The organism is Streptomyces sp. (assembly GCF_035644915.1).
In the GTDB taxonomy this organism is placed as follows: domain Bacteria; phylum Actinomycetota; class Actinomycetes; order Streptomycetales; family Streptomycetaceae; genus Streptomyces.
In genome coordinates, this window is record NZ_DASQNP010000005.1 from 1 (window position 1) to 53,284 (window position 53,284).

70 protein-coding genes (1 of these 70 cut by a window edge) are annotated in these 53,284 nt (G+C 71.9%); 52 read left to right on the plus strand and 18 right to left on the minus strand.

Annotated features, from left to right (window positions below):
* The coding region (locus VE546_RS00510; RefSeq protein ID WP_324916441.1) for a DUF6881 domain-containing protein at positions 1–194 on the minus strand (194 nt) is incomplete at its 3' end.
* A 229-nt stretch (positions 195–423) separates the two neighbouring features.
* The gene (locus VE546_RS00515; RefSeq protein WP_324916444.1) at positions 424–600 is read right to left on the minus strand and encodes a hypothetical protein; all 177 of its coding nucleotides are present in this window, start codon (positions 598–600) and stop codon (positions 424–426) included.
* Positions 601–1,725: 1,125 nt separating this feature from the next.
* Here VE546_RS00515 and rpsJ point away from each other — a divergent pair.
* From rpsJ to rplO, 21 genes are all read left to right on the plus strand, one after another.
* The gene (gene rpsJ / locus VE546_RS00520; RefSeq protein ID WP_004571821.1) at positions 1,726–2,034 is read left to right on the plus strand and encodes a 30S ribosomal protein S10; all 309 of its coding nucleotides are present in this window, start codon (positions 1,726–1,728) and stop codon (positions 2,032–2,034) included.
* A 14-nt stretch (positions 2,035–2,048) separates the two neighbouring features.
* Positions 2,049–2,696 carry a 50S ribosomal protein L3 gene (rplC, locus tag VE546_RS00525; protein ID WP_324916447.1) on the plus strand — a complete coding sequence of 216 codons (648 nt, stop codon included), beginning with the start codon at positions 2,049–2,051 and terminating at the stop codon, positions 2,694–2,696.
* 8 nt (positions 2,697–2,704) lie between these two features.
* Positions 2,705–3,367, plus strand: coding sequence for a 50S ribosomal protein L4 (gene rplD, locus VE546_RS00530; protein WP_324916450.1), 663 nt, complete (start codon positions 2,705–2,707; stop codon positions 3,365–3,367).
* Positions 3,367–3,690 carry a 50S ribosomal protein L23 gene (gene rplW / locus VE546_RS00535; protein WP_324916453.1) on the plus strand — a complete coding sequence of 108 codons (324 nt, stop codon included), beginning with the start codon at positions 3,367–3,369 and terminating at the stop codon, positions 3,688–3,690. The genes rplD and rplW overlap by 1 nt, the downstream gene beginning before the upstream one ends.
* Before the next feature lie 39 nt (positions 3,691–3,729).
* On the plus strand, positions 3,730–4,566 hold the full coding sequence (rplB, locus tag VE546_RS00540) for a 50S ribosomal protein L2 (RefSeq protein ID WP_324916457.1): 837 nt from the start codon (positions 3,730–3,732) through the stop codon (positions 4,564–4,566).
* Positions 4,567–4,580: 14 nt separating this feature from the next.
* The gene (gene rpsS / locus VE546_RS00545; RefSeq protein ID WP_324916461.1) at positions 4,581–4,862 is read left to right on the plus strand and encodes a 30S ribosomal protein S19; all 282 of its coding nucleotides are present in this window, start codon (positions 4,581–4,583) and stop codon (positions 4,860–4,862) included.
* A gap of 46 nt (positions 4,863–4,908) precedes the next feature.
* Complete coding sequence (rplV, locus tag VE546_RS00550; protein ID WP_037733110.1) at positions 4,909–5,256, plus strand: 50S ribosomal protein L22; 348 nt, start codon at positions 4,909–4,911, stop codon at positions 5,254–5,256.
* Positions 5,256–6,083: a 30S ribosomal protein S3 gene (gene rpsC, locus VE546_RS00555; protein ID WP_324916464.1), complete on the plus strand. Its 828-nt coding sequence runs from the start codon at positions 5,256–5,258 to the stop codon at positions 6,081–6,083. Before rplV ends, rpsC begins: the two co-directional genes overlap by 1 nt.
* A 5-nt stretch (positions 6,084–6,088) precedes the next feature.
* The gene (rplP, locus tag VE546_RS00560; protein WP_031510592.1) at positions 6,089–6,508 is read left to right on the plus strand and encodes a 50S ribosomal protein L16; all 420 of its coding nucleotides are present in this window, start codon (positions 6,089–6,091) and stop codon (positions 6,506–6,508) included.
* Positions 6,508–6,732 (plus strand): 50S ribosomal protein L29, encoded by a 225-nt coding sequence (gene rpmC / locus VE546_RS00565; protein ID WP_031510591.1) that lies wholly within the window; start codon positions 6,508–6,510, stop codon positions 6,730–6,732. Before rplP ends, rpmC begins: the two co-directional genes overlap by 1 nt.
* Entirely contained in the window at positions 6,732–7,022 is a 291-nt protein-coding gene (gene rpsQ / locus VE546_RS00570) for a 30S ribosomal protein S17 (protein WP_324916471.1), read from the plus strand. Before rpmC ends, rpsQ begins: the two co-directional genes overlap by 1 nt.
* Positions 7,023–7,123: 101 nt before the next feature.
* Positions 7,124–7,492: a 50S ribosomal protein L14 gene (gene rplN / locus VE546_RS00575; RefSeq protein WP_055718836.1), complete on the plus strand. Its 369-nt coding sequence runs from the start codon at positions 7,124–7,126 to the stop codon at positions 7,490–7,492.
* A gap of 3 nt (positions 7,493–7,495) precedes the next feature.
* Positions 7,496–7,819 carry a 50S ribosomal protein L24 gene (rplX, locus tag VE546_RS00580; RefSeq protein ID WP_324916476.1) on the plus strand — a complete coding sequence of 108 codons (324 nt, stop codon included), beginning with the start codon at positions 7,496–7,498 and terminating at the stop codon, positions 7,817–7,819.
* Complete coding sequence (gene rplE / locus VE546_RS00585; RefSeq protein ID WP_324916479.1) at positions 7,819–8,382, plus strand: 50S ribosomal protein L5; 564 nt, start codon at positions 7,819–7,821, stop codon at positions 8,380–8,382. Before rplX ends, rplE begins: the two co-directional genes overlap by 1 nt.
* Before the next feature lie 3 nt (positions 8,383–8,385).
* Complete coding sequence (locus VE546_RS00590) at positions 8,386–8,571, plus strand: type Z 30S ribosomal protein S14 (protein WP_014144326.1); 186 nt, start codon at positions 8,386–8,388, stop codon at positions 8,569–8,571.
* Positions 8,572–8,849: 278 nt separating this feature from the next.
* Complete coding sequence (gene rpsH / locus VE546_RS00595) at positions 8,850–9,248, plus strand: 30S ribosomal protein S8 (RefSeq protein ID WP_324916486.1); 399 nt, start codon at positions 8,850–8,852, stop codon at positions 9,246–9,248.
* 24 nt (positions 9,249–9,272) lie between these two features.
* Positions 9,273–9,812, plus strand: coding sequence for a 50S ribosomal protein L6 (gene rplF / locus VE546_RS00600; RefSeq protein WP_324916488.1), 540 nt, complete (start codon positions 9,273–9,275; stop codon positions 9,810–9,812).
* Between the two features lie 3 nt (positions 9,813–9,815).
* Positions 9,816–10,199 (plus strand): 50S ribosomal protein L18, encoded by a 384-nt coding sequence (gene rplR, locus VE546_RS00605; protein ID WP_324916492.1) that lies wholly within the window; start codon positions 9,816–9,818, stop codon positions 10,197–10,199.
* Positions 10,200–10,244: 45 nt separating this feature from the next.
* Positions 10,245–10,850: a 30S ribosomal protein S5 gene (gene rpsE / locus VE546_RS00610; RefSeq protein ID WP_324916495.1), complete on the plus strand. Its 606-nt coding sequence runs from the start codon at positions 10,245–10,247 to the stop codon at positions 10,848–10,850.
* Positions 10,850–11,032 (plus strand): 50S ribosomal protein L30, encoded by a 183-nt coding sequence (gene rpmD / locus VE546_RS00615; RefSeq protein ID WP_324916497.1) that lies wholly within the window; start codon positions 10,850–10,852, stop codon positions 11,030–11,032. The genes rpsE and rpmD overlap by 1 nt, the downstream gene beginning before the upstream one ends.
* Before the next feature lies 1 nt (position 11,033).
* Positions 11,034–11,489, plus strand: a complete 456-nt coding sequence (gene rplO / locus VE546_RS00620; protein WP_324916499.1) for a 50S ribosomal protein L15 — start codon at positions 11,034–11,036, stop codon at positions 11,487–11,489.
* A gap of 188 nt (positions 11,490–11,677) precedes the next feature.
* Here the strand turns inward: rplO and VE546_RS00625 are convergent, their stop codons facing one another.
* Positions 11,678–12,064 carry a hypothetical protein gene (locus VE546_RS00625; protein ID WP_324916502.1) on the minus strand — a complete coding sequence of 129 codons (387 nt, stop codon included), beginning with the start codon at positions 12,062–12,064 and terminating at the stop codon, positions 11,678–11,680.
* 1,210 nt (positions 12,065–13,274) lie between these two features.
* On the opposite strand from VE546_RS00625, the gene secY reads away from it, so the two are divergent.
* The 13 genes from secY (at position 13,275) to VE546_RS00690 (ending at position 24,265) form a co-directional block, all read left to right on the plus strand.
* Positions 13,275–14,591 carry a preprotein translocase subunit SecY gene (gene secY / locus VE546_RS00630; RefSeq protein ID WP_324916505.1) on the plus strand — a complete coding sequence of 439 codons (1,317 nt, stop codon included), beginning with the start codon at positions 13,275–13,277 and terminating at the stop codon, positions 14,589–14,591.
* Positions 14,591–15,244, plus strand: a complete 654-nt coding sequence (locus tag VE546_RS00635; protein ID WP_324916507.1) for an adenylate kinase — start codon at positions 14,591–14,593, stop codon at positions 15,242–15,244. The genes secY and VE546_RS00635 overlap by 1 nt, the downstream gene beginning before the upstream one ends.
* 128 nt (positions 15,245–15,372) lie before the next feature.
* Positions 15,373–16,209, plus strand: coding sequence for a type I methionyl aminopeptidase (map, locus tag VE546_RS00640; RefSeq protein ID WP_324916510.1), 837 nt, complete (start codon positions 15,373–15,375; stop codon positions 16,207–16,209).
* Between the two features lie 213 nt (positions 16,210–16,422).
* Positions 16,423–16,644: a translation initiation factor IF-1 gene (gene infA / locus VE546_RS00645; protein ID WP_003948620.1), complete on the plus strand. Its 222-nt coding sequence runs from the start codon at positions 16,423–16,425 to the stop codon at positions 16,642–16,644.
* Between the two features lie 58 nt (positions 16,645–16,702).
* A complete protein-coding gene (rpmJ, locus tag VE546_RS00650) occupies positions 16,703–16,816 on the plus strand; it encodes a 50S ribosomal protein L36 (RefSeq protein WP_009740505.1) in 114 nt (37 codons plus the stop codon).
* A gap of 199 nt (positions 16,817–17,015) precedes the next feature.
* The gene (rpsM, locus tag VE546_RS00655; RefSeq protein ID WP_324916513.1) at positions 17,016–17,396 is read left to right on the plus strand and encodes a 30S ribosomal protein S13; all 381 of its coding nucleotides are present in this window, start codon (positions 17,016–17,018) and stop codon (positions 17,394–17,396) included.
* 68 nt (positions 17,397–17,464) lie between these two features.
* Entirely contained in the window at positions 17,465–17,869 is a 405-nt protein-coding gene (rpsK, locus tag VE546_RS00660) for a 30S ribosomal protein S11 (RefSeq protein WP_004571845.1), read from the plus strand.
* A gap of 26 nt (positions 17,870–17,895) precedes the next feature.
* On the plus strand, positions 17,896–18,522 hold the full coding sequence (gene rpsD / locus VE546_RS00665) for a 30S ribosomal protein S4 (protein WP_324916516.1): 627 nt from the start codon (positions 17,896–17,898) through the stop codon (positions 18,520–18,522).
* Positions 18,523–18,650: 128 nt separating this feature from the next.
* The gene (locus VE546_RS00670; RefSeq protein ID WP_324916519.1) at positions 18,651–19,673 is read left to right on the plus strand and encodes a DNA-directed RNA polymerase subunit alpha; all 1,023 of its coding nucleotides are present in this window, start codon (positions 18,651–18,653) and stop codon (positions 19,671–19,673) included.
* Positions 19,674–19,862: 189 nt separating this feature from the next.
* On the plus strand, positions 19,863–20,411 hold the full coding sequence (gene rplQ / locus VE546_RS00675; RefSeq protein WP_324916522.1) for a 50S ribosomal protein L17: 549 nt from the start codon (positions 19,863–19,865) through the stop codon (positions 20,409–20,411).
* Between the two features lie 92 nt (positions 20,412–20,503).
* The gene (gene truA / locus VE546_RS00680) at positions 20,504–21,361 is read left to right on the plus strand and encodes a tRNA pseudouridine(38-40) synthase TruA (RefSeq protein ID WP_324916525.1); all 858 of its coding nucleotides are present in this window, start codon (positions 20,504–20,506) and stop codon (positions 21,359–21,361) included.
* A 109-nt stretch (positions 21,362–21,470) separates the two neighbouring features.
* Positions 21,471–22,388: a D-alanyl-D-alanine carboxypeptidase family protein gene (locus VE546_RS00685; RefSeq protein ID WP_414720367.1), complete on the plus strand. Its 918-nt coding sequence runs from the start codon at positions 21,471–21,473 to the stop codon at positions 22,386–22,388.
* 146 nt (positions 22,389–22,534) lie between these two features.
* Positions 22,535–24,265 carry a hypothetical protein gene (locus VE546_RS00690; RefSeq protein ID WP_324916531.1) on the plus strand — a complete coding sequence of 577 codons (1,731 nt, stop codon included), beginning with the start codon at positions 22,535–22,537 and terminating at the stop codon, positions 24,263–24,265.
* A gap of 59 nt (positions 24,266–24,324) precedes the next feature.
* Here the strand turns inward: VE546_RS00690 and VE546_RS00695 are convergent, their stop codons facing one another.
* Positions 24,325–25,182, minus strand: a complete 858-nt coding sequence (locus VE546_RS00695; RefSeq protein ID WP_324916534.1) for a hypothetical protein — start codon at positions 25,180–25,182, stop codon at positions 24,325–24,327.
* A 414-nt stretch (positions 25,183–25,596) separates the two neighbouring features.
* Between VE546_RS00695 and rplM the strand changes: the two genes are divergently transcribed.
* The 3 genes from rplM (at position 25,597) to glmM (ending at position 28,187) form a co-directional block, all read left to right on the plus strand.
* Complete coding sequence (rplM, locus tag VE546_RS00700) at positions 25,597–26,040, plus strand: 50S ribosomal protein L13 (RefSeq protein WP_324916537.1); 444 nt, start codon at positions 25,597–25,599, stop codon at positions 26,038–26,040.
* 38 nt (positions 26,041–26,078) lie between these two features.
* Positions 26,079–26,591 carry a 30S ribosomal protein S9 gene (gene rpsI, locus VE546_RS00705; RefSeq protein WP_324916539.1) on the plus strand — a complete coding sequence of 171 codons (513 nt, stop codon included), beginning with the start codon at positions 26,079–26,081 and terminating at the stop codon, positions 26,589–26,591.
* A 237-nt stretch (positions 26,592–26,828) separates the two neighbouring features.
* Complete coding sequence (gene glmM / locus VE546_RS00710; protein ID WP_324916542.1) at positions 26,829–28,187, plus strand: phosphoglucosamine mutase; 1,359 nt, start codon at positions 26,829–26,831, stop codon at positions 28,185–28,187.
* A 131-nt stretch (positions 28,188–28,318) separates the two neighbouring features.
* Here glmM and coaA read toward each other — a convergent pair whose 3' ends face one another.
* A complete protein-coding gene (gene coaA, locus VE546_RS00715) occupies positions 28,319–29,365 on the minus strand; it encodes a type I pantothenate kinase (protein ID WP_324916545.1) in 1,047 nt (348 codons plus the stop codon).
* A 152-nt stretch (positions 29,366–29,517) separates the two neighbouring features.
* Between coaA and VE546_RS00720 the strand changes: the two genes are divergently transcribed.
* The 8 genes from VE546_RS00720 (at position 29,518) to VE546_RS00755 (ending at position 36,973) form a co-directional block, all read left to right on the plus strand.
* Positions 29,518–29,754 carry a hypothetical protein gene (locus tag VE546_RS00720; RefSeq protein ID WP_324916548.1) on the plus strand — a complete coding sequence of 79 codons (237 nt, stop codon included), beginning with the start codon at positions 29,518–29,520 and terminating at the stop codon, positions 29,752–29,754.
* Between the two features lie 36 nt (positions 29,755–29,790).
* The gene (glmS, locus tag VE546_RS00725) at positions 29,791–31,638 is read left to right on the plus strand and encodes a glutamine--fructose-6-phosphate transaminase (isomerizing) (protein WP_324916551.1); all 1,848 of its coding nucleotides are present in this window, start codon (positions 29,791–29,793) and stop codon (positions 31,636–31,638) included.
* 31 nt (positions 31,639–31,669) lie between these two features.
* Entirely contained in the window at positions 31,670–32,038 is a 369-nt protein-coding gene (locus VE546_RS00730) for a holo-ACP synthase (RefSeq protein WP_324916553.1), read from the plus strand.
* Positions 32,039–32,078: 40 nt separating this feature from the next.
* Entirely contained in the window at positions 32,079–33,590 is a 1,512-nt protein-coding gene (locus VE546_RS00735) for an NAD(P)H-hydrate dehydratase (protein WP_324916555.1), read from the plus strand.
* Between the two features lie 89 nt (positions 33,591–33,679).
* On the plus strand, positions 33,680–34,855 hold the full coding sequence (gene alr / locus VE546_RS00740; protein WP_324916557.1) for an alanine racemase: 1,176 nt from the start codon (positions 33,680–33,682) through the stop codon (positions 34,853–34,855).
* Between the two features lie 7 nt (positions 34,856–34,862).
* Positions 34,863–36,122 carry an alpha/beta hydrolase gene (locus VE546_RS00745; RefSeq protein WP_324916560.1) on the plus strand — a complete coding sequence of 420 codons (1,260 nt, stop codon included), beginning with the start codon at positions 34,863–34,865 and terminating at the stop codon, positions 36,120–36,122.
* Positions 36,013–36,612: a tRNA (adenosine(37)-N6)-threonylcarbamoyltransferase complex ATPase subunit type 1 TsaE gene (gene tsaE, locus VE546_RS00750; protein WP_414720365.1), complete on the plus strand. Its 600-nt coding sequence runs from the start codon at positions 36,013–36,015 to the stop codon at positions 36,610–36,612. Before VE546_RS00745 ends, tsaE begins: the two co-directional genes overlap by 110 nt.
* Positions 36,613–36,742: 130 nt before the next feature.
* Positions 36,743–36,973 carry a hypothetical protein gene (locus VE546_RS00755; protein WP_324916565.1) on the plus strand — a complete coding sequence of 77 codons (231 nt, stop codon included), beginning with the start codon at positions 36,743–36,745 and terminating at the stop codon, positions 36,971–36,973.
* A gap of 49 nt (positions 36,974–37,022) precedes the next feature.
* On the opposite strand, the gene VE546_RS00760 is transcribed toward VE546_RS00755, so the two are convergent.
* The 3 genes from VE546_RS00760 to VE546_RS00770 form a co-directional block, all read right to left on the minus strand.
* Positions 37,023–37,550: a DUF6328 family protein gene (locus VE546_RS00760; protein WP_324916567.1), complete on the minus strand. Its 528-nt coding sequence runs from the start codon at positions 37,548–37,550 to the stop codon at positions 37,023–37,025.
* A 101-nt stretch (positions 37,551–37,651) separates the two neighbouring features.
* Positions 37,652–38,446: an SDR family oxidoreductase gene (locus VE546_RS00765; RefSeq protein ID WP_324916570.1), complete on the minus strand. Its 795-nt coding sequence runs from the start codon at positions 38,444–38,446 to the stop codon at positions 37,652–37,654.
* A gap of 109 nt (positions 38,447–38,555) precedes the next feature.
* Positions 38,556–39,125: a hypothetical protein gene (locus VE546_RS00770; RefSeq protein WP_324916573.1), complete on the minus strand. Its 570-nt coding sequence runs from the start codon at positions 39,123–39,125 to the stop codon at positions 38,556–38,558.
* A 106-nt stretch (positions 39,126–39,231) separates the two neighbouring features.
* Between VE546_RS00770 and tsaB the strand changes: the two genes are divergently transcribed.
* Genes tsaB through tsaD form a run of 3 tightly spaced genes read left to right on the plus strand, consistent with a single transcriptional unit; the run spans position 39,232 to position 41,535 of the window.
* Positions 39,232–39,903, plus strand: coding sequence for a tRNA (adenosine(37)-N6)-threonylcarbamoyltransferase complex dimerization subunit type 1 TsaB (gene tsaB, locus VE546_RS00775; RefSeq protein WP_324916576.1), 672 nt, complete (start codon positions 39,232–39,234; stop codon positions 39,901–39,903).
* A gap of 50 nt (positions 39,904–39,953) precedes the next feature.
* Complete coding sequence (gene rimI, locus VE546_RS00780; protein ID WP_324916678.1) at positions 39,954–40,445, plus strand: ribosomal protein S18-alanine N-acetyltransferase; 492 nt, start codon at positions 39,954–39,956, stop codon at positions 40,443–40,445.
* Positions 40,438–41,535, plus strand: coding sequence for a tRNA (adenosine(37)-N6)-threonylcarbamoyltransferase complex transferase subunit TsaD (gene tsaD, locus VE546_RS00785; protein WP_324916579.1), 1,098 nt, complete (start codon positions 40,438–40,440; stop codon positions 41,533–41,535). The genes rimI and tsaD overlap by 8 nt, the downstream gene beginning before the upstream one ends.
* Here the strand turns inward: tsaD and VE546_RS00790 are convergent.
* The 3 genes from VE546_RS00790 to VE546_RS00800 all read right to left on the minus strand — a co-directional run bounded on the left by VE546_RS00790 (position 41,526) and on the right by VE546_RS00800 (position 44,848).
* On the minus strand, positions 41,526–41,966 hold the full coding sequence (locus VE546_RS00790; RefSeq protein WP_324916582.1) for a DUF779 domain-containing protein: 441 nt from the start codon (positions 41,964–41,966) through the stop codon (positions 41,526–41,528). The genes tsaD and VE546_RS00790 overlap by 10 nt on opposite strands.
* Positions 41,966–43,483, minus strand: coding sequence for an aldehyde dehydrogenase (gene adh, locus VE546_RS00795; RefSeq protein WP_324916585.1), 1,518 nt, complete (start codon positions 43,481–43,483; stop codon positions 41,966–41,968). Before adh ends, VE546_RS00790 begins: the two co-directional genes overlap by 1 nt.
* Before the next feature lie 126 nt (positions 43,484–43,609).
* A complete protein-coding gene (locus VE546_RS00800; RefSeq protein WP_324916588.1) occupies positions 43,610–44,848 on the minus strand; it encodes a GAF domain-containing protein in 1,239 nt (412 codons plus the stop codon).
* 219 nt (positions 44,849–45,067) lie between these two features.
* Here VE546_RS00800 and VE546_RS00805 point away from each other — a divergent pair, with 219 nt between their 5' ends.
* Entirely contained in the window at positions 45,068–45,331 is a 264-nt protein-coding gene (locus VE546_RS00805) for a hypothetical protein (protein ID WP_324916591.1), read from the plus strand.
* Positions 45,332–45,371: 40 nt separating this feature from the next.
* Here VE546_RS00805 and VE546_RS00810 read toward each other — a convergent pair whose 3' ends face one another.
* From VE546_RS00810 to VE546_RS00830, 5 genes are all read right to left on the minus strand, one after another.
* Positions 45,372–45,707 carry a hypothetical protein gene (locus tag VE546_RS00810; protein WP_324916594.1) on the minus strand — a complete coding sequence of 112 codons (336 nt, stop codon included), beginning with the start codon at positions 45,705–45,707 and terminating at the stop codon, positions 45,372–45,374.
* A gap of 17 nt (positions 45,708–45,724) precedes the next feature.
* Entirely contained in the window at positions 45,725–45,994 is a 270-nt protein-coding gene (locus tag VE546_RS00815; protein WP_324916596.1) for a hypothetical protein, read from the minus strand.
* 181 nt (positions 45,995–46,175) lie between these two features.
* On the minus strand, positions 46,176–46,925 hold the full coding sequence (locus tag VE546_RS00820) for a class I SAM-dependent methyltransferase (RefSeq protein WP_324916600.1): 750 nt from the start codon (positions 46,923–46,925) through the stop codon (positions 46,176–46,178).
* A 73-nt stretch (positions 46,926–46,998) separates the two neighbouring features.
* Entirely contained in the window at positions 46,999–48,207 is a 1,209-nt protein-coding gene (locus VE546_RS00825; protein ID WP_324916603.1) for a class I SAM-dependent methyltransferase, read from the minus strand.
* 12 nt (positions 48,208–48,219) lie between these two features.
* Positions 48,220–48,792: a Uma2 family endonuclease gene (locus VE546_RS00830; RefSeq protein WP_324916606.1), complete on the minus strand. Its 573-nt coding sequence runs from the start codon at positions 48,790–48,792 to the stop codon at positions 48,220–48,222.
* Between the two features lie 264 nt (positions 48,793–49,056).
* On the opposite strand from VE546_RS00830, the gene groES reads away from it, so the two are divergent.
* A complete protein-coding gene (gene groES, locus VE546_RS00835) occupies positions 49,057–49,368 on the plus strand; it encodes a co-chaperone GroES (RefSeq protein WP_093660681.1) in 312 nt (103 codons plus the stop codon).
* Between the two features lie 107 nt (positions 49,369–49,475).
* Entirely contained in the window at positions 49,476–51,107 is a 1,632-nt protein-coding gene (gene groL / locus VE546_RS00840) for a chaperonin GroEL (protein ID WP_324916612.1), read from the plus strand.
* A gap of 126 nt (positions 51,108–51,233) precedes the next feature.
* Here groL and VE546_RS00845 read toward each other — a convergent pair whose 3' ends face one another.
* Positions 51,234–52,004 (minus strand): SDR family oxidoreductase, encoded by a 771-nt coding sequence (locus tag VE546_RS00845; protein ID WP_324916615.1) that lies wholly within the window; start codon positions 52,002–52,004, stop codon positions 51,234–51,236.
* A 47-nt stretch (positions 52,005–52,051) separates the two neighbouring features.
* Positions 52,052–52,720 (minus strand): MOSC domain-containing protein, encoded by a 669-nt coding sequence (locus VE546_RS00850; RefSeq protein WP_324916618.1) that lies wholly within the window; start codon positions 52,718–52,720, stop codon positions 52,052–52,054.
* A gap of 81 nt (positions 52,721–52,801) precedes the next feature.
* Between VE546_RS00850 and VE546_RS00855 the strand changes: the two genes are divergently transcribed.
* Positions 52,802–53,284: the 5' portion of a LysR family transcriptional regulator gene (locus VE546_RS00855; protein WP_324916621.1), read on the plus strand. Its footprint extends 426 nt past the window's final position; only the first 483 of its 909 coding nucleotides appear in the window; its start codon is at positions 52,802–52,804; its stop codon lies off the right edge, out of view.

The following is a 53,284-nucleotide window of genomic DNA, read 5'->3' on the forward strand; positions in this document are numbered from 1 at the left end:
TCGGCGATGTCGCCGAGCGGGACTTCGCTGAGGCCGACCTCGGCCGTCTCGTGTTCGGCGTCCGCCCGCAGCAGCCGCCCGTCCCGGTAGCCCTGGATTCTCCGCGTCTCCCACCGGTCGGGGCCGATCTCGCTGTAGAAGAGCACGGGCTCCTCACCGAGGTCGTGGTGCCACTCGACCCGCCAGTACTCCACCTACCCGACTCCTTCCGGACCGGCACCGGTGCCGGGGGACACTGTCCGGCGGAAGATCTCGGCGTCGGAGACGAAGCGGTGCGCCCCGGCGCATGGCACAGGGTGGCTCCCCCACTTCGAGACACAGCCCTCGTTGGCCATGACCGTCCACTCCACCAGGCCGGCCAGGATGCGCGGGCGGAGCCGGACGTCCGCCACGCGCTCGCCGTAGCTTCTCCTACGGTGCTCCTCACACACCAGCTACGGCCCGTCCTTCGGGCCACAGGAAGGGGCCGCCCACCGAGCTCTGGTCCATGCCCGAGCTGCCGGGCTGCGGGTGCAGGCGTGTGGCGGTGCGCCGGTGGCGGGACAGTTCGGGGGACAGCGCCTCGACGTCCACCGGGCGTTCGGGGGTGGTGCGTGACATGGGTGGGTCTCCGGTGATCCGTTACTGGAGTACAGGCGTCCGCACTCCGGTGGCAGGATTGTCCAAGGAGCCGGTGAGCGAAAACCCATTGCTGCCGTACGCCTCGGTCCCAAGCCTGACATTCGCCGGCCTCGGCTGCCGGCAGATCCAGCGGGTCCGTCCAGGTCAGGGGGTGTGGACGTAGTGGGCCCGGGTTGGGCGCGGGGGCCAGGCCGAGCCAGTCGAAGACGGTGGCCAGGGTGACGGGCCGGCCGTCGGCGGCCCTTCGCCGCAGTATCCCCGGCCGGGGACGAGCTCCGCGTGATCTTCGACACCGGCCTCGTCGGGCGCGGCTGGAGCCGGCCGGTGCCGCACGGGGACTGGCCGTCGCGCGGTTCCGGTGGCACCGCCCCGCGCCGGGGCTGCCGGAGGTCCGGGAGGAGTGGTACGCGGAGGCACGTGGGCACCGGGCGTCGACGGCTTCGCCCCGGTGGAGAGCGGCGGCCCCGGCGGGGAGACGGTGCGCACCGGCTGCACCGTCGGCGAGGAGGCGGAACCGTACGGGGCGGGGAGGACGTTCCGGGGGCGGTACGGCCACTCCCCGCGAGGGCCGCCGGAGGCCGGGGCGGTCGCGGCGACCGCGTACGGTGCCGTCCCGCCGCTCTCCGTCGCCGCACCGCCGGGGTACGGGATTGTGGGGTTTCCCTATATAAAGAGGATGGCGTCGCGCAGGGCCGGGCGGCCCCCGGGAGCGGCACGGTTGAACGGTGCCCCCGCGGGGTATCGTTTCCGGTCCCGATTGGCGACCCGCGTGGGCCATATGGCACACTGTCCAAGTTGCTCGGTTGAGTGCCGATGCTGCGCGCCTCCCGCCGGGGGGACCGGAAGCGAGTCCCAATGTATTCGTCGCTCCTCATCAGGGGCGGAAGTACGGGAATCTTCCGGGAAGCGTCAGCGGGGTACCGACCAGGCGCCCGGTGGGTGTCATCCCCGGCCTGCGGTCTCCGCGCCGCATCCCCATAGCAGGGAAATCCTTTAAGGGATATCCATGTCAGCGGGGGTGCGACACGCCCGACCGCGTGGGTCGGAGAGGGCAGGGCCTGCCGGGTCCCAGAGCGTGACGAGAGACAGGACTACGAAGTAGCCATGGCGGGACAGAAGATCCGCATCCGGCTCAAGGCCTACGACCACGAGGTCATCGACACCTCGGCGAAGAAGATCGTCGAGACGGTGACCCGTACCGGTGCGTCGGTCGCGGGCCCGGTGCCGCTGCCCACTGAGAAGAACGTGTACTGCGTCATCAAGTCGCCGCACAAGTACAAGGACTCGCGCGAGCACTTCGAGATGCGCACCCACAAGCGCCTGATCGACATTCTCGACCCGACGCCGAAGACCGTTGACTCGCTGATGCGCCTGGACCTGCCGGCCGGCGTCGACATCGAGATCAAGCTCTGAGAGGCCCGGTAGAGATGACCACCAAGCAGATCAAGGGTGTCCTGGGCGAGAAGCTCGGCATGACCCAGGTCTGGGACGAGAACAACCGCGTCGTCCCGGTGACCGTCGTCAAGGCCGGTCCCTGTGTCGTCACCCAGGTGCGCACCGCAGACAAGGACGGCTACGAGGCCGTCCAGATCGCCTTCGGCGAGATCGACCCGCGCAAGGTGAACAAGCCCCTCAAGGGCCACTTCGCCAAGGCCAACGTGACCCCGCGCCGCCACCTGGTGGAGCTGCGTACCGCCGACGCCAGCGAGTACACGCTCGGCCAGGAGATCACCGCCGATGTGTTCGAGGCCGGCACCAAGGTCGACGTGACCGGCAAGAGCAAGGGCAAGGGCACCGCCGGTGTCATGAAGCGCCACGGCTTCGGCGGCCTCGGTGCCGGCCACGGCACGCAGCGCAAGCACCGCTCGCCCGGTTCCATCGGTGGCTGCGCCACCCCGGGCCGCGTGTTCAAGGGCCTGCGCATGGCCGGCCGCATGGGCAACGAGCGGGTCACCACCCAGAACCTGACCGTCCACGCCGTTGACGCGGAGAAGGGTCTGCTGCTCATCAAGGGCGCGGTTCCCGGTCCGAACGGCGGCCTCGTCCTGGTCCGTACCGCGGCCAAGGGGGCCTGAGGTAACCGATGAGCACCATTGACATCCTTTCGCCGGCAGGCGACAAGGCCGGGACCGTCGAGCTCCCCGCGGAGATCTTCGACGTGCAGGTCAGCGTCCCGCTGATCCACCAGGTCGTCGTCGCGCAGCTGGCCGCTGCCCGCCAGGGCACGCACAAGACCAAGACCCGCGGCGAGGTCCGTGGCGGTGGCAAGAAGCCGTACCGCCAGAAGGGCACCGGCCGCGCCCGCCAGGGTTCGACCCGCGCCCCGCAGTTCGCCGGTGGTGGCGTCGTGCACGGTCCCGTGCCGCGTGACTACTCGCAGCGGACCCCGAAGAAGATGAAGGCCGCCGCCCTGCGTGGTGCCCTCTCCGACCGGGCGCGTCACAACCGCATCCACGTCGTGACCGACGTGGTCGACGGCGAGATCTCCACCAAGGCCGCCAAGACCCTGTTCGGCAAGATCAGCGAGCGCAAGAACCTGCTCCTGGTCGCCGAGCGGAGCGAGGAAGCCGCGTGGCTGTCCGCCCGTAACCTGCCCCAGGTCCACATCCTGGAGCCGGGCCAGCTCAACACGTACGACGTGCTCGTCTCCGACGACGTGGTCTTCACCAAGGCCGCCTTCGAGAGCTTCGTGGCTGGTGCCCCTGCCTCCAGGAGGAACGCCCAGCGCGAAGGGAGCGACGCCTGATGACCGAGGCGACCGTCACCAGCAAGACCTTCTCCGACCCCCGCGACATCCTCGTGAAGCCGGTGGTGTCCGAGAAGAGCTACGCGCTGCTGGACGAGAACAAGTACACGTTCATCGTCGACCCGCGCGCCAACAAGACCCAGATCAAGCAGGCCGTCGAGGCGGTCTTCTCGGTCAAGGTCACCGGGGTCAACACGATCAACCGGCAGGGCAAGCGCAAGCGCACTCGGACCGGCTACGGCAAGCGCGCCAACACCAAGCGCGCCATCGTGACCCTCGCCGAGGGCGACCGTATCGACATCTTCGGCGGTCCGGTCTCCTAAGCGGAGGTCGGCCGTCCGATATCGGACGAGGACTGAGAAATGGGTATCCGCAAGTACAAGCCGACGACTCCGGGCCGTCGTGGCGCCAGTGTCGCCGACTTCGTCGAGATCACGCGGTCCACGCCGGAGAAGTCGCTGGTCCGCCCCCTGCACAGCAAGGGCGGCCGTAACAACGCCGGTCGTGTGACCGTCCGCCACCAGGGCGGTGGCCACAAGCGCGCCTACCGGGTGATCGACTTCCGCCGTCACGACAAGGACGGCGTGCCGGCCAAGGTCGCGCACATCGAGTACGACCCCAACCGCACGGCGCGCATCGCCCTGCTGCACTACGCGGACGGCGAGAAGCGCTACATCCTGGCGCCGGCCGGCCTGAAGCAGGGCGACCGGGTGGAGAACGGCCCCAACGCCGACATCAAGCCGGGCAACAACCTCGCGCTGCGCAACATCCCGGTGGGTACGACCATCCACGCCATCGAGCTGCGGCCCGGTGGCGGCGCGAAGTTCGCCCGCTCCGCCGGTGCCTCCGTGCAGCTGCTGGCGAAGGAGGGCCGCATGGCCCACCTGCGCATGCCGTCCGGTGAGATCCGCCTGGTCGACGTCCGCTGCCGCGCCACCGTCGGCGAGGTCGGCAACGCCGAGCAGTCGAACATCAACTGGGGCAAGGCCGGCCGTATGCGCTGGAAGGGCGTCCGCCCGACCGTTCGCGGTGTGGTCATGAACCCTGTCGACCACCCGCACGGTGGTGGTGAGGGCAAGACCTCCGGTGGTCGTCACCCGGTCTCGCCGTGGGGCAAGAAGGAAGGACGTACGCGCTCGCCGAAGAAGGCCAGCAACAAGTACATCGTCCGCCGCCGCAAGACGAACAAGAAGCGCTAGGAGGCGGGTTTTCGATGCCGCGCAGTCTCAAGAAGGGGCCCTTCGTCGACGACCACCTGATGAAGAAGGTGGAAGCCCAGAACGAAGCCGGCACCAAGAACGTCATCAAGACCTGGTCCCGCCGCTCGATGATCGTCCCGGCCATGCTGGGCCACACGATCGCGGTGCACGACGGCCGCAAGCACGTCCCGGTGTTCGTCACCGAGTCGATGGTCGGCCACAAGCTCGGCGAGTTCGCGCCGACCCGCACCTTCCGCGGCCACGAGAAGGACGACCGCAAGTCGCGTCGTCGCTGATCTGCGGAACAAGCGAAGACCAATGACCGACACCGAAGGGACAACCATGGAAGCCAGGGCCCAGGCGCGGTACATCCGCGTCACGCCCATGAAGGCCCGCCGCGTGGTGGACCTCATCCGTGGCCTGGACGCCACGGAGGCTCAGGCGGTCCTGCGTTTCGCCCCGCAGGCCGCGAGCGTGCCCGTGGGCAAGGTGCTTGACAGCGCCATTGCCAACGCCGCGCACAACTACGACCACACGGACGTCGACAGCCTGTACGTCTCCGAGGCGTACGTCGACGAGGGCCCGACCCTGAAGCGGTTCCGTCCGCGCGCCCAGGGCCGCGCCTACCGGATCCGTAAGCGGACCAGCCACATCACCGTGGTCGTCAGCAGCAAGGAAGGAACCCGGTAATGGGGCAGAAGGTCAACCCGCACGGGTTCCGGCTCGGCATCACCACGGACTTCAAGTCCCGGTGGTACGCCGACAAGCTCTACAAGGACTACATCAAGGAAGACGTCGAGATCCGTCGCCTGCTCACGCAGGGCATGGAGCGGGCCGGCATCTCCAAGGTGGAGATCGAGCGCACCCGTGACCGCGTCCGCGTCGACGTTCACACCGCCCGTCCGGGCATCGTGATCGGCCGCCGCGGCGCCGAGGCGGAGCGCATCCGCGGTCAGCTCGAGAAGCTGACCGGCAAGCAGATCCAGTTCAACATCCTCGAGGTGAAGAACCCGGAGACGGACGCTCAGCTGGTGGCCCAGGCCGTCGCCGAGCAGCTGTCCTCCCGCGTCTCCTTCCGCCGTGCGATGCGCAAGTCGATGCAGAGCACGATGAAGGCCGGCGCCAAGGGCATCAAGATCCAGTGCGGTGGCCGCCTCGGCGGCGCCGAGATGTCCCGCTCCGAGTTCTACCGCGAGGGCCGTGTTCCCCTGCACACCCTCCGCGCCAACGTCGACTACGGCTTCTTCGAGGCCAAGACGACCTTCGGCCGGATCGGTGTGAAGGTCTGGATCTACAAGGGCGACGTCAAGAACATCGCCGAGGTCCGCGCCGAGAACGCCGCCGCCCGCGCCGGCAACCGCCCCTCCCGCGGTGGCAGCGACCGCCCGCGCCGCGGTGGCGAGCGCGGTGGCCGCGGCCGCAAGCCGCAGCAGGACCGGACCGAGGCTCCCAAGGCCGAGGCGAGCAACGCCGCTCCGGCCGCCGAGAGCACCGGCTCTGCCGGAAAGGAGGCCTGACCGTCATGCTGATCCCCCGCAGGGTCAAGCACCGCAAGCAGCACCACCCGAAGCGCAAGGGCATGGCCAAGGGTGGCACCGAGGTTGCTTTCGGCGAGTACGGCATCCAGGCCGTGACCGGCGCGTATGTGACCAACCGGCAGATCGAGGCAGCTCGTATCTCCATGACGCGTCACATCAAGCGTGGCGGCAAGGTGTGGATCAACATCTACCCGGACCGCCCGCTGACCAAGAAGCCCGCCGAGACCCGCATGGGTTCCGGTAAGGGTTCGCCGGAGTGGTGGGTCGCGAACGTCAAGCCCGGTCGGGTGATGTTCGAGCTGTCCTACCCGAACGAGAAGATTGCTCGTGAGGCGCTCACCCGCGCTGCTCACAAGCTTCCGATGAAGTGCCGGATCGTTCGGCGCGAGGCAGGTGAGTCGTGATGGCGGCCGGAACCAAGGCGAGTGAGCTGCGCGAGCTGAGCGACGAGGAACTCGTCGTGAAGCTGCGCGAGGCCAAGGAGGAGCTGTTCAAGCTCCGTTTCCAGGCGGCGACCGGACAGCTGGAGAACAACGGTCGGCTGAAGGCCGTCCGCAAGGACATCGCCCGGATCTACACCCTGATGCGGGAGCGCGAGCTCGGCATCGAGACGGTGGAGAGCGCCTGATGAGCGAGACGAATGTGACTGAGACTGCGAAGAACAAGCAGCGCGGCTTCCGCAAGACCCGCGAGGGTCTGGTCGTCAGCGACAAGATGGACAAGACCGTCGTCGTCGCCGTCGAGGACCGCGTCAAGCACGCCCTGTACGGCAAGGTCATCCGCCGTACGAACAAGCTCAAGGCGCACGACGAGCAGAACGCCGCGGGTGTCGGCGACCGCGTCCTCCTGATGGAGACCCGGCCGCTGTCCGCGACCAAGCGCTGGCGCGTCGTCGAGATCCTCGAGAAGGCCAAGTAATCCCCGAGATCCCTCCTCGGGACGAGTTCCGCCAGGCTCGGTGAGGTGCGTGTGTCACCACACGCACCCGCCGGGAACCGGCAGACGATCAGGAGATAGACGTGATCCAGCAGGAGTCGCGACTGCGCGTCGCCGACAACACGGGAGCGAAGGAGATCCTTTGCATCCGTGTTCTCGGTGGCTCCGGCCGCCGCTACGCGGGTATCGGTGACGTCATCGTCGCCACCGTCAAGGACGCGATCCCCGGTGGCAACGTGAAGAAGGGCGACGTCGTCAAGGCCGTCGTCGTGCGCACCGTCAAGGAGCGCCGCCGCCCGGACGGCTCGTACATCCGCTTCGACGAGAACGCGGCCGTCATCCTCAAGAACGATGGCGACCCCCGCGGCACCCGTATCTTCGGCCCGGTGGGCCGTGAACTGCGCGAGAAGAAGTTCATGAAGATCATCTCCCTCGCGCCGGAGGTGCTGTAACCGATGAAGATCAAGAAGGGTGACCTGGTCCAGGTCATCACCGGCAAGGACAAGGGCAAGCAGGGGAAGGTCATCGCGGCCTACCCCCGTGAGGACCGCGTCCTGGTCGAGGGTGTGAACCGGGTCAAGAAGCACACCAAGGCCGGACAGACCGCCCGGGGCTCGAAGACCGGCGGCATCGTGACGACCGAGGCCCCGATCCACGTGAGCAACGTGATGCTCGTCGTGGAGAAGGACGGCAAGAAGGTCGTCACCCGTGTCGGTTACCGCTTCGACGATGAGGGCAACAAGATCCGCGTTGCCAAGCGGACCGGTGAGGACATCTGATGACTTCCGCTACGACTGTGCAGCCGCGCCTGAAGGTGCGCTACCGCGAGGAGATCGCGGACAAGCTGCGTGAAGAGTTCAAGTACAAGAACGTCATGCAGGTGCCCGGCCTCACCAAGATCGTGGTCAACATGGGCGTGGGCGAAGCCGCCCGCGACTCCAAGCTGATCGAGGGCGCCGTCCGCGACCTCGCCACGATCACCGGCCAGAAGCCGGCCGTGACCAAGGCCCGGAAGTCCATCGCGCAGTTCAAGCTGCGCGAGGGCCAGCCGATCGGTGCCCACGTCACCCTGCGGGGCGACCGGATGTGGGAGTTCCTGGACCGCCTGCTGTCGCTGGCGCTGCCGCGCATCCGCGACTTCCGCGGGCTGTCGCCGAAGCAGTTCGACGGCCGGGGCAACTACACCTTCGGTCTCACGGAGCAGGTCATGTTCCACGAGATCGACCAGGACAAGATCGACCGGGTCCGGGGCATGGACATCACCGTGGTCACCACGGCGAACACTGACGAGGAGGGCCGCGCCCTGCTGCGTCACCTCGGATTCCCGTTCAAGGAGGCATGAGCCGTGGCTAAGAAGGCTCTGATTGCCAAGGCGGCCCGCAAGCCGAAGTTCTCGGTGCGCGCCTACACGCGCTGCCAGCGCTGCGGCCGTCCCCACTCCGTCTACCGCAAGTTCGGCCTGTGCCGCGTGTGCCTTCGTGAGATGGCCCACCGCGGCGAGCTGCCGGGCGTCACCAAGAGCTCCTGGTGACCCGCCCCCGCCCGACCGCCGCCCTGCGGGGCGGAAGGCGGACGGGCGGGTCCGGCGGGCCCCGGGGCCCTAGGTAAACCCTGGTCGGCGAGAGCCCGCTCCACGCGCCGCCCGACGGCCGCGGAACGGGCGCTCGCCGGCCACGGCAGCCCGCGCGGGCGCACAGCCCGCTATCGAAAACGACTACGCCGTAGGTCCCCGTGCCCGGCCCTCCCGGTTCCGACAGGGAGGGCGACGGCACGGAGGAAACCCCGGCGAGAGAGGCCCAAGGCCATCACATGACCATGACCGATCCGATCGCAGACATGCTGACGCGTCTGCGAAACGCGAACTCGGCGTACCACGACACCGTCGTGATGCCGCACAGCAAGATCAAGGCGCACATCGCGGAGATCCTCCAGCAGGAGGGCTACATCACCGGCTGGAAGGTCGAGGACGCCCAGGTGGGCAAGAACCTCGTCCTGGAGCTGAAGTTCGGCCCGAACCGCGAGCGTTCGATCGCCGGTATCAAGCGCATCAGCAAGCCGGGTCTGCGGGTCTACGCAAAGTCCACCAACCTGCCGAAGGTGCTCGGCGGCCTGGGCGTGGCGATCATCTCCACCTCCCACGGCCTCCTCACCGACAAGCAGGCTCAGAAGAAGGGCGTGGGTGGGGAAGTCCTCGCCTACGTCTGGTAACGGAAGGGAACGGAGGTACAGCTCATGTCGCGTATCGGCAAGCTCCCCATCCAGGTTCCCGCCGGTGTGGACGTCACCATCGATGGCCGTACGGTCGCCGTGAAGGGCCCCAAGGGCACCCTGACGCACACCGTCGCCGCGCCCATCGAGGTCGCCAAGGACGAGGACGGCACGATCCGTGTCACCCGCCCGAACGACGAGAACCGGAACAAGGCCCTCCACGGCCTGTCCCGCACGCTGGTGGCGAACATGATCACTGGCGTGACCCAGGGATACAGCAAGCAGCTCGAGATCAGCGGTGTCGGTTACCGCGTCCAGGCCAAGGGCTCCAACCTGGAGTTCTCCCTGGGCTACAGCCACCCGATCCTCGTCGAGGCCCCCGAGGGCATCACCTTCAAGGTCGAGAGCCCGACCAAGTTCAGCGTCGAGGGCATCGACAAGCAGAAGGTCGGCGAGGTCGCCGCGCGGATCCGCAAGCTGCGCAAGCCCGACCCGTACAAGGCCAAGGGCGTGAAGTACGCGGGCGAGGTCATCCGCCGCAAGGTCGGAAAGGCGGGTAAGTAAGCCATGGCATACGGTGTGAAGGTCGCCAAGGGCAGCGCGCGCAAGGCCGCCGCTGTCAAGCGTCGCCACATCCGCGTCCGGAAGAAGGTCTCGGGCACCCCCGAGCGCCCCCGTCTGGTGGTGACGCGTTCCAACCGCCACATGGTGGCGCAGGTCATCGACGACATCGCGGGCCACACGCTCGCCTCGGCGTCGACGCTCGACAGCTCGATCCGCGGGACCGAGGGCGACAAGAGCGCCCTGGCCAAGAAGGTCGGCGCCCTGGTCGCCGAGCGGGCCAAGGCCGCGGGCATCGAGGCCGTCGTGTTCGACCGCGGCGGCAACAAGTACGCCGGGCGGATCGCCGCCCTGGCCGACGCCGCCCGCGAGGCCGGGCTCAAGTTCTGAGCCGGTCCCTACGCAAAGCGGACGCATAGGAGAGAGGTAATTCCAATGGCTGGACCCCAGCGCCGCGGTGGCGGCGCCGGTGGCGGCGAGCGGCGGGACCGTAAGGACCGGCGGGACGGCGGCGCGGCCGCCGAGAAGACCGCGTACGTCGAGCGGGTCGTCGCGATCAACCGCGTCGCCAAGGTTGTGAAGGGTGGTCGTCGCTTCAGCTTCACCGCGCTGGTCGTGGTGGGCGACGGCGACGGCACCGTGGGTGTCGGGTACGGCAAGGCCAAGGAGGTGCCGGCCGCCATCGCCAAGGGTGTGGAGGAGGCCAAGAAGCACTTCTTCAAGGTCCCCCGCATCCAGGGCACCATCCCGCACCCGATCCAGGGTGAGGAGGCCGCGGGTGTCGTGCTGCTCAAGCCGGCCTCGCCCGGTACCGGTGTGATCGCCGGCGGTCCGGTGCGCGCCGTGCTGGAGTGCGCGGGCATCCACGACGTGCTGAGCAAGTCCCTCGGCTCGTCGAACCCGATCAACATCGTGCACGCCACGGTGGCCGCTCTGAAGGGCCTGCAGCGCCCCGAGGAGATCGCCGCCCGCCGCGGCCTGCCGCTGGAGGACGTTGCGCCGGCCGCTCTGCTGCGGGCGCGGGCTGGGGTGAGTGCCTGATGGCTCGCCTGAAGGTCACCCAGACCAAGTCCTACATCGGCAGCAAGCAGAACCACCGCGACACCCTGCGTTCCCTCGGCCTCAAGCGAGTGAACGACACGGTCGTCAAGGAGGACCGTCCCGAGATCCGCGGCATGGTGCACGCCGTCCGCCACCTCGTGACGGTCGAGGAGGTCGACTGACATGGCGGAGAGCAAGCCGCTGAAGGTCCACAACCTCCGGCCGGCCCCGGGCGCCAAGACCGCCAAGACCCGCGTCGGTCGCGGTGAGGCGTCCAAGGGCAAGACCGCCGGTCGTGGTACCAAGGGCACCAAGGCCCGCTACCAGGTTCCGCAGAGCTTCGAGGGTGGGCAGATGCCGCTGCACATGCGGCTGCCCAAGCTCAAGGGCTTCAAGAACCCGTTCCGCACCGAGTACGAGGTCGTCAACCTCGACAAGCTGGCGGCCCTGTACCCCGAGGGTGGCGAGGTCACCGTTTCCGACCTGGTCGCCAAGGGTGCGGTGCGCAAGAACCAGCCCGTGAAGGTGCTGGGCAACGGCGAGATCTCCGTGGCCCTGCAGGTGACCGTGGACAAGGTCTCCGGCTCCGCCAGGGAGAAGATCACCGCTGCCGGCGGCACCGTCACCGAGCTCGCCTGAGCTGCGGCTCAGGACACCCGTCAGCCCGGGTACCCCCGTCACATCGGGGGCGCCCGGGCTGACGCGCACGTGGACGCGCGCAGCGCACGGCCGCGCCTCCCGGCCCCCGCGGGCCGGCGGAGACGCGTACACGAGCCGAGGGCCCGCCGGTTTCCCGGCGGGCCCTCGAACATGGCTGCCTGGCCTGATCAGGCGGTACCGGACTTCGACCGGCAGTAGCGGTTCGCGCCGTCGGCGCCGTCCCGGAGGCAGGCCGTGAGCGTCACCTTGGTGCCTTCCGCGATGTCGAGGTCCTTCAGCACGCAGACCCCGTCGTCGCCGGTGGCGTCGTGGATCTCCACCGTGGTCGAGTTGTAGGTGAGGATGGCGACCGCGCGGAGACCGTCGGTCTTGTGGTCGCAGGCGTTTGTGAGCTCGTCGTCGGGGTTGAAGTTCGCCATCCCGCCCTCGTTCGTGGTGTACACGGAGAGGTGCGGGCCGTCCGCTGCGGCGGGCGTCGCGGCGAGGGCGAACCCGGCCGCGACGAACAGGGCCGTGACCGCCACCGAGGCGGGACGCTTGAGAAGAGTACGCATTGGCTGCTCCTTTTCGGTTGCCGGGATGCATGGCCGCCTCAGGGCGAGAGGGCGTGCTTTTTCCCGGGAGAGAGAATCCGTGAATTTCGATTGCCGTGGCGCGAGTGGGCGATTGGTGCGGCTGGAATGACATCCGGTGGCCTGCCCCTGCGACATTCTTCGGTTCCCCGCGCGGACAACCCGGCCCCTGGAGCCCCGGGAAGCGGTCAACATTTTCCCGGTGGGATGTCGCCACCGGGATTCCGGAATCCCTGTTTCTTCGGGCCGGGACGGGCCGAGCAGGCCGCGGAACACCGATCCCGCGTACGACGTACGGGCGGTGCCGGCGCGGGGTGTGGTGCGCCCAGGTCAGAGGCCGAAGCCACCGGAGGCGCCGACCGGGCGGCCGGGCACGCTCGACTGTGGCCCCCGCCGGAGGGGGAGCGGTGCCCGCACGGAATGGGCCGAGAAGCCACCGGCATGCCCGGTCTGTCTTGAAGTAATACGAAGCACCATTCCCCCGTGTGCCCATTGATCCGGTTGTGCAGTGGTCTCGTCGGAGGCTAGGCGATCACGGACCGGCGGGTCAAGGAATTTATGCGGCGGCGATATGCGGTCAAAACCGGCGAGTGGGTGGCGGAGTCCTTAATTGCCGTCCATCTTTCTGGCGGATTTCTGGCCTTGTCCCGGCCGAATATGGCTGGTAAAGGAAAGTTTCCGGCCGGTGCGCCGGACGGGGGCGGTGGGCAGTGCCTTCGCGGTACCCCTTGCGGCGGTACCCCCTGTGGTAGTCGGCGGAGCGACACCCGGCTTCGCCGGCCATGTGACCCGGGGAGCGCAGCCCGTCCTCCGTCCGCACCGGCGGATGCCCCGGAGCCCCGGCGGGACGGGAGCTGGCCGGTGTACCGGGCGATGTGCCGATCGGCCGAGGACGCCGCCGCCACTGACGGCCCGCTGCCGGTCTTGGGGAACTGCGGGACGCGGTAATCTGAGGCCAGGCACACGCTTCCCGGTAATCTGAGGCCAGGCACACGCTCCCCGCAACACGGGCATGCACAGGCTCGACCACCTGGAGCGGTCTGACCGCTGGCTTGTTGTTCCATAGTGGCTGGTGGCGTGGGTAGGGTGGCCCGCGCTGTTACTCTCCCTGGAGTCTGCGCCGACGCAGGCTCCCATTCAAACCGATACCAGACCACACCTCGCTCGCGAAGCGGGGGCCGCAGGAGGCACCGTGTTCACCGCGTTCGCCCGGGCGTTCAAGACGCCCGACCTGCGCAAGAAGCTGCTCTTCACCCTTGGCATCATGGTGCTCTTCCGGCTCGGGGCGCACGTCCCCGCTCCGGGGGTCAGCTTCGAGAACGTCAACCAGTGCGTGAAAGAGGCGGAGAGCTCCGGTGCCGGCCTCTTCGGGCTGGTCAACATGTTCAGCGGTGGCGCGCTGCTGCAGCTCACCATCTTCGCGCTCGGGATCATGCCGTACATCACGGCGAGCATCATCCTGCAGCTGCTGGTGGTGGTGATCCCGAGGCTGGAGGCCCTGAAGAAGGAGGGGCAGTCCGGCCAGGCGAAGATCACGCAGTACACCCGCTACCTTACCGTGGCGCTGAGTGTCCTCCAGGCCACCGGCCTGGTGGCGACGGCTCGCAGCGGCAGCCTCTTCGCGCAGTGCAGGGTCCGGGACGAGATCATCCCGGACGACTCGATCTTCACCACCATCACCATGGTGATCGCCATGACCGCCGGCTCCGCGCTGATCATGTGGCTGGGCGAGCTGATCACCGACCGCGGCATCGGCAACGGCATGTCGATCCTGATGTTCGTGTCGATCGCCGCCGGCTTCCCCGGTTCCCTGTGGGCCATCAAGCAGCAGGGCAGCCTCGCGGACGGCTGGATCGAGTTCGGCGTGGTGATCATCTGCGGCCTGGCGATGGTCGCGCTGGTGGTCTTCGTCGAGCAGGCGCAGCGCCGCATCCCGGTGCAGTACGCCAAGCGGATGATCGGGCGCCGCTCGTACGGCGGCACCTCCACCTACATTCCGCTGAAGGTCAACCAGGCGGGTGTGATCCCCGTCATCTTCGCGTCGTCGCTGCTCTACATTCCGGCGCTGATCGTCCAGTTCAGCGGTTCGCAGGCGGGCTGGGCCGACTGGATCAACCAGCACCTCGTCCGGGGTGACCACCCCTACTACATCATCACGTACTTCGTGCTGATCGTGTTCTTCGCCTTCTTCTACGTCGCCATCTCCTTCAACCCCGAAGAAGTTGCCGACAACATGAAGAAGTATGGTGGTTTCATCCCCGGCATCCGGGCCGGTCGTCCCACGGCGGAGTACCTGAGCTACGTGCTGAACCGCATCACGTGGCCCGGCTCGCTCTACCTGGGCCTGATCGCCCTGGTGCCCACCGTCGCGCTGGTGATGTTCAACGCGAATCAGAACTTCCCGTTCGGCGGGACCAGCATCCTGATCATCGTGGGTGTCGGTCTGGAGACCGTGAAACAGATCGAGAGCCAGCTTCAGCAGCGCCATTACGAAGGGTTCCTCCGCTGATGCGAATCGTCCTCGTCGGACCGCCTGGCGCGGGCAAGGGCACGCAGGCCGCGTACCTGGCCGAGAACCTGTCCATCCCGCACATCTCCACAGGCGATCTCTTCCGCGCCAACATCAGCCAGGGCACCCAGCTCGGGCAGAAGGCGCAGGAGTACATGAGGGCCGGCAAGCTCGTACCGGACGAGGTCACGATCGGGATGGCCAGGGACCGCATGGAGCAGCCGGACGCGGAGAACGGCTTCCTGCTCGACGGCTTCCCGCGCAACCTCTCCCAGGCCGAGGCGCTGGACGGCATCCTGCGGGAGACGGGGACGGAGCTGGACGCGGTGCTCGACCTGGAGGTCCCCGAGGACGAGGTCGTCCGGCGGATCGCCGGGCGGCGGATGTGCCGCAACGACAGCAGCCACATCTTCCACGTCGAGTACAGCCGGCCGAGGACCGAGGGCGTCTGCGACGTCTGCGGCGGCGAGCTGTACCAGCGGGAGGACGACAGCGAGGAGACCGTCCGCAAGCGCCTGGAGGTCTACCACACCGAGACCGAGCCGATCATCGACTACTACAAGGCCCAGGACCTGGTCGTGACGATCTCGGCGCTCGGCAAGGTGGCCGAGGTGACCAAGCGCGCCATGGAGGCGCTCGGACGCGCCGCCTAGCCGGAACACGAGGACGGCGGTCGGCCGCGGTGCCCCATCCGGGTGCCGCGGCCGTATCGTGTAGGGATGGGCCCGGCGCCGCGCCGGGCGGGACGTTGCCGGAACGGAAGCTGGAAGGCGTCAGCCGCATGCTGGAGATCAAGACCCCGGAGCAGATCGCGAAGATGCGCGCGGCCGGGCTGGTCGTCGCCGCGATGCACGCGGCGTGCCGCGAGGCGGCAGTGCCCGGTGCGACCACCAAGGATCTGGACGAGGTCGCCGCGAAGGTGCTCGCCGACCACGGCGCCAAGCCGAACTTCCTCGGCTACGGCGGCTTCCCCGGCAACATCTGCACCTCGGTGAACGACGTCGTCGTCCACGGCATCCCCAACCGGGAGACCGTCCTGAAGTCGGGCGACATCATCTCCATCGACGCGGGCGCGATCGTCGACGGCTGGCACGGGGACGCGGCGATCACCGTCTTCGTCGGCGAGGGGCACCGGCCGGAGCTGCACGAGCTGAGCCGGGTCACCGAGGAGTCGATGTGGGCCGGCATCGCGGCCATGCGCAAGGGCAACCGGCTGGTGGACATCTCCAAGGCGATCGAGGGCTACATCCGCCGCCAGCCCCGCCCGGCCTCCGGCCGCTACGGGATCATCGAGGACTACGGCGGCCACGGCATCGGCAGCCAGATGCACATGGACCCGCACCTGCTGAACTACGTCGACCGCAGGCGCGGCCGCGGCCCGCGGCTGGTGCCGGGGATGTGCCTGGCGATCGAGCCCATGGTGAGCCTGGGCACGGCGAAGACCCACGTCCTGGACGACGACTGGACGGTCAAGACCAACGACGGCTCCTGGGCCTGCCACTGGGAGCACTCGGTCGCCCTGACCGAGGAGGGGCCGCTGGTGCTGACCGCGCCGGACGGCGGACGGGCGAAGCTGGCCGAGTACGGCGTCACGGCCGCCCCCGACCCGCTGGGCTGAGGCGGCGGGCGTCCCGCGCCTCCCGTACCGCCCCCGGGGGCGCGTTCGGTTCGTATTGCCTGGAGACCGCATAAGGATCTCCCGGGATGGGCATACATCTGCGATTCGTTTTTTGCCGCACCGTGTCGTAGACTGGTTCGTCGGTCCACGTGTGCCTGCGCGCACCCACGGGCTGACCCAGGTAGCCGATCCCGGAAGGTGAAGCGCTCAAGCATGGCCAAAAAACAAGGGGCCATCGAGATCGAGGGCACCGTCGTCGAGTCTCTCCCGAACGCGATGTTCAAGGTGGAGCTCCAGAACGGGCACCAGGTCCTCGCCCACATCAGTGGCAAGATGCGCATGCACTACATCCGCATCCTGCCGGACGACCGTGTCGTGGTGGAGCTGTCTCCCTACGACCTGACGCGTGGGCGGATCGTCTACCGCTACAAGTAGATCTTGCCCTCACCCCGCTTCCGTGGGGTGGTGGCCTGACCCGGAGAACCTCACATCCATGAAGGTCAAGCCGAGCGTCAAGAAGATCTGCGACAAGTGCAAGGTGATCCGCCGCCACGGCCGGGTCATGGTCATCTGCGAAAACCTGCGCCACAAGCAGCGCCAGGGCTGACGCACGACCGACGCCTCGCACCTCGCGGTTCTTCGCGCGACGCAAGCGACAAGTAGATACGCAGTCACCCGACCCCCCGCCGTGACCCTTCACTGCCGGTGGGGACGACACCCCCGGACGGAGGCCGGGGACCCGGCTCGTACTCGCTACGGGAACGGTGCTGCGGAAGACCTCCGACAAGAAACCAGGAGCCACGTTCATGGCACGCCTCGAAGGCGTTGACCTCCCGCGCGACAAGCGGGTGGAGGTCGCCCTCACCTATGTCTTCGGCATCGGTCGCACCCTTGCCAAGCAGACGCTGCAGAACACCGGTGTGAACCCGGACACGCGCGTTCGTGATCTGACCGAGGACGAACTGGTCCGGATCCGCGAGTACGTGGACGCCAACATCAAGACGGAGGGTGACCTCCGTCGCGAGATCCAGGCCGACATCCGCCGCAAGGTGGAGATCGGCAGCTACCAGGGTCTGCGTCACCGTCGCGGTCTGCCCGTCCGGGGCCAGCGCACCAGCACCAACGCCCGCACCCGCAAGGGCCCGCGTCGCGCGATCGCCGGTAAGAAGAAGCCGGGCAAGAAGTAGTCCTCGCCGGACACCGAACAGTGGTCCGGACTCCGTAGGACCGACCACCTCCACGGGAGAGAGTTTCCATGCCTCCGAAGGGCCGTACGGCCGGCGCCAAGAAGGTGCGCCGCAAGGAGAAGAAGAACGTCGCCCACGGGCACGCTCACATCAAGAGCACGTTCAACAACACCATCGTTTCCATCACCGACCCCACCGGCAACGTGATCTCCTGGGCTTCGGCCGGTCACGTGGGCTTCAAGGGTTCGCGCAAGTCGACGCCGTTCGCCGCGCAGATGGCGGCCGAGTCGGCCGCCCGCCGTGCGCAGGAGCACGGCATGCGCAAGGTCGACGTGTTCGTCAAGGGTCCCGGCTCCGGCCGTGAGACCGCGATCCGTTCCCTCCAGGCCACCGGTCTCGAGGTCGGTTCGATCCAGGACGTCACCCCGACCCCGCACAACGGCTGCCGCCCGCCGAAGCGCCGCCGCGTCTGACCAGCTGAAGTAGGAGATACACGACAATGGCGCGTTACACCGGGGCCGACTGCAAGCGTTGCCGTCGGGAGAAGCAGAAGCTCTTCCTCAAGGGAGCTAAGTGCGAGAGCGCTAAGTGCCCGATCGAGATCCGTCCTTACCCCCCGGGTGAGCACGGACGCGGGCGCACCAAGGACAGCGAGTACCTGCTGCAGAAGCGTGAGAAGCAGAAGGCCGCTCGCATCTACGGCGTCCTGGAGAAGCAGTTCCGCGGGTACTTCAACGAGGCGAACCGCAAGCAGGGCAAGACGGGTGAGAACCTGCTGCAGATCCTCGAGTCCCGCCTGGACAACGTGATCTACCGGGCCGGCTTCGCCAAGTCCCGCGACCACGCCCGTCAGCTCGTCCGCCACGGGCACATCATGGTGAACGGTCGCAAGACCGACATCCCGTCGTTCCGGGTCTCCCCGAACGACATCGTCGAGGTCCGTCCCTCCTCCCGCAACCTGACCCCCTTCCAGGTGGCCCAGGCGGAGGCCGGCGAGAAGACCGTGCCGGCGTGGCTGGAGGCCATCCCGTCGAAGCTGCGGATCCTCGTCCACTCGCTGCCCGAGCGCCAGGTGATCGACACCCAGGTGCAGGAGCAGCTGATCGTCGAGCTGTACTCGAAGTAACGGCTCGCGCGGTACGGGCGGTGCGGCGTGCACGCGCCGCGCCGCCCGTACCCTTGCAGTAGATACCGGGCTCCCCGCCCGGTGCTCGGCATCAAATAGCGGTTGCCGAAGACTGGAGGCACACCCCCATGCTGATCGCTCAGCGCCCCTCACTGACCGAAGAGGTCGTCGACGAGTTCCGCTCACGGTTCGTGATCGAACCCCTGGAGCCCGGCTTCGGCTACACCCTCGGAAACTCCCTGCGTCGTACGCTCCTCTCCTCGATCCCCGGTGCTGCGGTGACCAGCATCCGGATCGACGGGGTCCTGCACGAGTTCACCACCGTGCCGGGCGTCAAGGAGGACGTCACCGACCTGATCCTCAACATCAAGAGCCTGGTCGTCTCCTCGGAGCACGACGAGCCGGTCGTGATGTACCTGCGCAAGCAGGGTCCGGGTCTGGTCACCGCCGCCGACATCGCCCCGCCGGCCGGTGTCGAGGTGCACAACCCCGACCTCGTGCTCGCCACGCTGAACAGCAAGGGGAAGCTGGAGATGGAGCTGACCGTCGAGCGCGGTCGCGGCTACGTCTCCGCCATGCAGAACAAGCAGGCCGGCCAGGAGATCGGCCGCATCCCGGTCGACTCCATCTACTCGCCGGTCCTCAAGGTCACCTACAAGGTCGAGGCGACCCGTGTCGAGCAGCGCACCGACTTCGACAAGCTGATCGTCGACGTCGAGACCAAGGAGTCCATGCGCCCGCGTGACGCCATGGCCTCCGCCGGCAAGACCCTGGTCGAGCTGTTCGGGCTCGCGCGGGAGCTGAACGTCGACGCCGAGGGCATCGACATGGGTCCGTCCCCGACGGACGCCGCGCTCGCCGCCGACCTGGCCCTGCCGATCGAGGAGCTGGAGCTGACCGTCCGCTCCTACAACTGCCTCAAGCGCGAGGGCATCCACACCGTGGGCGAGCTGGTCGCCCGCTCCGAGGCGGACCTGCTCGACATCCGCAACTTCGGCGCGAAGTCGATCGACGAGGTCAAGGCGAAGCTGGCCGGAATGGGCCTGACCCTCAAGGACAGCCCGCCCGGATTCGACCCGACCGCCGCCGCGGACGCCTTCGGCACCGACGAGGACGCGGACTCCGGTTTCGTCGAGACCGAGCAGTACTGACCGAGCGGTACTGACGTACTGAGGCCGGTTCCCACCGGCGCCCCGACCGGGCGCGGCACCCGCCGCGCCCGGTCGGCCCACGCTTCCGGGGCCGCGTCCGCGAGCCCCGGGTTCCGGCGGGCACAAGCCCGTGCGGACACTGACACCGGTACCTGACACGGCCGGTGCAGACACGAGAGGAACGGATCAATGCCGAAGCCCACCAAGGGCGCCCGCCTCGGCGGCAGCGCCGCGCACGAGAAGGCCATGCTGGCGAACCTCGCCACCAGCCTCTTCGAGCACGGCCGCATCACCACCACCGAGGCCAAGGCCCGCCGGCTGCGCCCGGTGGCGGAGCGTCTGATCACCAAGGCGAAGAAGGGCGACCTTCACAACCGCCGCCAGGTGATGCGGACGATCCTCGACAAGAGCGTCGTCCACACGCTCTTCACCGAGATCGCCCCGCGCTACGAGAACCGCCCGGGCGGCTACACCCGCATCACCAAGATCGGTAACCGCCGTGGCGACAACGCTCCCATGGCCGTCATCGAGCTGGTGGAGGCCCTGACCGTGCAGCAGGAGGCCGTCGGCGAGGCCGAGGCCGCCACGAAGCGCTCCGTCAAGGAGCAGCAGGCCAAGGACGCCGCGGGCGACGAGGCCGCCGAGGCCCCGGCCGAGGAGAAGGCCGAGGCCGAGGAGAAGGCCGAGGGCGCGTCCGAGGCCGGCGAGGAGAAGGCCGAGGAGAAGAAGGACGCCTGAGGCGCCCTTCGGCACCTCGCCACCGAGCGGAAAGCGGCGGACCCGTCTCCCTCCCGGGAGCGGGTCCGCCGCCGTCTGAGAGGATCACCTGCGTGAGCGACGACGTGGAGCCCGGGTACGTACGGGTCCGGCTGGACCTGTCGTACGACGGCAGGGACTTCTCGGGCTGGGCGCGGCAGCACGGGCGGCGCACCGTCCAGGGCGAGCTGGAGGACGCCCTGCGGGTCGTGACCCGCTCGGAGGAGACCTTCGAGCTGACGGTCGCGGGCCGCACCGACGCGGGCGTGCACGCCCGCGGCCAGGTGGCGCACGTGGACCTGCCCGCCGGGGTGTGGGAGGCGCACCGCGACAAGCTGCTGCGCCGGCTGGCCGGACGGCTGCCGCACGACGTACGGGTCCACCGGATCGGTGAGGCCCCGCCCCACTTCAACGCGCGCTTCTCGGCCATCTGGCGCCGCTACGCCTACCGGGTCTGCGACCACCCGGGCGGCGTGGACCCGCTGCTGCGCGGCCACGTGCTCTGGCACGACTGGCCGCTGGACGTGGACGCCATGAACGCCGCGGCGAAGGGGCTGCTGGGGGAGCACGACTTCGCGGCGTACTGCAAGCGGCGCGAGGGCGCGACGACCATACGCACGCTCAAGGAGCTGAGCTGGGAGCGGCGGCCGGACGGCATCGTGGAGGCGAGGGTCGTCGCCGACGCCTTCTGCCACAACATGGTGCGCTCGCTGGTGGGCGCGCTGCTCTTCGTCGGCGACGGCCACCGGCCGCCGTCGTGGCCGGCGGAGGTGCTGGCCGCGGGCGTGCGGGACTCGGCCGTGCACGTGGTGCGGCCGCACGGGCTCACCCTGGAGGAGGTCGGCTACCCGGCCGACGAGCTGCTGGCCGCGCGCAACGCCGAGGCGCGCAACCGGCGCACGCTGCCGGGCGCGGGGGCGGGTTGCTGCTGAGCGGTTTGGCTTGTTCCGACGGCAACCATCGCCGCCGTCCGGTTGTCTGATGGTCGGGGCCCGCGACGCGCGGGCTCGCCGACCCATGACGACGGAGCGTGCATTGAGACTGAGAACAAGGGGGCTCGGCCGCGCGGGCGCGGTGGTCGCGACCGCGGGAGCCGTACTCGCCGCGGGACCGCTGGTCGCACCGGCACAGGCGGCGTCGGGGCCGTCCGGCATCAGCGCCAAGGGCGCCTTCCTGCTGGACAGCGGGCCCAACAAGACCCTGTGGAGCAAGGCCGCCGACACCAAGCGCGAGATGGCCAGCACCACCAAGATCATGGCCGCGGCGGTCGTCGTCACCACCAAGGGCGTCGACCTCAACCGCAAGATCACGGTCAAGCAGGCCTACCGCGACTACGTCGCCAGGAACGGTGCCAGCACCGCGGACCTGAAGACGGGCGACAAGCTCACCGTGCGGCAGTTGCTGTACGGGATGATGCTGCCCTCCGGCTGTGACGCGGCGTACGCGCTGGCGGACGCGTTCGGCAGCGGCAGCACCACGTCGGCCCGCACCAAGTCGTTCATCTCGAAGATGAACAAGAAGGCCGCCGACCTGGGGATGAAGAACACGAAGTTCGACTCCTTCGACGGCATCTCCACCACGGGCAAGAACTACTCGACCCCCCGCGACATGGCGAAGCTGGCACGGCACGCGCTGGCGAACTCCGCCCTGCGGGAGGTCGTCAAGGCGCCCAAGACCGTCCAGAAGGCGACCAACGGGCGCACGTACACCTGGTACAACACCAACAAGCTGCTGGGTTCGTACAAGGGCGTGGTCGGCATCAAGACGGGCACGGGCACCAAGGCCGGACCGTGCCTGGTCTTCGCGGCGACGCGCGACAAGCGCACGGTCGTCGGCGTGATCCTCAACAGCGCCAACCGCTACCCGGACGCGACGAAGATGCTCGACTGGGCCTTCAAGCAGAAGACGCCCACCAAGGTGACCCTGCGCCAGCTCCCGCCGGGCGCCCAGCAGGACTGACGTCCCGCCGCCGCTCCGGGGCCCGGCCGGCCCGGTCCCGGAGCGGTGCGGACGCGGTCGCCGCGCGCGGGACGGGCGCACCGATGCCGGATCGTCACCGCGAACGGCTGGCCAAACGCCGCCGCCCTGGGCTTTGATCCGTTCCCGTGGCCCGTCTCGCCGTCCTCCTGAGCATCCCCCGCGCCCTGCGGCACCTCCCCCGCGTCGGAGCCGACCTGCCGCCCGACGAGGCGGTGGTGCTGGACGCCCCCGCCGCGCCGCTGCGCGAGGCGCTGGCCGAGGCCGGCGAGGGGGACTTCACCGTCGCCCGCGACCTGCTGGCCTCGACGCGGCGCGGCGCCCGGTGGGAGCGGCGCGACCGCTGGGTCGCCGGGCTCGCCGAGTACGCGCTGCACCGCCCCGGCTGGCTGGACGCCTGGCTCGCCGAGCACCCCGACGACCCCGACGCCCGGCTGGTCAGGGCCGACCTGGCCGTCCGCCAGGCGTGGGAGGTACGGACCTCCGCCCGCGCCAGGGACGTCTCCCGCGAACAGTTCCGGGCCTTCCACACCCTGCTGCGGGACGCCGTACCCGCCATCGAACGCGCGGTGGAGCTCAACCCCGAGGACCCGGTGCCGTGGCGGGTGGCGCTCACCCACGCCCGCGGCTCCCAGGCCCCGCGCGAGGTCTTCGACGGCTACCTGATGGAGGTCATGGACCGCGACCCGGGCCACTACGGCTGCCACGCCAGCGCCCTGCAGTACCTGTGCGCCAAGTGGTACGGCTCCCACGAGGAGATGTTCGAGTTCGCGGAGAGCGCGGCGGACCGGGCCGGGCCCGGGGCGCTGCTGAACGCCCTGCCGGTCACCGCCGTGACCGAGTACGCCCTCGACCACGCGCCCGGCGAGGACGGCCCGATCCCCGCGCGGCGCGTCGCCGCGGCCGTGGACCGGGCGCTGGAGCTGTCCGCCCACTACGAGCCGGGCGACCCGGTCGCCGCCGGATTCCGCAACCACCTGGCGCTCGCGCTGATCCGCGCCGACCGGCTGGAGGAGGCGCTGGAGACCTTCCGCGCGATCGGGGTGCACGCGCGCTCCTCCCCGTGGGCCCTCCTGGGCGGGGACCCGCTGGAGGAGTTCCTCGACCTGCGCAAGGGCGTGCGCCTCCAGCTCGCCGGCCGCATCCCCCTCTTCTCCCGGCCCGCCCCGCCGCCGGAGCGGGCGGGGACGGCCGCGGCCGGGGGTCCGGACGCCGCGTGGCGGGCCCGCGCCCTCGCCGTGTGCTCGGCGCCCCTGCCCGAGGTGGCGGAGGCGGCGCTGCTGACCGGCCTGGACCTGCGCATGGCCCCCGCCCCCGGCGCCCGTACCCTCGTGGAACTCGCGGCCCCGGCCGCCTCCGCCCCGCGCGGCGGCGTACGCGGCGCGCTCCTGGGGGAGGGGAGGCTGACGCAGGCGGTGTCCACGATCACCCGGGCGGAGACGTGGCCCGCCGTGGTGCTGCACCGCACCGGCGACCGGTACGGGATCGCACTGCTGCGCGACGGGAGGACGGTCGCCGCCCACGAGTGGGACCTGGCCGCGCCCGTACCGGACTTCGCGGAGGCGGCCGGGGTGGCGAAGGCGTTCGCCGACGCCCACGGCGTGGCGGACAGCCGTCCGCTGACGGCCCTGCTGCGCGCCGGCGGCGGCGACGCGGCGCGCCTGGCCGAGGTGTGCGCGGCGCTGGGGCTGCCGCCGCTGCCGGAGGGCTTCGGGGAGCGGGCGGAGGTGCTCGACGGGGTGCGCGGGGCGCGGCTGGTCAGGCGCCGCTCGCTCCTGGCCGCGATCAGGGAGTCGCTGGGCTCGGGCGGGAGCCGGGAGGACCGGGGGAGCGGGGAGGAGTCCGTGTCGTCCCGGTGAGCCCCGCGGGCGGGTGCGCTCCCGCGGGCGGGGCGCTTCTGCGGAGGCGGCGGGGCCCGTCAGCCCTCGGCGACCGAGGCCGCCGCCTGCTCCTGGCCGCGCTTGAGGATGCGGGCGAAGGCGAAGTCGGCGGCGTCGCGGCCGGCCTGGGGAGCGGCGGTGTCGGAGGTGGTGACGTTCCTGCCGCCGGTGTAACCGGCGATGGTGAAGTACGCGTAGCGGCCCAGCGCGTTGGCCGAGGTGTGGCAGGTCACGCCCCGGCAGAAGGCGGGGACGCCCGCGCCGGGCAGCGAGGCGATGTTGGGCCGGTACTGGTCCTTGGCCTTCGCCGCCGCCGCCGCGTCGTCGAAGACGGCGACGCCGACGGTGACCGCGATCCCGCCGCGCCGGTAGGTCACCCGGATCAGCTCGCGGCAGCCGTTGTTCGTCAGCACCGTGCCCAGGGCGCCCTGGGTGGCGGCGGCGCAGTTCTCGGTGGAGGCGGTGGCCCCCTTCTGGTACGTCCGGCCGTTGGCCGTCATCGAGGAGCCGGGGAAGAGCGTCCCGGCGCCGAGCGGCGCCGTGTCCTTCTCGGCGCTGGAGAGGAAGTCCCGCGGGTCCGGGGGCGGGGGCGGGGGCTCCTCGGAGAAGGTCGGCTCCGGCTGCTCCGGGCTGGGCGGCAGGCTCTCGGTGGACGGGAGCGACTCCGACGGCCGGGCGGACGCCTCGGCGCCGCCCCCGCCGCCCTCGCTGACGACGGCGGTCGCGACGATCGCGGCGACGACGGCCGTGGCCACCGCACCGCCGCCGATCATCAGCCAGCGGCGGCGGCGGGCGCGGGCGCGTTCGGCACGCTCGGCGAGCGCGACCCAGTCCGGTGTGTCCGGTGCGGACGGTCCCCCGGGGCCCCAGCCCGGCCCCCCCTGCCCAAAGCTCATGGGCGCATCCTATGCGCTCGGCACGGCCCCGGGGCCCGTCCGGAGCCGGGGCCGGGGAGGCCGCCCCGGTGGCCCCGGTGGGCGCCGGCGGCGGGCTCGGGGTGATGCCCGTGGTCCGTGGAGGCCATGGGGTCCGCGGGGTCCGTGCGGGACGGGCGGACGGCGGGAGCCGCCCGGCGCCCGGCGCTCCGCGCGGGGGAGGCGTTTTGACCCATGCGGAGGAGGGCCGGTATCCTGCTGGTTCGTTGTGCGTATTGGCTTGCTCGTTCTCACGTGAGAGGCCGCTACGCCTGGTCCACCAGGACGATGACCAGCGACCCGCATCGGCTTGCGTCACCGGCGCGTGGTCAAGGCTGTCGTGATCTCCGGTGACCTTGTCAGGAAACACTCACTGAAGAAGCGAAGGCTACGACCGTGCGTACGTACAGCCCCAAGCCCGGCGACATTCAGCGTCAGTGGCACGTCATCGACGCCACCGACGTCGTCCTGGGCCGCCTGGCGTCCCAGGCTGCCACCCTTCTGAGGGGCAAGCACAAGCCGGTGTACGCGCCGCACGTTGACGCTGGTGACTTTGTCATCATCATCAACGCCGACAAGGTGCACCTCTCCGGCAACAAGCGGACTCAGAAGCTGGCCTACCGCCACTCCGGCTACCCGGGTGGTCTGCGGTCCGTCCGTTACGACGACCTGCTCCGCAAGAACCCCGAGAAGGCCGTGGAGAAGGCCGTCAAGGGCATGCTCCCGAAGAACTCCCTGGGCCGCCAGATGCTCTCGAAGCTGAAGGTCTACGCAGGCGAGAACCACCCGCACGCCGCCCAGCAGCCGGTTCCGTTCGAGATCACTCAGGTCGCGCAGTAGTCCGGCCACCCAAGACTGAAGAGAAGCTGAGGAGAACCGTGGCCGAGACCACTCCCGAGACCCCGATCGAAGAGGTCGAGGACGTCGAGCACTACACCACCGAGACGCCCGAGGGCGTCGAGGAGTACACCACCGAGTCGCTGGCCTCCCGCTTCGGGGAGCCGCAGCCGGCCGCCGGCACCGGGCGCCGCAAGAACGCGGTCGCCCGCGTTCGTATCGTGCCGGGCACCGGTCAGTGGAAGATCAACGGTCGCACCCTGGAGTCGTACTTCCCGAACAAGGTGCACCAGCAGGAAGTCAACGAGCCGTTCAAGGTTCTGGAGCTGGAGAACCGCTACGACGTCATCGCCCGCATCAACGGCGGCGGCGTCTCCGGCCAGGCCGGTGCCCTGCGCCTGGGCGTGGCCCGTGCGCTGAACGAGGCGGACGTGGAGAACAACCGCGGTCCGCTGAAGAAGGCGGGCTTCCTGACCCGCGACGCCCGCGCCGTCGAGCGCAAGAAGGCCGGTCTGAAGAAGGCCCGCAAGGGCACCCAGTACAGCAAGCGCTGATCCAGGCCGCGCCGGCCGGCATGCCTGGTATCCGCTGATGAGCGCCCCGACAGCACCGCCACGGTGCGTCGGGGCGCTCGTCTTGGGACCGGTCGCGCCCGGATCGGGGCGCCCGGTGGGGTGGCCGGGGGCGCACCGGACGCGCGGTCGTGCCGCATCCGCGGCCAAGGGGCGTATATCTGGATGAATCGGGCCCGATCGGGCCCAGTGTCAGCTTGGAAACTCGGAGGAACCACGGTGGGACGACTCTTCGGTACGGACGGTGTGCGCGGGGTCGCCAACGCCGACCTGACCGCCGAAATGGCGCTCGGTCTGTCGGTCGCGGCGGCGCACGTGCTCGCCGAGGCGGGTACGTTCGCGGGCCATCGACCGGTGGCGGTGGTCGGACGGGATCCGCGTGCGTCCGGGGAGTTCCTGGAGGCCGCCGTGGTGGCCGGACTGGCCAGCGCGGGCGTGGACGTGCTGCGGGTGGGCGTGCTGCCGACCCCGGCCGTGGCGTACCTGACCGGCGCCCTCGGCGCCGACCTGGGCGTGATGCTGTCCGCCAGCCACAACCCCATGCCGGACAACGGCATCAAGTTCTTCGCCCGCGGCGGCCACAAGCTGGCCGACGAGCTGGAGGACCGCATCGAGCAGGTCTACCGCGAGCACGCCTCCGGCGAGCCCTGGGACCGGCCGACGGGCGCCGGCGTGGGGCGCGTGAAGGGGTACGACGAGGGCTTCGACAAGTACGTCGCGCACCTGGTCGGCGTGCTGCCCAACCGGCTCGACGGGCTCAAGGTCGTCATCGACGGCGCGCACGGCGCGGCGGCGCGGGTCTCCCCGGAGGCGTTCGCGCGGGCGGGCGCCGAGGTGGTCACCATCGCCACCGAGCCCGACGGGCTCAACATCAACGAGGGCTGCGGCTCCACGCACCTGGAGGGCCTGCGCGCGGCCGTCGTCGAGCACGGCGCCGACCTGGGCGTGGCGCACGACGGCGACGCCGACCGCTGCCTGGCCGTGGACGCCGCCGGCAACGAGGTCGACGGCGACCAGATCCTCAGCGTCCTGGCCCTGGGGATGAAGGAGGCCGGCACGCTGCGGAAGAACACCGTGGTGGCGACGGTGATGTCCAACCTCGGGTTCAAGCTCGCCATGGAACGCGAGGGCATCGAGGTGCTCCAGACGGCGGTCGGCGACCGCTACGTGCTGGAGGAGATGAAGCGCGGCGGCTACTCGCTGGGCGGCGAGCAGTCCGGGCACGTGATCGCCCTGGACCACGCCACCACCGGCGACGGCACCCTGACCGGTCTGCTGCTGGCCGCGCGGGTGGCCGCCACCGGCCGGCCCCTGGCGGAGCTGGCGGGCGTCATGGAGCGCCTGCCGCAGGTGCTGATCAACGTGCGGGACGTGGACAAGACCCGGGTCACCTCCTCGGCCCGGCTGGCCGCGGCCGTGAGCGAGGCCGAGCGGGAACTGGGCGACACCGGCCGGGTGCTGCTGCGCTCCTCCGGCACCGAGCCGCTGGTGCGGGTGATGGTCGAGGCCGCCGACCTGGAGCAGGCCCGCGCGGTGGCCGAGCGGCTGGCCGACGAGGTCAAGTCCGCGCTGGGCTGACGCGCCGCGCGTCCGGTGCGGACAGCGGGGGCGGCCGGCGGCCGCCCCCGCTGCCGCTTTTCCGCACGACCGGGCCCGTAGCCCGTACGCCGTCGCGCCGCCGCCGGACGGGCGTCTGACGGTCCGTCCGGTCAGAGCTTGCGCAGCGAGAGGCGCTGGACCGTGTGGTCCGGGCCCTTGCGCAGGATGAGGCTGGCCCGGCCCCGGGTCGGGGCGATGTTCTGCTCCAGGTTCGGCAGGTTGATCGTGCGCCAGATCCCGCGCGCGTAGTCCAGCGCCTCCTCCTCCGACACCTGGGTGTACCTGCGGAAGTACGAGGACGGGTCCTGGAAGGCCGTCTCGCGCAGCTTGCGGAAGCGGTCCAGGTACCACCGCTCGATGTCCTCGGTGCGCGCGTCGACGTAGACGGAGAAGTCGAAGTAGTCGGCGAGCGCGAGCCGGGTGCGGCCGTCCTTGCCGGGCAGGGCGGGCTGGAGGACGTTCAGGCCCTCCACGATGAGGATGTCGGGGCGGCGCACGGTCAGGGTCTCGCCGGGGACGATGTCGTAGATCAGGTGCGAGTAGACGGGGGCGGTGACCTCCTCCCGGCCCGCCTTGACGTCCGCCACGAAACGGGTGAGCGCGCGGCGGTCGTACGACTCGGGGAAGCCCTTGCGGGACATCAGTCCGCGCCGTCGCAGCTCCGCGTTCGGCAGCAGGAACCCGTCCGTGGTCACCAGCTCCACGCGCGGGGGCCCGTCCCCGGCGGCACCTCCCGGCGCGGTCCGGGGGCGGGCGAGCAGCGCCCGCAGCAGCCGCGCGACCGTGGACTTGCCGACCGCCACGCTGCCCGCGACCCCGATCACGAACGGCGTTCCGCGCTGGGCGCCCTGGCCGGTGCCCGCGTCGCCGAGGAAGGTGTTGAGCGCGCCGCGCAGCCCGTGGACGGCGCCGACGTACAGGTCGAGCAGCCGGGCCAGCGGCAGGTAGACGTCCCGCACCTCGTCCAGGTCGATGACGTCGCCGAGTCCGCGCAGCTCCTCCACCTCCGCGGCGGTCAGCGTCAGCGGGGTCCTCTCGCGCAGCGCGCTCCACTCGGCGCGCGAGAGGTCGACGAAGGGGCTCGCGTCGGAGCGGGCGCGGCGCTGCGGCGGCGCGGCGGCAGAAGGGGCGGCGGCAGAAGGGGCGGCGGTGGACACTGGCCCATTGTGGGGGCGCGCGACCGGGCCCACGCCGGGAGAAGCGTGTGATCAGCAGCACAGGCGGCGGGGTGTACGCGGCGGTCCCGCACCGGTACGTTGACCGCATTCGCACGCTTGTCCCTGTGTGTCCCTGTTCCGAAGGATGCCGCATGCCGTCGCCGTTCCGGCGCTTCCGCGCAGCCCGCCGCCGCCCCGCCGCCGAGACCGGGGCCGCCGCCGCCCGGGTGTGGGCGGAGCTGGTCGAGGAACTGCCCGAGGAGGATCTGGGCGAACACCCGCGCGACGCACTGGAGTTGTACCGGACGGGCAGCAAGCCGCACGGCGAGGAGGCGGAGTACCTGGAGCTCGTCCGGGACGCCGCCGACCGAATAGCGCGAGGGCGCTGACAGCCATCCCGCCCACCGCCCTTTAGGCTGCATCGCATGTGCGGAATCGTTGGTTATGTGGGAGGGCAGTCCGCCCTCGACGTCGTCATCGCGGGACTGAAGCGGTTGGAGTACCGCGGTTATGACTCGGCGGGCGTTGCCGTTCTCGCCGACGGCGGCCTGGCCGCCGCGAAGAAGGCCGGGAAGCTGGGCAACCTCGGCAAGCTGCTGGACGAGCGCCCGCTGCCCAGCGGATCCACCGGCATCGGCCACACCCGCTGGGCCACGCACGGTGGACCGACCGACGCCAACGCGCACCCCCACCTGGACAACTCCGGGCGGGTCGCGGTCGTCCACAACGGCATCATCGAGAACTTCGCCGCGCTCCGCGCCGAACTGGCCGAGCGCGGCCACGAACTGGCCTCGGAGACCGACACCGAGGTCGTGGCCCACCTGCTGGCCGAGAACTTCTCCTCCTGCGGCGACCTGGCCGAGGCGATGCGGCAGGTGTGCCGCCGCCTGGAGGGCGCCTTCACCCTCGTCGCGGTGCACGCGGACGAACCGGACACGGTGGTCGGCGCCCGGCGGAACTCGCCGCTGGTGGTGGGGGTCGGCGACGGCGAGAACTTCCTCGCCTCCGACGTCGCCGCGTTCATCGCCCACACCCGCGAGGCGATCGAGCTGGGCCAGGACCAGGTCGTGGAGCTGAAGCGGGATCAGGTGACGGTCACCGACTTCGACGGCGCCCCCGCCGACGTCCGCACCTACCACGTGGACTGGGACGCCTCGGCCGCCGAGAAGGGCGGCTACGACTACTTCATGCTCAAGGAGATCGCCGAGCAGCCCAAGGCGGTCGCCGACACCCTCCTGGGCCGGATCGACGAGTCCGGCATGCTGACCCTGGACGAGGTGCACATCCCCGACCACGTGCTGCGCGAGGTCGACAAGGTCGTCATCGTGGCCTGCGGCACGGCCTTCCACGCCGGGATGATCGCCAAGTACGCCATCGAGCACTGGACGCGCATCCCCTGCGAGACGGAGCTGGCCAGCGAGTTCCGCTACCGCGACCCGATCCTGGACCAGCGCACGCTGGTCATCGCCATCAGCCAGTCCGGCGAGACCATGGACACCCTGATGGCGCTGCGCCACGCCCGCGAGCAGGGCGCCAAGGTGCTGGCCATCTGCAACACCAACGGCTCGACGATCCCCCGCGAGTCCGACGCGGTGCTCTACACCCACGCCGGCCCGGAGGTCGCGGTCGCCTCCACCAAGGCGTTCCTGACCCAGCTCGTCGCCTGCTACCTGGTCGCCCTCTACCTGGGCCAGGTGCGGGGCACCAAGTGGGGCGACGAGATCGACTCGGTGATCCGCGAGCTGTCCGAGATCTCCACCCAGGTGGAGAAGGTCCTCGGCACGATGGAGCCGGTGCGGGAGCTGGCCAGGAACCTGGCCGACAAGAACACCGTGCTCTTCCTCGGCCGCCACGTGGGCTACCCGGTGGCGCTGGAGGGCGCGCTCAAGCTCAAGGAGCTGGCGTACATGCACGCCGAGGGCTTCGCCGCCGGAGAGCTCAAGCACGGCCCGATCGCCCTGATCGAGGAGGACCTGCCGGTGGTGGTGGTCGTGCCGTCGCCGCGCGGCCGGTCCGTCCTGCACGACAAGATCGTCTCCAACATCCAGGAGATCCGGGCCCGGGGCGCGCGGACCATCGTCATCGCCGAGGAGGGCGACGACGCGGTCGTGCCGTACGCCGACCACCTGGTGCGCATCCCCGCCACGCCCACCCTGCTCCAGCCGCTGGTGGCCACCGTGCCGCTCCAGGTCTTCGCCTGCGAGCTGGCCACGGCCCGCGGCAACGAGGTGGACCAGCCGCGCAACCTGGCCAAGTCGGTGACGGTGGAGTGATCCGGGGCGCCCGGAGGACGGCGGTCCACCCGTGATCATCGGGGTGGGGATCGACGTCGCCGAGATCGACCGCTTCGCCGCCGCGCTGGACCGCACCCCGCAGCTCGCCGACCGGCTGTTCGTGCCGGCGGAGCTGCACCTGCCCGGCGGCGGGCGGCGCGGGGTGGCCTCCTTGGCGGCACGCTTCGCCGCCAAGGAGGCCCTGGCCAAGGCCCTGGGCGCCCCCGGCGGACTGCTGTGGACGGACGCGGAGGTGGTGACCGCCGACAGCGGGCAGCCGTCGCTGCGGGTGCGCGGCACGGTCGCCGCCCGCGCGGCCGAGCTGGGGGTGCGGCGCTGGCACGTGTCGCTCAGCCACGACGCCGGGGTGGCGTCCGCGGTGGTGGTGGCGGAGGGGTGACCCGGGCGTGACGGCGGTGGCGCGCGGTCACACTGGGGGCATGAGAGATGCCTACAGCGTGCAGACCGTACGGGCCGCCGAACGGGAACTGATGGCACGTCTGCCGCCGGGGACGCTGATGCGGCGCGCCGCCGCCGGGCTGGCCGCGGCCTGCGCCGGGCTGCTGGGACGGACGTACGGCACCCGGGTCGTGCTGCTCGTCGGCAGCGGCGACAACGGCGGCGACGCGCTGTTCGCCGGGGCGCTGCTGGCCCGGCGCGGCGCCGGGGTGACCGCCGTGCTGCTCGACCCGGAGAAGGCGCACGGTGCCGGGCTCGCCGCGCTGCGGGCGGCCGGCGGCCGGGCCGTGGCGGCGCCCTCGGCCGTACTGGAGGGCGTGCCCGCCGACGTCCCCGCCCTGCTGCGGCGGGCCGACCTCGTCGTGGACGGCATCGTCGGCATCGGCGGCCGCGGGGGCCTGCGGCCCGACGCGGTGGAGGTCCTGGGGCTCGTCCAGGACGCCGGGGTGCCCGTCGTCGCCGTGGACCTCCCCAGCGGCGTGGACGCCGACACCGGCGAGGTGCACGGCGTGGCGGTGCGGGCGGCGGCGACGGTGACCTTCGGCGCCCACAAGCCGGGGCTGCTGGTCGACCCGGCGCGCGAGTACGCCGGGGCGGTGCGGCTGATCGACATCGGCCTGGGCCCGTACCTGGCGGCGGCCGGGCCGGTGGTCAGCGCCCCGCAGCACGCGGACGTGGCCGCGCTGCTGCCCCGCCCGGCGGCCGGGAGCGACAAGTACCGGCGCGGCGTGGTCGGGATCGCGGCGGGCTCCGGGCGCTACCCGGGCGCGGCCGTGCTCGCCGTGGCGGGCGCGCTGCGCGGCGGCGCGGGGGCCGTGCGGTACGCGGGGCCCGCGGCGGACGCGGTGATCGCCCGCTTCCCCGAGACGCTGGTCTCCGCCGGCCCGCCCGCGGCGGCGGGCCGGGTGCAGGCGTGGGTCGTCGGCCCCGGCCTGGGCGACGGGCCGGACGCGCGGGAGACCGTGCGCGAGGTGCTGGCCTCGGACGTACCGGTGCTGGTGGACGCCGACGGGCTGCGGCTGATGGACGCCGGGCAGGTCCGGGGGCGTACGGCGCCGACGCTGCTCACCCCGCACGCCGGGGAGGCGGCGGCGCTGCTCGGCACGGCGCGCGAGGAGGTCGAGGCGGCACGGCTGGCGTCGGTGCGGGCGCTGGCGGAGCGGTACGGGGCGACGGTGCTGCTCAAGGGCTCGACCACGCTGGTCGCCGCGCCGGGCGGGGACGGCACCGGCGGCGCCCCGGTGCGGGTCAACCCCACCGGGACCGGCTGGCTGGCGACGGCCGGGAGCGGCGACGTGCTCTCCGGACTGGCCGGCTCGCTGCTGGCCGCCGGGCTGGCGCCCGCGGACGCGGCGACGGCGGGCGCGTACCTCCACGGCCTCGCGGGCCGGCTGGCGGCACCGCTGACCAGTGCGCTGGACGTGGCGGCCGCCCTGCGGCGGGCCTGGCGGGACGTCGCGGACGGCACGGGCGGCCCGGGGAGCGCGCGCTGAGGCCCGGTCCGACGCGCGTCCGGGCCGCGCGCGTCCGGGCCGGGTGAGTCCGGGCGGGCACCTGAGACACTGAGGGCGATATGGACGCCATGAACGAACCCCCCGCCCCCCGCGCGGCGCCGCGGCCCCGCCCGGACCACCGGGTCGTCGCCGAGGTGGACCTCGCCGCGCTGCGCGGCAACGTCCGCGCGCTGCGGGAGCGGGCATCCGGAGCCGACCTGATGGCCGTGGTGAAGTCCGACGCGTACGGCCACGGGATGGTCCCGTGCGCCCGCGCCGCGCGCCAGGCCGGGGCGACCTGGCTGGGGACGGCCACCCCCGAGGAGGCCCTGGCGCTGCGCGCCGCCGGGGACCGGGGCCGGGTGCTGTGCTGGCTGTGGACGCCCGGCGGGCCCTGGCGCGAGGCCGTCGAGGCGGACATCGACGTGTCGGCGAGCGCGCCGTGGGCGCTGGAGGAGATCGCGGACGCCGCCCGCGCCTGCGGCCGTACCGCCCGGGTGCACCTGAAGGCCGACACCGGGCTGGGCCGGGGCGGCTGCCAGCCCGCCGACTGGCCCGGGCTGGTCGCCGCCGCCCGCGCCGCCGAGAAGGAGGGCACGCTGAAGGTCGTCGGCCTGTGGTCGCACTTCGCCTGCGCCGACGAGCCCGGCCACCCGTCCATCGCCGCGCAGCTCGCCGCCTTCCACGAGGCCCTGGCCGTCGCCGCCCGGGCCGGGCTCGACCCGGAGGTGCGGCACATCGCCAACTCGCCCGCCACGCTCACGCTCCCCGAGGCGCACTTCGACCTGGTGCGCACCGGGGTCTCGGTCTACGGCCTCTCGCCCTCGCCCGAGGTCGGCACGCCCCAGGACTTCGGGCTGCGCCCGGTGATGACCCTGCGCGCCCGCCTCGCCCTGGTCAAGCGGGTGCCGGCCGGGCACGGGGTGAGCTACGGCCACCACTACACCACCCCCGGCGACACCACCTTGGCCCTGGTCCCGGCCGGCTACGCCGACGGCATCCCCCGGCACGCCTCCGGCTGCGGGCCGGTGCTGGTGGCGGGGAAGTGGCGGACGGTCGCCGGACGGGTGGCCATGGACCAGTTCGTGGTGGACCTGGGCGGGGACACGGCCGAGGCCGGGGACGAGGCGGTCCTCTTCGGCCCCGGCGACGGCGGCGAGCCCACGGCCGAGGACTGGGCGCGGGCGGTGGGCACCATCGCGTACGAGATCGTGACCCGGATCGGCGTCCGGGTGCCGCGCGTCCACCTGAACGCGGACGCGTGACCCGGGCATGACCGACACGGCCGGCCGGGGGTGGGTGCGCCGCGCGGGAATCGCCGGCGCGGCGCTGGGCTTCGCCGCCGCCGGGGTCGCCGCGGGCGTGGCCGTCGAGCGGCTGACGGTGCACCGCGCCGTACGCCGCAGGGCCCGGCTGGCCCTGGACGCCGAGGACCCGTACGGCTCGCTGCGCGGTACCCCGGGCCGGGCCACGGCCGACGACGGCACGGAGCTGTACTACGAGACCGACGACCCGGGCGGGACCGACGGCGGGAACGGAGACGGGAACGGGGACGGGAACGCGGCCGGGGCGCCCACGGTGGTGTTCAGCCACGGCTACTGCCTCGGGCAGGACGTCTGGCACTTCCAGCGCGCCGCCCTGCGCGGCTCCGCGCCCACCACGCCCCCCATGCCCGCCCTGCGCGCCGTCTACTGGGACCAGCGCGGCCACGGCCGGTCCGGACGCGGCCGGACCGGGGTGCCGGTGACCATCGACCGGCTCGGACACGACCTGAAGGCGGTGCTCGACGCCGCCGTGCCCGAGGGGCCGGTCGTCCTCGTCGGGCACTCCATGGGCGGCATGACGGTGATGGCACTGGCCGCCCTGTACCCGGAGTACGTCGCCGAGCGCGTGGCCGGCGTGGCGCTCCTGGGCACCTCGGCGGGCGGGCTGACGGAGGTGACGTACGGGCTGCCCGCCGCCGGGGCCCGGGCGCTGCGGCGGCTGGCCCCGGGCGTGCTGAGGACGCTGGCGGCGCGGGCCGACCTGGTCGAGCGGGGCCGGCGGGCCACCGCGGACCTCTTCACGGGCCTGGTCAAGCGGTACTCGTTCGGGGAGCGCGACATCGACCCCGGGGTGGCGCGCTTCGCGGAGCGGCTGATCGAGTCGGTGCCGGTCGACGTGGTCGCGGACTTCTACCCGGCCTTCGCCGAGCACGAGAAGACCGCCGCGCTGGCCGCCTTCGACGGCGGACGGCCCGCGCTGATACTCACCGGCGACCGGGACCTGCTCACCCCGCGCGAGCACAGCGAGGCGATGGCCGCGGTGCTGCCCGACGCGGACCTGGTGGTCGTGGAGGGCGCCGGGCACCTGGTGATGCTGGAGCGGCCCGGGCTGGTCGGCGACCGACTGGCCGAGCTGCTGACGCGTACCATCCACAACCATGGACACACCGCACCACCCGACCGCGGAGACGGCCCCCGGCACCCGTCCGGGGAGCAGCCCGGGAAGCACCCCGGGGACCGCCGTACGGATCGTCGTCGACACCCCTGACCGCATGCGGGAGACCGGACGGAGGCTGGCCCGGCTGCTGCGGCCCGGCGACCTCGTCCTGCTCACCGGGGAGCTGGGCGCCGGCAAGACCACCCTGGCCCGGGGACTGGGCGAGGGCCTGGGCGTGCGCGGTGCGGTCACCTCGCCGACCTTCGTCATCGCCCGGGTGCACCCCCCGCTCGGGGACGGCCCCCCGCTGGTGCACGTGGACGCCTACCGGCTCGACGGCGGTCTGGAGGAGATGGAGGACCTGGACCTGGACGTGTCGCTGCCGGATTCGGTGGTGGTCGTGGAGTGGGGCGAGGGCAAGGTCGAGGAACTCTCGGAGGACCGGCTGCACGTGTTCATCGAACGGGCCGTGGGGACGGCCCCGGCCGGGGCCGCGGCGGACGGCGGCCCGGAGGACCACGACGTGCGGACGGTGACGGTGACCGGGATCGGCGCGCGCTGGACCGGGGAGGACCTGTCCGTCCTGGAGGCTCCGGCGTAAGGCCGCGCGCCACGTTCCGACACGGTGTCGGCAAGATGTTGCGCGCGGCGGCCCCGGCGTGGTCACATGGAGGACAGGACGTGGTTAGGCATGCCTAACCACTCTCGCCCCAGGAGCCACGGGAGGATCCATGGAGGCCCACGAACGGGAGCCCGAGCCCACCGCTGGGAGCGAGTCCGCCCCCGCGCCGTCCGGCGTCCGGGCCGACCACGCGGCGGCGCACCGCGGACCGTCCCCGGGGTGCGGTCCGGTGCCGATGAGCGAGCTGCTGGCCTCGTGCGCCGCGGCCGACGCGGTCTCGACGCCCCCTGCCCACGGGCGGCGCGAGGGCGGCGACGGCTCCGGGGCCGCGGCGGCCTGACGCCCGCCCCCGCGCCGCCCGGCGGCCGGGGCGGCCCCGCCGGTCGGGCTCACCGGCTGCCGGCCCCGCCCCGGGTGTGGCGGGCCCAGGCGGGCAGCAGGAACCAGCAGGCCACGAACCACAGGAAGAGCGCGCCGACGATCCACCACGCCATGCCGTTGTGCAGCACCACGCGCAGGATCAGCAGCAGCGCGCAGGTGACGGTGCACAGCAGCAGGACCAGCCCGGTGATGGTGAGCCGGGAGGCCCACTCCACCGTCTGGGGCTTCATCTGGTGCCCGGTGACGAAACGGTGCAGGGCGACCGGGGCTATCAGCGTGCCGGTGGCCGCCGACCCCAGCGCGACCGTGACGACGTAGATGGTGCGGTCCGCCGCGCCGAGGTCCTCGAAGCGCTCGGTGAAGGCGACGCTCAGCAGGAAGCCGAGCAGGATCTGAATGCCCATCTGGGCCACCCGGACCTCCTGGAGCAGCTCCGTCCACCGGCGGTCGGCGCGCTCCTTCTCGGTCTCTCTGCGTTCCGTCAGGACCTGCTGTTCCCCGGCCCTTTCGGCGGTCTTCTCTGTCTCCAGTGCCACTGCTTCCGCCCCTCCGGCCGTGCGCTCACCGCACGCTCACCTCTGTCGATGTGAAGCGTTTGTTCGGTTGAAAGCGGACGTAAACGTGATGGGCCGTGAGGTCAGGGGAGGATCGCGTCGACGTAGCCGCCGTCGACGCGGACGGCGCCGCCCGTCGTCGCCGATGCCAGCGGCGAGCTGAGGTAGACGACCATGTTGGCGATCTCCTCCGGCTCGATCAGCCGCTGGAGCAGCGACTGCGGCCGGTGTTCGCGCATGAAGGCGCGCTGCGCCTCGTCCCAGGGCAGGTCCCGGCCCACCAGCTCGCGGACGAACTCCTCCACCCCGCCGGTGTGGGTCGGGCCGGCGAGGACGGAGTTCACGGTGACGCCGCTGCCCGCCACCTCCTTCGCCCAGCCCCGGGCGACGGCGAGCAGCGCGGTCTTGGACATGCCGTAGTGGATCATCTCCACCGGCGTGACGACGGCCGAGTCGCTGGCGATGTACTGCACGCGCCCCCAGGACCGTCCGACCATGCCGGGGACGTACGCGCGCGTCAGGCGGACGGCCGACAGGACGTTCACCTCGAAGTAGCGCCGCCACTCGTCGTCGGTGATCTCCAGGGCGGGCCGGGGGCCGAAGATGCCGAGGTTGTTGATCAGGATGTCGACGTCGGGCAGGGCCTCGGCCACGCGCGCCGCGCCGTCCTCGGTGGTGATGTCGGCGGCGACCTCCACGATCTCCGCGTCCGCCACCTGCCCGCGGATCCGCCCGGCGGCCGCCGCGACGGACGTCGGCGTGCGGCCGTTGACCGCGACCCGGGCGCCGGCCCGGGCCAGGCCGGTGGCGATCGCCGCCCCGATTCCTCCGGTGGAACCGGTGACCAGTGCCGTCCTGCCCGTGAGATCGATGCGCATCCGCTCCGCCTTCCTTCGGTGCTGTCTCCCCCGTCCTGCTTCCGCACTCTTCCCGAAGAACGGAACGGCAAAGCCGACCCAAAACGGTCAGGATCAACCACAGGATCTATCAGGGGACGACGACGACCTTGGTCCCGAGCGTCGCGAACCGCCACATCGCCTCGCCGTCCGCGGCCCGCTCGCGGATGCCGCCCGTCCCCTGCCGCGGCGGCCCCTCGGGCAGCGAACCGTCCACCGCCGCGCTGAACCCGACCACGACCCCGTTCACCTGCGTGAACAGCACCACATGGGCCACCGGCACCCCGTCGCTTCCGGTGACGCGCTCGCTGCGGGAGGACACGCTGTACTCGCCCGGCGGCGGGTCCACCGCGCCGGGGACGACCTCGTAGGTCCGGGTGACCCTCTCGTTCGCGCCCACCAGCCAGACCCGGCGGCTGCCCAGGGAGTAGACGACGCGCTCGCCGGTGCCCGAGCCGGGCGGCAGCGCGGTCCGCTCGCGCCTCTCGCGCTCCTTCTTCTCCGCGCCGGGGGAGGGGGAGGCCGACGCCGCGGGCTTGCGCGCGGTGTCGGAGCCCCGCCGGTCCTGCGCGGCGTCCGCCTGGTAGGCCAGGAATCCGACGACGGCGAGGGCTGCCGCGGTCAGCCCGGCCACGACCGCTCCCGCGCTGCTGCGTGCCACCGTCTCGTCCGCCTCCCGCGCTCCGGTCTCCGACCGGTCTGATCGTACGCTGACCGTAGCAGCAGCCGTGGAGCCGCGGGGTCCCGGCGGGCCGTACGCTAAAAGCGTGCTGCTGCTCGCTCTTGACACCGCCACCCCCGCCGTCACCGTCGCCCTGCACGACGGCGAGCGCACCCTTGCCGCCGCGGACGAGGTGGACGCCCGCCGCCACGGCGAACTGCTGCTCCCGGCCGTCGACCGCGTCCTGGCCGCGGCGGGCGCCGGACTCGGCGACGTGACCGGCATCGTCGTCGGCGTCGGCCCGGGCCCCTACACCGGGCTGCGGGTCGGCCTGATGACGGCGACGACCATCGGGGCCGCCCGGGACATCCCCGTGCACGGCCTGTGCACGCTGGACGGCATCGCGTACGCCGCCGGGACCGCCGGGCTGGAGGGCCCCTTCACGGTCGCCACCGACGCCCGCCGCAAGGAGGTCTACTGGGCCCGCTACGCCGACGCCCGCACCCGCCTGGGCGACCCGGCCGTGGACCGCCCGGCCGCGATCGCCGAGCTGGTCGAGGGCGTCCCCGCGGTGGGCGCGGGGGCACGGCTGTACGCGGACACCTTCACCGGCGTGCGCCACGACCTGCCCGAGCACGCCTCGGCCGCCGCGCTGGCGGCGCTGGCCGCCGAGAGGCTGCGGGCCGGCGGCGACGGCTTCCTGCCGCCCCTGCCGCTGTACCTGCGGCGGCCGGACGCGAAGGTGCCCGCGAACTACAAGGTGGTCACGCCCCGGTGATCGAGGCCGCCCCCGCCGTCCCCGCCGCGCACGAGACCGTCCTGCGCGAGATGCGCTGGTGGGACATCGAACCGGTGCTGGAACTGGAGAAGGACCTGTTCCCGCACGACGCCTGGTCGCCCGCCCTGTTCTGGTCCGAGCTCGCCCGGGCCCGCGGCCCGCGCGCCTCCCGCCGCTACCTCGTCGCCGAGGCCCCCGACGGGCGCATCGTCGGCTACGGCGGGCTGGCCGCCGCGGGCGGCACCGGCGACGTCCAGACCATCGCCGCCGCCCGCGACCACTGGGGCACCGGCCTCGGCGCCCGCCTGCTCACCGGCCTCCTGACCGCCGCCACCGACTTCGAGTGCCGGGAGGTCCTGCTGGAGGTCCGGGTGGACAACGTCCGCGCCCAGCGCCTGTACGAACGCTTCGGCTTCGAGGTGATCGGCCTGCGCCGCGGCTACTACCAGCCGGGCAACGTGGACGCCCTCGTGATGCGCCGCCCGGCCGACGCGGCCGATCCAGCCGACCCGACGGAACACCAAGGAACGACCCATGGCTGACGAACCCCTGGTCCTCGGCATCGAGACCTCCTGCGACGAGACCGGCGTGGGCATCGTGCGCGGACGCACCCTGCTCGCCGACGCGGTGGCCTCCAGCGTGGACGAGCACGCCCGGTACGGCGGCGTGGTGCCGGAGGTCGCCAGCCGCGCCCACCTGGAGGCGATGGTCCCCACCATCGAGCGCGCCCTGAAGGAGGCCGGGGTCGCCGCGAGCGACCTCGACGGCATCGCCGTCACCGCCGGGCCCGGCCTGGCGGGCGCGCTGCTCGTCGGCGTCTCGGCCGCCAAGGCGTACGCCTACGCGCTGGGCAAGCCGCTGTACGGCGTCAACCACCTCGCCTCCCACATCTGCGTCGACCAGCTCGAACACGGCGCGCTGCCCGAGCCGACCATGGCCCTGCTGGTCTCCGGCGGCCACTCCTCGCTGCTGCTGTCGGCCGACATCACCTCCGACGTACGGCCGCTGGGCGCGACCATCGACGACGCGGCGGGCGAGGCCTTCGACAAGGTCGCCCGGGTGCTGAACCTCGGCTTCCCCGGCGGCCCGGTGATCGACCGCTTCGCCCGCGAGGGCGATCCGGAGGCCATCGCCTTCCCGCGCGGCCTCACCGGTCCGCGCGACGCGCCGTACGACTTCTCCTTCTCCGGCCTGAAGACCGCCGTCGCCCGCTGGATCGAGGCCAAGCGGAACGCGGGCGAGGAGGTGCCGGTCGCGGACGTCGCGGCGTCCTTCCAGGAGGCGGTCGTCGACGTGCTGACCCGCAAGGCGGTCCGCGCCTGCAAGGACGAGGGCGTGGACCACCTGATGATCGGCGGCGGCGTCGCCGCCAACTCGCGGCTGCGCGCCCTGGCCGAGGAGCGCTGCGAGGCCGCCGGGATCACCCTGCGGGTGCCGCGCCCGAAGCTGTGCACCGACAACGGCGCGATGGTCGCGGCCCTGGGCGCCGAGATGGTCGCCCGGGGCCGCGCACCCTCCGACTGGGACCTGTCGGCCGACTCCTCCCTGCCGGTCACCGAACCGCACGTGCCGGGCGCGTCCCACGCGCACGACCACGCGCACGGGACGGACGGGGAGAACCTCTACGGCTGACCGCCCGGCCCGCCGTCCGCCTCGCCCGTCCCGTCCGTACCGGCGCCCGTCGGCAGCGGCGGCTCCTCGGCGATGCGCTCCAGCTCCTCGTCGGTGAGCAGCCGGGAGCGGATCAGGAACCGCACGCCCTCCGGCGCCTCCAGGGAGAAGCCGCTGCCCCGGCCGGTCACCACGTCGACGGTGAGGTGGGTGTGGCACCAGTACGCGTACTGGTCCGCGCTCATCCAGAACGGGGTGTCACCGGCCACGTGGCCGAGCAGGACGTCCGAGGCCCCGACCCGGAACTCGCCGCGCGGGTAGCACATGGGAGCGCTGCCGTCGCAGCAGCCCCCGGACTGGTGGAACATCAGCGGTCCGTGCCGGGCGGCCAGCCGCCGCACCAGGTCCTCGGCGGCCGGGGTGAGCTCCACTCGCCTGGTGCGGGCGGCCATCAGAAGAAGCCCAGCTTCTTCGGCGAGTAGCTGACCAGCAGGTTCTTGGTTTGCTGGTAGTGGTCCAGCATCATCTTGTGGGTCTCGCGGCCGATCCCGGACTTCTTGTAGCCGCCGAAGGCCGCGTGGGCCGGGTAGGCGTGGTAGCAGTTGGTCCACACCCGTCCCGCCTTGATCTCCCGGCCGAGGCGGTAGGCGGTGTTGCCGTCCCGGGACCACACGCCGGCCCCGAGCCCGTACAGGGTGTCGTTGGCGATCTTCAGGGCCTCGTCGACCGAGTCGTAGGTGGTGACGGAGACGACGGGGCCGAAGATCTCCTCCTGGAAGATCCGCATGTCGTTGGTGCCGCGGAAGATCGTCGGCTCGATGTAGTAGCCGTCCTCCAGGCCGGTCACGGTGCGGGGACCGCCGCCGGTGAGCAGCTCGGCGCCCTCCTTCCGGCCGATGTCGAGGTAGGAGAGGATCTTCTCGTACTGGTCGTTGCTGGCCTGGGCGCCGATCATGGTGGCCGGGTCCAGCGGGTCCCCCTTGACGATGGCCTCGGTGCGCTCGACGCAGCGGGCCATGAACTCGTCGTAGATCGACGAGTGGATCAGGGCCCGGGACGGACAGGTGCACACCTCGCCCTGGTTGAGCGCGAACATCACGAAGCCCTCGACGGCCTTGTCCAGGAACTCGTCGTCGGCCGCCATCACGTCCGGCAGGAAGATGTTCGGGCTCTTGCCGCCGAGCTCCAGCGTGACGGGGATGATGTTCTCGCTCGCGTACTGCATGATCAGCCGCCCGGTGGTGGTCTCGCCGGTGAAGGCCACCTTGGCCACGCGCGGGCTGGACGCGAGCGGCTTGCCCGCCTCGACGCCGAAGCCGTTGACGACGTTGAGCACGCCCGGCGGAAGCAGGTCGGCGATCAGCTCGACCACCAGCAGCAGGCTGACGGGGGTCTGCTCGGCCGGCTTGATGACCACGCAGTTGCCGGCGGCCAGCGCGGGCGCCAGCTTCCACGCGGCCATCAGGATCGGGAAGTTCCACGGGATGATCTGGCCGACCACGCCGAGCGGCTCGTGGAAGTGGTACGCGACGGTGTCGGCGTCGATCTCGGAGATGCCGCCCTCCTGGGCGCGGACGACCCCGGCGAAGTAGCGGAAGTGGTCCACGGCCAGCGGGATGTCGGCGGCCAGCGTCTCGCGTACCGGCTTGCCGTTCTCCCAGGTCTCGGCCACGGCGATCTTCTCGAGGTTCTCCTCGATCCGGTCCGCGATCCGGTTCAGTATGTTGGCCCGCTCCGTGGTGGAGGTGCGGCCCCACTGCCCGGCGGCGGCGTGGGCGGCGTCCAGGGCCAGCTCGACGTCCGCGGCGGTGGAGCGGGCGGCCTCGCAGAAGACCTTGCCGGTCACCGGCGAGACGTTCTCGAAGTACCGGCCCTCCGCGGGGGCGACCCAGTCACCTCCGATGAAGTTGTCGTACCGGCGGGCGAAGCTGACGATGCTGCCGTCGGTTCCTGGCTGCGCGTACACCATGGCGGCTCTCCTCGGTGGATGGCAGGGGGTCGGTACGGCGGCCGGGCCGCCGTGACGCGGTTCACTCTGACTCCGCGAGGTTGGCGCGAGGTTGGCGCGGGTCGGCGTGGGGTCGGCGTGGGGACGTCAGTCGCGCAGGGCGGTGGTCAGCCGGCCGGCCGCGATCGCGCGGCGGGCGTCGCCCGGCCCCAACAGGCGCAGCGCGTGTTCGTGCACCTCCGCGTCGTACGGCGCCCGCTCGCCGTAGCGCAGGGCGTGCTCCGCGCTGGTGCCCGCCAGGACGGCCTCCCGCACGGCGACCTCCAGACGCGTCCGCCACTCCTCGATCCCCGGCGCCTCGGACCGGGGCAGCAGCGGGCCGCGGTAGTGCCGCAGGGCGGTCGCCGTGTCACCGTCCTCCAGCGCCCGCAGCACGTCGACGGCGTCGCAGGAGACCGGCGCGGTCAGCGCGTACCGGCGGGTGGCGACGCCGCCGCCCAGCGCCCGGCGCAGGTGGGAGATCTCCGCCTTGAAGGTGGAGGCGGTGACGGCACGGTCGCCGTACAGGGCCTCGCGGAGCCTGTCCGGGGAGAAACCGTCCGGCTCCAGCGCCAGCAGGGTGAGGATCTCCAGTTGCCGCGGGCGCAGCCGCAGGGGCCGGTCGCCCCGTACGGCCTTCCCGGTGCCCAGGCAGTCCAGCCGCACCGGGGGCGGGTCGCCGGCCGGGCGGGCGGGCGGGTCGGCGCGCAGCCTGGCCTCCATGGCGGACACCAGGGTGCGCACGGTGGACATGGCCAGCGGGTGCGAGCGGTCCCAGGTGGTGGACAGGTCCAGCACGCCGAGGACGCGTCCGTCCGGGCCGTGGATCGGCGCGCAGTAGCAGACCCAGCCGTGCAGCGCCGTGACCAGGTGTTCGGCCGAGAACACGGTGCTGGGGCGGCCGGTGCGCAGGGCGAGGGACAGGGCGTTGGTGCCCATGGCCTGCTCGTCCCACCGCCCGCCGGGCGCGAAGTTGACCCGCTCGGCCCGGCGGCGCATGGCCCGGCCGCCGCACGTCCACAGGATGGTTCCGGACTCGTCGGTGACCGCGGTGATGAACCCGGCGTCGTCGGCGATGCCGCGCAGCTCGTCGGCGAGGTCGTCGACCGGCCGCCGCAGCGGCGAGTCGGCCCAGCGGCGGTGCACCGCGCCCCCGTCGGAGACCGGGGCGCTGTCCCGGCCGGGGTCCACGCTGGGCAGCGAGCGCATCCAGGACTCGGTCACCTCCCGGCGCAGCGCCCCGCCGCCGCTGGGCACCAGGCCGGCGGCCCTCAGCCGGGGCACCCAGCGGGACCACTCGCTCTCCAGCGTGGCCCTGCGATGCCGGAGGTCACCGCGCTGTGACATGTGCTTCCCCTGTCGTCGTCCGGGGGCGATCGGCCGTTGCCCGCGAGGACCCCGCGCCGGGCACCGCCCGTCCGGTCCGGCGGGTCCCGTGCCCGGCCCGCACCCGGCCGGGTCCTCGTCTGACGACAGTGTTATCGGCCAACGGGGAGGCAAAAGCAAGGCTGCGTGCGCCCGCGACCGCACGCCGCCCCCACCGGCCGGGACGGCAGAATCGTCCCCATGACCGTCGCTCTGATGTGGGAGGCCCGCGCGGCCGCCGGACGCGGCGCGGAACTGCTGGAGTGGGTCCGCGCCCAGGTGCTCGACCCCGTCCCGCTGCGCCGCGAGACCTTCACCGCCCCGGCCGACCGGGTCCTGGTCATCACCTGGTGGGACGCGCCCCACGACGCCGACGACCTCCCCGAACTCCCCTCCCCGCCCGAGAGGTTGCTCCACCGCCCGGTCCACCGCTGGCGCTTCGAGAGGGCGGACGTGCGGGAGTGACGGGCGGCGGCCCCGCCCCGGGACCGGGACGCGCGGGAGCCTAGCCCTCCAGCAGCGGCGCGGTGTCCAGCGCCGGGTAGGGCCCGGGCAGGGGGAGGCGGCGGCCGAGGTCGACCTCGACCCTGGTCGCGTAGCGCGCCTCGGCCGGGTCCTCCTCCCGCACCGGGTCGGAGAAGGCGTAGGCCTTCTTCTCCTGCCGGTGGACGAGCACGTGGACCGGCACCCCGGCGGCGGCGTAGCTGCGGTACTTCGGGCCGGTGTCCGTCTCGTGGTTGGTGGAGGTGATCTCCCCCGCCAGGGCGAGCAGGTCGATGGAGTACCAGCCCCTGTGCGCCCTGCGGTACGCCTCGTCGAGTTCGGTGGGCTCACGGCGCATGACGTAGAAGTCGGGGATCAGCAGGGTGCGCGTCGCGTGGCCTCGTGCCGGGCATCGAAGCAGTAGCCGTTCCCGATGCCCGCGGAACCCACTCCGGCGGAGGTGAGCTGGACAGCGAGCCGGAAGGCACCCGTGTTGTGCCTGTGGTCGGCCGGTGGCGTCAAGACGGGGAGCCCTTCGATGTACTCGGCTCGCAGCGGCACATCGGATGCCCCCTGGAGCGCGGCCAACAGATCGATGGGGTCCTGCGGCTCGTTCATCGGCTCGGTGACGGGATCGGCGGTCATCGCTGTCCTTCCCTGTGGCTGATGTCAGGCTACGCCGCGTCGGGTGCCCCCAGGGCGATTGTCCGGAGGCCGCGGGGCGCGGGGCCGGAACGTGCGGCCGTCACCCGTACGGGGAGACGGACCGGCCGCGATACCCGGTCCGTCCCGGTGGCGGTCGGACCGGCGATCCGTCCGGCCGGTCCTACGCCGCCCCGCGGCGCGCGGCGACGGTGATGATCTCCGGGCTACCGGCGGTCAGCGGGCTCCGGTCCCAGTCGCCGTACCGCTCCCGGACGGCCAGACCGGCCCCGGCCAGGAAGGCGTCGAGCGCGTCCACGCCGAGGAACCGCAGGGTGCTCCAACTGACCTGCGGTTCCTTCCACCGGGGTCCGTCGTAGAACTGGGCGAAGCGGACGGTGTCGCCCGCCACCGGGGTGGCGACCTCCGCCCAGTACCGCACCGCGGCGCCGTCGGGCCCGGTCACCTCGACCGCGTTCTCCGGCGTCCACCGCTCCCACGCCCGGGCCGCCGGGTTGCGGGTCTCGAACACGAAGCGGCCGTCGTCGGTGAGGGCCGACCGTACGGCGGCGAGCGCGCCCCGCAGCTCGTCGTCCCCGAGCAGCACCTGGAAGGCGTGCCCGGTCATGACGACCAGGTCGAACTCCCGCTCCCAGCGCACCGAGCCGAGGTCGCCGAGCACCCACTCGACGTCCTCCCGCCCACGGGCCGCCAGGCCGAGCATGGCGGCGGCCGGGTCGAGCCCGCACAGCCGCCCGGTGTGCCCGGCCTCCCGCGCCCGGCGCAGCAGCACGCCCGTCCCGCAGCCGACGTCGAGCACGGACGGCGCGGACATCACCAGCGGCAGGTAGAAGTCGTCGAAGTCGCCCCGCTCCGCGCAGACCGCGTCGTAGAGGGCGGCGAGGGAGGGATCGGAGAACAGGCGGTCCACCATCGCGCCTGCCTACCAGGACGCCCCGGCCGGCGGCAACCGGCCGGGGCGGCGCGGCCCGCGGCCGGCGGGTCGGTCAGCGGACGGGGTGGCCCAGGAGCACCGTCGGGGCGCCCGCGACACGGGTGAGGAAGACCGTGACCGCGTTCGGGCCGGTGGGTTTCAGCTTCCGACGCAATTCCTCCGGTTCGACGGCCGAGCCGCGCTTCTTGACCGTGACCGTGCCCACGCCGCGCTCGCGCAGCAGCGCCCTGAGCCGCTTGACGTTGAAGGGGAGCACGTCCGTGATCTCGTACGCGCTCGCGTACGGCACCGGGCGCAGCTCGTCGCCCGTGACGTAGGCGATCGTCGGGTCGATCAGCCGCCCGCCGACCCGCTCGGCCACCTCCGCGACCAGGTGGGCGCGGACGACCGCGCCGTCCGGCTCGTAGAGGTAGCGGCCGACCGGACCGGCCGGAGGGTTCGGCAGGCCGGCGCCGACCAGTGTGCGGGGGCCCGGCAGGAGGGTGGCGCGCACCTCCGGCCGGACGCCGAACCACAGCACGGCCTCCTTCACCTCCCCGCCGTCGGAGATCCACTCCGCCGCCGCGTCCCCCGGCACCGCCTCGTGGGGGATGCCCGGGGCGACCTTCAGGGCGGCGTACGGAGCCTGCCGGGCGGCCCCGACGGCCCAGGACAGCGGGGGCGAGTACGCCTCGGGATCGAAGATCCGGCCGCGTCCGCCCCGGCGGGCCGGGTCGGCGAAGACGGCGTCGAAGCCGTCGAGGCCGACCTCCGTCACATCCGCGCAGCGCACCTCGATGCGGTCCGCCAGGCCCAGCGCCTCGGCGTTGGCGCGGGCGACCGCGCAGGTCAGCGGATCGCGGTCGACGGCCAGGACCTCGATTCCGGCACGGGCCAGCGCGATGGCGTCGCCGCCGACGCCGCAGCACAGGTCGGCCAGCCGCCGCACCCCGAGGGCGGCGAAGCGCCCGGCGCGGTACGCGGCCACGCTCGCGCGGGTGGCCTGCTCCACGCCGTCGGGCGTGAAGTACATCCGGCCCGCGTCCTCGGGACCGAACTTCGCCGCCGCCCGCTGCCGCAGCCGGGCCTGCCCGAGGGCGGCCGAGACCAGCCCGGCGGGGTGGTCCCGGCGCAGCCGGGTGGCGACGGCCAGCTCCTGTCCGGGGTCGTAGGACCGCAGTTCCGCCAGGAGGTCCTGCCCCTCGTCGGTCAGCAGGGCGCGGAAGGCGGAGACGGGGTCGGTCGGGGAGTCGGACGGGGCGTCGGCCGGTGTACTGCGCACCGGGTCATCATCTCAGCGGCGGTACAGCGTGGTCAGGTCGATCTCCATGGGGAAGGGGACCGGGACGACGAGCTTGTCGCGGTGGATGCCGGTGGGGACGTAGGAGCCGGTGGTGTCGTCCAGTTCGTAGACGTGCACCACCGGCGCGCGATTCTCCTTCTCCACCCGCCAGAAGTGCCGGATGCCGGCCTTGGCGTACTTCAGCGGCTTGGTCTCGCGGTCGCGTACCGCCGACTCCTCGGAGACGATCTCGACGACGAGCACGACCTCCTCGGGGAGGTAGGAGGTGCGGTCGTCGCGGGGCGGAGCGTCGACCACCAGGACGTCCGGCTCGGGGCGCTGCCGCTCGCCCAGCCGGACGGTCATCTCGACCTCGACCCACAGGTGATGTGGAGCGGCGACCTCTATGGCGTTGGCCAGCCTCCGCATGACCCGGCTGTGGAACGAGGTCTGCGGCGACCTCATCACGAGGGCTCCGTCGATCAGTTCGAAGCGGGGAGCGGACGGCGGCAGCCGGTCCAGGTCGTCGGCGGTCCAGCCGCCCGGGGGCGGGTGGAACCAGTCGGGCAGGGGCTCGGAGGTCATCGGCGGCACTCCTCACGGCGGGCACCTTGGCGCGGTGCGACGCGGTACGCGGCCAGCGTACCGGCGCGAGGGCGCGCAACGCGCCGTGCGTTGGCACTCCGGTTGACTGAGTGCTAACCCCCGCCTAGTCTCGACCTTGGCACTCTCCAAGGGCGAGTGCCAATCCCAGCGACGGGCAGATCCGGCACCCGCGACGACGGATCTACCAGGTCGCCACCCCAGACATCCAAACCCCGTGAGATCTCCGAAGGGGGAGGTCGGATCGTGACGACCGCCACTAGCTCCAAGGTTGCCATCAAGCCGCTCGAGGACCGCATCGTGGTCCAGCCGCTCGACGCCGAGCAGACCACGGCCTCCGGCCTGGTCATTCCGGACACCGCCAAGGAGAAGCCCCAGGAGGGCACCGTCCTGGCCGTGGGCCCGGGCCGTTTCGAGGACGGCAACCGCCTGCCGCTCGACGTCAAGGTCGGCGACATCGTTCTGTACAGCAAGTACGGCGGCACCGAGGTGAAGTACAACAACGAGGAGTACCTCGTCCTCTCGGCTCGCGACGTTCTCGCGATCATCGAGAAGTAAGCACCGCCGCGAAGACCGCCTGTGATCCGCGCCCTGGTACCCGCGTCTGATACAGCCGGGGCCGGGGCGCGGATCTTTTGAGAGGACCGAGAGGACCCAGAGCAGCCATGGCGAAGATCCTGAAGTTCGACGAGGACGCCCGTCGCGCCCTCGAACGCGGTGTCAACAAGCTCGCCGACACGGTGAAGGTGACGATCGGTCCCAAGGGCCGCAACGTCGTCATCGACAAGAAGTTCGGCGCTCCGACCATCACCAACGACGGTGTCACCATCGCCCGCGAGGTCGAGGTCGACGACCCCTACGAGAACCTCGGCGCCCAGCTCGTCAAGGAGGTGGCGACCAAGACCAACGACATCGCGGGTGACGGCACCACCACCGCCACCGTGCTGGCCCAGGCGCTGGTCCGCGAGGGCCTGCGCAACGTGGCCGCCGGCGCCTCCCCGGCCGCCCTGAAGAAGGGCATCGACGCCGCGGTCAAGGCCGTCTCCGACGACCTGCTGGCCAGCGCGCGGCCGATCGACTCCAAGGAGGACATCGCCGCCGTCGCCGCGCTGTCCGCCCAGGACAAGCAGGTCGGCGAGCTGATCGGCGAGGCGATGGACAAGGTGGGCAAGGACGGTGTGATCACCGTCGAGGAGTCCAACACCTTCGGCCTGGAGCTGGACTTCACCGAGGGCATGGCCTTCGACAAGGGCTACCTGTCGCCCTACATGGTCACCGACCAGGAGCGGATGGAAGCCGTCCTGGAGGACCCGTACATCCTGATCCACCAGGGCAAGATCTCCGCGATCGCGGACCTGCTGCCCCTGCTGGAGAAGATCATCCAGGCGAACAGCTCCAAGCCGCTGCTGATCATCGCCGAGGACGTCGAGGGCGAGGCCCTGTCCACGCTGGTGGTCAACAAGATCCGCGGCACCTTCAACGCGGTGGCCGTCAAGGCCCCGGGCTTCGGCGACCGCCGCAAGGCCATGCTCGGCGACATGGCGACGCTGACCGGCGCCACCGTGGTCTCCGAGGAGGTCGGCCTCAAGCTCGACCAGGTCGGCCTGGACGTGCTGGGCACCGCCCGCCGCGTGACCGTCACCAAGGACGACACCACCATCGTCGACGGCGGCGGCAAGAGCGAGGACGTCGAGGCCCGCGTCGCGCAGATCCGCGCCGAGATCGAGACCACCGACTCCGACTGGGACCGCGAGAAGCTGCAGGAGCGGCTGGCGAAGCTGGCCGGCGGCGTGTGCGTGATCCGGGTGGGCGCGGCCACCGAGGTCGAGCTCAAGGAGAAGAAGCACCGTCTGGAGGACGCCATCTCCGCGACCCGCGCCGCGGTCGAGGAGGGCATCGTCTCCGGTGGCGGCTCCGCGCTGGTCCACGCCTCCAAGGTGCTGGAGGACAACCTCGGCAAGGAGGGCGACGAGGCCACCGGTGTCACGGTCGTCCGCCGCGCCGTGGTCGAGCCGATGCGCTGGATCGCCGAGAACGCCGGCCAGGAGGGCTACGTCATCACCGCCAAGGTGGCCGAGCTGGAGAAGGGCCACGGCTTCAACGCCGCGACCGGCGAGTACGTCGACCTGGTCAAGGCCGGCGTCATCGACCCGGTGAAGGTCACCCGCTCCGCGCTGGAGAACGCCGCCTCCATCGCGTCGCTGCTGCTCACGACCGAGACCCTGGTCGTGGAGAAGCCGGCCGAGGAGGAGCCGGAGGCCGCCGGGCACGGCCACGGCCACGGCCACGCCCACTGAGGCAGCCGCCGGGCGACGGCACCCGCCGTACGAGGGCCCGGCTCCCCGCACCGGGGGGCCGGGCCTTTGCGCTGCCGTCCGCGGGGACGGCCTCCGCGGGGCGGCCGTACGTCGGCCGCGGGCCGGTCACTTCGGGCTGAAGCGGCCCGTGGTGGAGGACGCGCGCGAGACCAGGCCGCGCGGCGCCAGCCGGGCCAGACCCAGCAGCGCCTTGTAGCGCGGGTCCGGGACGGACAGGGACTTGCCCCTGGCCAGGTCGGCCATGGCCGCGTCCACCACGCGGTCCGCGTTCAGCCACATCCACCCCGGCACGCTCTCCGCCGACATCCCCGCGCGCTGGTGGAACTCGGTCCGCACGAAGCCCGGGCACAGCGCCATCAGCCGCACCCCCGTGCCGCCCAGGTCCCGCGCCGCGCCCATGGTGAACTGCACGACCCACGCCTTGGAGGCGCCGTAGGTGCCGCGCGGGACGAAGGCCGCCACCGAGGCCACGTTGACGATGCCGCCCCGCCCCCGGTCGCGCATCACCGCCGCGGCGGCCGAGGTCAGCCGCAGGACGGCCTCGCAGTGCACCTTGAGCATCCGCAGCTCGTCCGCCATCGGGACGTCCAGGTAGCGGCCCTTGTTGCCGAAGCCCGCGTTGTTGACCAGCAGGTCGACCGGGTGCCTGCGGTCGCCCAGGCGCTCCTCGACCGCCGCGATCCCCTCGTCCGTGGCGAGGTCCGCGGTGAGGACGGACGCCTCGACACCGTGCCGGTCGTGCAGTTCGGTGGCCTGCCGGCGCAGCCGTTCGGTGTCCCGGGCGACCAGGACCACATCGTGTCCGTCACGCGCCAGCCGCCGGGCGAAGGCCGCGCCTATGCCCGCCGTGGCTCCTGTGATCAGTGCAGTCGTCATACGGGCACGCTATCCGGCCGGGCGGGGCGCGCCACGGGCGCCGCGCGTCAGGAGGCGTACTTCGCGGCGTACTCCCGTGCCCATCCGCGCTCCTCCGGTGGCAGGGCCTCCCCGGCCGCCAGAACGCGGGGGAGCAGCTCCCGCTCGGTGGTCAGCGCGCGGAAGAGGAACGAGGTCGTCACCTCGTGGTCCGGCCGGTACGCGATCTCGACCCGGTCCCCGGCGCGGATCTCGCCGGGCTCCACCACCCGCAGGTACGCGCCGGGCGCGGCGGCCTGCGTGAACCGCTTCATCCAGCCCTTCTCCCCCAGCCAGCCCGCGAACGTGCGGCAGGGGATGCGGGTGGTGGCGACCTCCAGCACCACCTCGGGCCCGACGCGCCAGCGTTCGCCGATCAGGGCGCCGTTGACGTCGACGCCCTCGGTGGTGAGGTTCTCGCCGAACACCCCGTTGGGCAGTGCGCGGCCGAGGGCCGTCTCCCAGTCGTCCAGGTCCTCCCGGGCGAAGGCGTACACGGCCTGGTGGTCGCCGCCGTGGTGCCGCAGGTCGCCGATGACGTCGCCGGCGAGTCCGCTGCCGCCCACGCCCCTGGGGCCGGGGGCGGCCACGGCGACCGGGCCGTCGGCCGGGCGCTTGTCGATGCCGGTGATCCCGGTGGGGGAGTTGGTGTAGTCGGCCGAGTGGGGCCGGGCCAGATTCACGGAGAGAAGCCGCATGCCGGGCAGCTTAGAGCGGCATCGCCCAAAGGGACGAGTAAATATCCGATCCCTTGGCCAAGCCTTGCTTATGGTTGGAGGATGATCGAGGCCCGTCACCTCCGTGTGCTGCGCGCCGTGGCCCGCACGGGGTCGTTCTCCGCCGCCGCCCGCGAACTGGGCTGCACGCAGCCCGCCGTCAGCCAGCAGATGAAGTCACTGGAGCAGTCCGCCGGCACCCCGCTGCTGGTCCGCACCGGACGCGAGACGCGTCTGACGGAGGCGGGCGAGGCGCTGGTGCGGCACGCGGCCGGAATCCTGGCCGGGCTGACCGCCGCCGAGGAGGAGGTCGCCGCCATCGCGGGGCTGCGCGCGGGCCGGGTGCGCCTGGTGTCCTTCCCCAGCGCCAGCTCCGCGCTGGTGCCCGCGGCCGTGGCCGCGATGCGCGCGGACCACCCCGGTGCCCGGGTGTCGCTGGTCGAGGCGCAGCCGCCGCGCTCGGCGGAGATGGTCCGCGAGGGGGAGTGCGAGATCGCGCTCGCCTACCGCTACGCGGATCCCGCCGGCGCGGCGGGGGAGGAGTAC

Coding starts and splice junctions, on each gene's coding strand:
- VE546_RS00515 (WP_324916444.1), bottom strand. CDS start 600: ATGTCACGCACCACCCCCGAACGCCCGGTGGACGTCGAGGCGCTGTCC.
- rpsJ (WP_004571821.1), top strand. CDS start 1,726: ATGGCGGGACAGAAGATCCGCATCCGGCTCAAGGCCTACGACCACGAG.
- rplC (WP_324916447.1), top strand. CDS start 2,049: ATGACCACCAAGCAGATCAAGGGTGTCCTGGGCGAGAAGCTCGGCATG.
- rplD (WP_324916450.1), top strand. CDS start 2,705: ATGAGCACCATTGACATCCTTTCGCCGGCAGGCGACAAGGCCGGGACC.
- rplW (WP_324916453.1), top strand. CDS start 3,367: ATGACCGAGGCGACCGTCACCAGCAAGACCTTCTCCGACCCCCGCGAC.
- rplB (WP_324916457.1), top strand. CDS start 3,730: ATGGGTATCCGCAAGTACAAGCCGACGACTCCGGGCCGTCGTGGCGCC.
- rpsS (WP_324916461.1), top strand. CDS start 4,581: ATGCCGCGCAGTCTCAAGAAGGGGCCCTTCGTCGACGACCACCTGATG.
- rplV (WP_037733110.1), top strand. CDS start 4,909: ATGGAAGCCAGGGCCCAGGCGCGGTACATCCGCGTCACGCCCATGAAG.
- rpsC (WP_324916464.1), top strand. CDS start 5,256: ATGGGGCAGAAGGTCAACCCGCACGGGTTCCGGCTCGGCATCACCACG.
- rplP (WP_031510592.1), top strand. CDS start 6,089: ATGCTGATCCCCCGCAGGGTCAAGCACCGCAAGCAGCACCACCCGAAG.
- rpmC (WP_031510591.1), top strand. CDS start 6,508: ATGGCGGCCGGAACCAAGGCGAGTGAGCTGCGCGAGCTGAGCGACGAG.
- rpsQ (WP_324916471.1), top strand. CDS start 6,732: ATGAGCGAGACGAATGTGACTGAGACTGCGAAGAACAAGCAGCGCGGC.
- rplX (WP_324916476.1), top strand. CDS start 7,496: ATGAAGATCAAGAAGGGTGACCTGGTCCAGGTCATCACCGGCAAGGAC.
- rplE (WP_324916479.1), top strand. CDS start 7,819: ATGACTTCCGCTACGACTGTGCAGCCGCGCCTGAAGGTGCGCTACCGC.
- rpsH (WP_324916486.1), top strand. CDS start 8,850: ATGACCATGACCGATCCGATCGCAGACATGCTGACGCGTCTGCGAAAC.
- rplF (WP_324916488.1), top strand. CDS start 9,273: ATGTCGCGTATCGGCAAGCTCCCCATCCAGGTTCCCGCCGGTGTGGAC.
- rplR (WP_324916492.1), top strand. CDS start 9,816: ATGGCATACGGTGTGAAGGTCGCCAAGGGCAGCGCGCGCAAGGCCGCC.
- rpsE (WP_324916495.1), top strand. CDS start 10,245: ATGGCTGGACCCCAGCGCCGCGGTGGCGGCGCCGGTGGCGGCGAGCGG.
- rpmD (WP_324916497.1), top strand. CDS start 10,850: ATGGCTCGCCTGAAGGTCACCCAGACCAAGTCCTACATCGGCAGCAAG.
- rplO (WP_324916499.1), top strand. CDS start 11,034: ATGGCGGAGAGCAAGCCGCTGAAGGTCCACAACCTCCGGCCGGCCCCG.
- VE546_RS00625 (WP_324916502.1), bottom strand. CDS start 12,064: ATGCGTACTCTTCTCAAGCGTCCCGCCTCGGTGGCGGTCACGGCCCTG.
- VE546_RS00635 (WP_324916507.1), top strand. CDS start 14,591: ATGCGAATCGTCCTCGTCGGACCGCCTGGCGCGGGCAAGGGCACGCAG.
- map (WP_324916510.1), top strand. CDS start 15,373: ATGCTGGAGATCAAGACCCCGGAGCAGATCGCGAAGATGCGCGCGGCC.
- infA (WP_003948620.1), top strand. CDS start 16,423: ATGGCCAAAAAACAAGGGGCCATCGAGATCGAGGGCACCGTCGTCGAG.
- rpmJ (WP_009740505.1), top strand. CDS start 16,703: ATGAAGGTCAAGCCGAGCGTCAAGAAGATCTGCGACAAGTGCAAGGTG.
- rpsM (WP_324916513.1), top strand. CDS start 17,016: ATGGCACGCCTCGAAGGCGTTGACCTCCCGCGCGACAAGCGGGTGGAG.
- rpsK (WP_004571845.1), top strand. CDS start 17,465: ATGCCTCCGAAGGGCCGTACGGCCGGCGCCAAGAAGGTGCGCCGCAAG.
- rpsD (WP_324916516.1), top strand. CDS start 17,896: ATGGCGCGTTACACCGGGGCCGACTGCAAGCGTTGCCGTCGGGAGAAG.
- VE546_RS00670 (WP_324916519.1), top strand. CDS start 18,651: ATGCTGATCGCTCAGCGCCCCTCACTGACCGAAGAGGTCGTCGACGAG.
- rplQ (WP_324916522.1), top strand. CDS start 19,863: ATGCCGAAGCCCACCAAGGGCGCCCGCCTCGGCGGCAGCGCCGCGCAC.
- VE546_RS00695 (WP_324916534.1), bottom strand. CDS start 25,182: ATGAGCTTTGGGCAGGGGGGGCCGGGCTGGGGCCCCGGGGGACCGTCC.
- VE546_RS00720 (WP_324916548.1), top strand. CDS start 29,518: ATGCCGTCGCCGTTCCGGCGCTTCCGCGCAGCCCGCCGCCGCCCCGCC.
- glmS (WP_324916551.1), top strand. CDS start 29,791: ATGTGCGGAATCGTTGGTTATGTGGGAGGGCAGTCCGCCCTCGACGTC.
- VE546_RS00735 (WP_324916555.1), top strand. CDS start 32,079: ATGAGAGATGCCTACAGCGTGCAGACCGTACGGGCCGCCGAACGGGAA.
- alr (WP_324916557.1), top strand. CDS start 33,680: ATGAACGAACCCCCCGCCCCCCGCGCGGCGCCGCGGCCCCGCCCGGAC.
- VE546_RS00745 (WP_324916560.1), top strand. CDS start 34,863: ATGACCGACACGGCCGGCCGGGGGTGGGTGCGCCGCGCGGGAATCGCC.
- tsaE (WP_414720365.1), top strand. CDS start 36,013: ATGGACACACCGCACCACCCGACCGCGGAGACGGCCCCCGGCACCCGT.
- VE546_RS00755 (WP_324916565.1), top strand. CDS start 36,743: ATGGAGGCCCACGAACGGGAGCCCGAGCCCACCGCTGGGAGCGAGTCC.
- VE546_RS00765 (WP_324916570.1), bottom strand. CDS start 38,446: ATGCGCATCGATCTCACGGGCAGGACGGCACTGGTCACCGGTTCCACC.
- rimI (WP_324916678.1), top strand. CDS start 39,954: ATGCGCTGGTGGGACATCGAACCGGTGCTGGAACTGGAGAAGGACCTG.
- tsaD (WP_324916579.1), top strand. CDS start 40,438: ATGGCTGACGAACCCCTGGTCCTCGGCATCGAGACCTCCTGCGACGAG.
- VE546_RS00790 (WP_324916582.1), bottom strand. CDS start 41,966: ATGGCCGCCCGCACCAGGCGAGTGGAGCTCACCCCGGCCGCCGAGGAC.
- adh (WP_324916585.1), bottom strand. CDS start 43,483: ATGGTGTACGCGCAGCCAGGAACCGACGGCAGCATCGTCAGCTTCGCC.
- VE546_RS00800 (WP_324916588.1), bottom strand. CDS start 44,848: ATGTCACAGCGCGGTGACCTCCGGCATCGCAGGGCCACGCTGGAGAGC.
- VE546_RS00805 (WP_324916591.1), top strand. CDS start 45,068: ATGACCGTCGCTCTGATGTGGGAGGCCCGCGCGGCCGCCGGACGCGGC.
- VE546_RS00810 (WP_324916594.1), bottom strand. CDS start 45,707: ATGCGCCGTGAGCCCACCGAACTCGACGAGGCGTACCGCAGGGCGCAC.
- VE546_RS00815 (WP_324916596.1), bottom strand. CDS start 45,994: ATGACCGCCGATCCCGTCACCGAGCCGATGAACGAGCCGCAGGACCCC.
- VE546_RS00820 (WP_324916600.1), bottom strand. CDS start 46,925: ATGGTGGACCGCCTGTTCTCCGATCCCTCCCTCGCCGCCCTCTACGAC.
- VE546_RS00830 (WP_324916606.1), bottom strand. CDS start 48,792: ATGACCTCCGAGCCCCTGCCCGACTGGTTCCACCCGCCCCCGGGCGGC.
- groL (WP_324916612.1), top strand. CDS start 49,476: ATGGCGAAGATCCTGAAGTTCGACGAGGACGCCCGTCGCGCCCTCGAA.
- VE546_RS00845 (WP_324916615.1), bottom strand. CDS start 52,004: ATGACGACTGCACTGATCACAGGAGCCACGGCGGGCATAGGCGCGGCC.
- VE546_RS00850 (WP_324916618.1), bottom strand. CDS start 52,720: ATGCGGCTTCTCTCCGTGAATCTGGCCCGGCCCCACTCGGCCGACTAC.